Origin of the sequence: Azospirillum halopraeferens DSM 3675 (assembly GCF_000429625.1) — a bacterium.
Taxonomy (GTDB): Bacteria; Pseudomonadota; Alphaproteobacteria; order Azospirillales; family Azospirillaceae; genus Azospirillum; species Azospirillum halopraeferens.
The window spans coordinates 1-53504 of sequence record NZ_AUCF01000027.1 but is presented as its reverse complement, the minus strand read 5'-3'; the positions used below and the strand labels follow the sequence as shown (position 1 = coordinate 53504).

The 53504-nt window shown below is 69.7% G+C and carries 66 protein-coding genes, 1 tRNA gene and 1 pseudogene (1 of these 68 running past the window's edge); 17 read left to right on the top strand and 51 right to left on the bottom strand.

The genetic code is table 11. From position 1 onward, the window contains the following. On the bottom strand, positions 1–975 hold the beginning of the coding sequence (locus G472_RS34380; RefSeq protein ID WP_084536791.1) for an AsmA family protein. The gene continues 2373 nt to the left of window position 1, outside the view; only the first 975 of its 3348 coding nucleotides appear in the window; its start codon is at positions 973–975; the stop codon falls past the left edge of the window. A 229-nt stretch (positions 976–1204) separates the two neighbouring features. Here G472_RS34380 and G472_RS0119705 point away from each other — a divergent pair, with 229 nt between their 5' ends. Beyond that, positions 1205–1387: a DUF4169 family protein gene (locus G472_RS0119705; protein WP_029009756.1), complete on the top strand. Its 183-nt coding sequence runs from the start codon at positions 1205–1207 to the stop codon at positions 1385–1387. A gap of 135 nt (positions 1388–1522) precedes the next feature. Then, a complete protein-coding gene (locus G472_RS0119700; protein ID WP_029009755.1) occupies positions 1523–2338 on the top strand; it encodes a DUF2189 domain-containing protein in 816 nt (271 codons plus the stop codon). 99 nt (positions 2339–2437) lie between these two features. On the opposite strand, the gene G472_RS0119695 is transcribed toward G472_RS0119700, so the two are convergent. The 6 genes from G472_RS0119695 to G472_RS0119670 form a co-directional block, all read right to left on the bottom strand. Then, positions 2438–2513 (bottom strand) — tRNA-Lys (locus tag G472_RS0119695). A 108-nt stretch (positions 2514–2621) separates the two neighbouring features. After that, complete coding sequence (gene mrdA / locus G472_RS0119690) at positions 2622–4496, bottom strand: penicillin-binding protein 2 (RefSeq protein ID WP_029009754.1); 1875 nt, start codon at positions 4494–4496, stop codon at positions 2622–2624. Between the two features lie 41 nt (positions 4497–4537). Then, entirely contained in the window at positions 4538–5050 is a 513-nt protein-coding gene (gene mreD / locus G472_RS0119685; protein ID WP_029009753.1) for a rod shape-determining protein MreD, read from the bottom strand. Then, entirely contained in the window at positions 5047–5907 is an 861-nt protein-coding gene (gene mreC, locus G472_RS0119680) for a rod shape-determining protein MreC (protein WP_245593533.1), read from the bottom strand. The genes mreD and mreC overlap by 4 nt, the downstream gene beginning before the upstream one ends. 118 nt (positions 5908–6025) lie before the next feature. Further along, a complete protein-coding gene (locus tag G472_RS0119675; protein WP_029009751.1) occupies positions 6026–7066 on the bottom strand; it encodes a rod shape-determining protein in 1041 nt (346 codons plus the stop codon). Positions 7067–7177: 111 nt separating this feature from the next. Next, positions 7178–8740 carry a 2-isopropylmalate synthase gene (locus tag G472_RS0119670; protein WP_029009750.1) on the bottom strand — a complete coding sequence of 521 codons (1563 nt, stop codon included), beginning with the start codon at positions 8738–8740 and terminating at the stop codon, positions 7178–7180. 341 nt (positions 8741–9081) lie between these two features. Between G472_RS0119670 and G472_RS0119665 the strand changes: the two genes are divergently transcribed. After that, positions 9082–10269 (top strand): hypothetical protein, encoded by a 1188-nt coding sequence (locus G472_RS0119665; protein ID WP_029009749.1) that lies wholly within the window; start codon positions 9082–9084, stop codon positions 10267–10269. A 22-nt stretch (positions 10270–10291) separates the two neighbouring features. On the opposite strand, the gene G472_RS0119660 is transcribed toward G472_RS0119665, so the two are convergent. From G472_RS0119660 to thrC, 4 genes are all read right to left on the bottom strand, one after another. Beyond that, positions 10292–10495: a hypothetical protein gene (locus G472_RS0119660; protein WP_029009748.1), complete on the bottom strand. Its 204-nt coding sequence runs from the start codon at positions 10493–10495 to the stop codon at positions 10292–10294. A 126-nt stretch (positions 10496–10621) separates the two neighbouring features. Further along, complete coding sequence (locus G472_RS0119655) at positions 10622–11212, bottom strand: GNAT family N-acetyltransferase (protein WP_029009747.1); 591 nt, start codon at positions 11210–11212, stop codon at positions 10622–10624. A gap of 9 nt (positions 11213–11221) precedes the next feature. Then, positions 11222–12481, bottom strand: a complete 1260-nt coding sequence (locus G472_RS0119650) for a M16 family metallopeptidase (protein ID WP_029009746.1) — start codon at positions 12479–12481, stop codon at positions 11222–11224. Beyond that, on the bottom strand, positions 12478–13899 hold the full coding sequence (thrC, locus tag G472_RS0119645) for a threonine synthase (protein WP_029009745.1): 1422 nt from the start codon (positions 13897–13899) through the stop codon (positions 12478–12480). The genes G472_RS0119650 and thrC overlap by 4 nt, the downstream gene beginning before the upstream one ends. Before the next feature lie 738 nt (positions 13900–14637). Between thrC and coxB the strand changes: the two genes are divergently transcribed. The 8 genes from coxB to G472_RS0119605 all read left to right on the top strand — a co-directional run bounded on the left by coxB (position 14638) and on the right by G472_RS0119605 (position 20874). Further along, positions 14638–15480 (top strand): cytochrome c oxidase subunit II, encoded by an 843-nt coding sequence (gene coxB, locus G472_RS0119640; protein WP_029009744.1) that lies wholly within the window; start codon positions 14638–14640, stop codon positions 15478–15480. Positions 15481–15543: 63 nt separating this feature from the next. After that, positions 15544–17160: a cytochrome c oxidase subunit I gene (gene ctaD / locus G472_RS0119635; RefSeq protein ID WP_029009743.1), complete on the top strand. Its 1617-nt coding sequence runs from the start codon at positions 15544–15546 to the stop codon at positions 17158–17160. 98 nt (positions 17161–17258) lie between these two features. After that, the gene (gene cyoE / locus G472_RS0119630; RefSeq protein WP_029009742.1) at positions 17259–18161 is read left to right on the top strand and encodes a heme o synthase; all 903 of its coding nucleotides are present in this window, start codon (positions 17259–17261) and stop codon (positions 18159–18161) included. After that, positions 18158–18298, top strand: a complete 141-nt coding sequence (locus G472_RS38955; RefSeq protein ID WP_156927183.1) for a hypothetical protein — start codon at positions 18158–18160, stop codon at positions 18296–18298. Before cyoE ends, G472_RS38955 begins: the two co-directional genes overlap by 4 nt. Beyond that, positions 18298–18912: a cytochrome c oxidase assembly protein gene (locus G472_RS34375; protein ID WP_051341044.1), complete on the top strand. Its 615-nt coding sequence runs from the start codon at positions 18298–18300 to the stop codon at positions 18910–18912. Before G472_RS38955 ends, G472_RS34375 begins: the two co-directional genes overlap by 1 nt. A gap of 23 nt (positions 18913–18935) precedes the next feature. Then, on the top strand, positions 18936–19778 hold the full coding sequence (locus G472_RS0119615; RefSeq protein WP_029009741.1) for a cytochrome c oxidase subunit 3: 843 nt from the start codon (positions 18936–18938) through the stop codon (positions 19776–19778). Next, on the top strand, positions 19775–20161 hold the full coding sequence (locus G472_RS0119610; protein WP_029009740.1) for a DUF983 domain-containing protein: 387 nt from the start codon (positions 19775–19777) through the stop codon (positions 20159–20161). Before G472_RS0119615 ends, G472_RS0119610 begins: the two co-directional genes overlap by 4 nt. Beyond that, entirely contained in the window at positions 20158–20874 is a 717-nt protein-coding gene (locus G472_RS0119605; RefSeq protein WP_029009739.1) for an SURF1 family protein, read from the top strand. Before G472_RS0119610 ends, G472_RS0119605 begins: the two co-directional genes overlap by 4 nt. Here G472_RS0119605 and G472_RS0119600 read toward each other — a convergent pair. After that, positions 20871–22784, bottom strand: a complete 1914-nt coding sequence (locus G472_RS0119600; RefSeq protein ID WP_169732837.1) for a glycosyltransferase 61 family protein — start codon at positions 22782–22784, stop codon at positions 20871–20873. The genes G472_RS0119605 and G472_RS0119600 overlap by 4 nt on opposite strands. A gap of 87 nt (positions 22785–22871) precedes the next feature. Here G472_RS0119600 and G472_RS0119595 point away from each other — a divergent pair, with 87 nt between their 5' ends. Further along, positions 22872–24365: a carboxypeptidase M32 gene (locus tag G472_RS0119595; protein WP_029009737.1), complete on the top strand. Its 1494-nt coding sequence runs from the start codon at positions 22872–22874 to the stop codon at positions 24363–24365. Here the strand turns inward: G472_RS0119595 and lspA are convergent. Both lspA and G472_RS0119585 read right to left on the bottom strand, forming a co-directional pair. Continuing rightward, complete coding sequence (lspA, locus tag G472_RS34370) at positions 24350–24871, bottom strand: signal peptidase II (RefSeq protein WP_051341043.1); 522 nt, start codon at positions 24869–24871, stop codon at positions 24350–24352. The two genes, G472_RS0119595 and lspA, sit on opposite strands and share 16 nt — an antisense overlap. An 11-nt stretch (positions 24872–24882) precedes the next feature. After that, positions 24883–27054 carry a heavy metal translocating P-type ATPase gene (locus tag G472_RS0119585; RefSeq protein ID WP_051341042.1) on the bottom strand — a complete coding sequence of 724 codons (2172 nt, stop codon included), beginning with the start codon at positions 27052–27054 and terminating at the stop codon, positions 24883–24885. A 104-nt stretch (positions 27055–27158) separates the two neighbouring features. Here G472_RS0119585 and G472_RS0119580 point away from each other — a divergent pair, with 104 nt between their 5' ends. Next, on the top strand, positions 27159–27608 hold the full coding sequence (locus G472_RS0119580) for a MerR family transcriptional regulator (protein WP_035693140.1): 450 nt from the start codon (positions 27159–27161) through the stop codon (positions 27606–27608). 62 nt (positions 27609–27670) lie between these two features. On the opposite strand, the gene G472_RS0119575 is transcribed toward G472_RS0119580, so the two are convergent. From G472_RS0119575 to crcB, 4 genes are all read right to left on the bottom strand, one after another. Further along, positions 27671–28369, bottom strand: coding sequence for an ATP12 family chaperone protein (locus G472_RS0119575; protein ID WP_029009734.1), 699 nt, complete (start codon positions 28367–28369; stop codon positions 27671–27673). Between the two features lie 12 nt (positions 28370–28381). Then, on the bottom strand, positions 28382–29065 hold the full coding sequence (locus G472_RS0119570) for an HAD-IA family hydrolase (protein ID WP_029009733.1): 684 nt from the start codon (positions 29063–29065) through the stop codon (positions 28382–28384). 94 nt (positions 29066–29159) lie between these two features. Next, entirely contained in the window at positions 29160–30149 is a 990-nt protein-coding gene (locus G472_RS0119565) for an RluA family pseudouridine synthase (RefSeq protein WP_029009732.1), read from the bottom strand. Continuing rightward, entirely contained in the window at positions 30146–30541 is a 396-nt protein-coding gene (crcB, locus tag G472_RS0119560; RefSeq protein ID WP_029009731.1) for a fluoride efflux transporter CrcB, read from the bottom strand. Before crcB ends, G472_RS0119565 begins: the two co-directional genes overlap by 4 nt. A gap of 225 nt (positions 30542–30766) precedes the next feature. Here crcB and G472_RS34365 point away from each other — a divergent pair, with 225 nt between their 5' ends. The 3 genes from G472_RS34365 to G472_RS0119545 all read left to right on the top strand — a co-directional run bounded on the left by G472_RS34365 (position 30767) and on the right by G472_RS0119545 (position 33461). Beyond that, complete coding sequence (locus tag G472_RS34365; protein ID WP_156927181.1) at positions 30767–31528, top strand: SGNH/GDSL hydrolase family protein; 762 nt, start codon at positions 30767–30769, stop codon at positions 31526–31528. Between the two features lie 111 nt (positions 31529–31639). Next, complete coding sequence (locus G472_RS0119550) at positions 31640–32788, top strand: OpgC family protein (RefSeq protein ID WP_029009730.1); 1149 nt, start codon at positions 31640–31642, stop codon at positions 32786–32788. A gap of 79 nt (positions 32789–32867) precedes the next feature. Next, on the top strand, positions 32868–33461 hold the full coding sequence (locus tag G472_RS0119545; protein ID WP_035693137.1) for a cysteine hydrolase family protein: 594 nt from the start codon (positions 32868–32870) through the stop codon (positions 33459–33461). Here G472_RS0119545 and G472_RS34360 read toward each other — a convergent pair. From G472_RS34360 to G472_RS0119525, 4 genes are all read right to left on the bottom strand, one after another. Beyond that, the gene (locus tag G472_RS34360; RefSeq protein ID WP_051341040.1) at positions 33415–34344 is read right to left on the bottom strand and encodes a hypothetical protein; all 930 of its coding nucleotides are present in this window, start codon (positions 34342–34344) and stop codon (positions 33415–33417) included. The genes G472_RS0119545 and G472_RS34360 overlap by 47 nt on opposite strands. After that, on the bottom strand, positions 34341–35504 hold the full coding sequence (locus G472_RS34355) for an OpgC family protein (protein WP_051341039.1): 1164 nt from the start codon (positions 35502–35504) through the stop codon (positions 34341–34343). The genes G472_RS34360 and G472_RS34355 overlap by 4 nt, the downstream gene beginning before the upstream one ends. A 66-nt stretch (positions 35505–35570) precedes the next feature. Then, positions 35571–36905, bottom strand: a complete 1335-nt coding sequence (locus tag G472_RS0119530) for a replication-associated recombination protein A (protein ID WP_035693135.1) — start codon at positions 36903–36905, stop codon at positions 35571–35573. Positions 36906–36917: 12 nt separating this feature from the next. After that, on the bottom strand, positions 36918–37274 hold the full coding sequence (locus G472_RS0119525) for a hypothetical protein (RefSeq protein WP_029009727.1): 357 nt from the start codon (positions 37272–37274) through the stop codon (positions 36918–36920). A 123-nt stretch (positions 37275–37397) separates the two neighbouring features. Between G472_RS0119525 and G472_RS0119520 the strand changes: the two genes are divergently transcribed. After that, on the top strand, positions 37398–37661 hold the full coding sequence (locus tag G472_RS0119520; protein WP_029009726.1) for a hypothetical protein: 264 nt from the start codon (positions 37398–37400) through the stop codon (positions 37659–37661). 24 nt (positions 37662–37685) lie between these two features. On the opposite strand, the gene G472_RS0119515 is transcribed toward G472_RS0119520, so the two are convergent. The 29 genes and pseudogenes from G472_RS0119515 to G472_RS34350 form a co-directional block, all read right to left on the bottom strand. Beyond that, entirely contained in the window at positions 37686–38264 is a 579-nt protein-coding gene (locus tag G472_RS0119515) for a YqaA family protein (protein WP_029009725.1), read from the bottom strand. 121 nt (positions 38265–38385) lie between these two features. After that, the gene (gene rplQ, locus G472_RS0119510) at positions 38386–38808 is read right to left on the bottom strand and encodes a 50S ribosomal protein L17 (RefSeq protein WP_029009724.1); all 423 of its coding nucleotides are present in this window, start codon (positions 38806–38808) and stop codon (positions 38386–38388) included. 148 nt (positions 38809–38956) lie between these two features. Beyond that, positions 38957–39973: a DNA-directed RNA polymerase subunit alpha gene (locus tag G472_RS0119505; RefSeq protein ID WP_029009723.1), complete on the bottom strand. Its 1017-nt coding sequence runs from the start codon at positions 39971–39973 to the stop codon at positions 38957–38959. A gap of 130 nt (positions 39974–40103) precedes the next feature. Further along, positions 40104–40502 carry a 30S ribosomal protein S11 gene (rpsK, locus tag G472_RS0119500; protein ID WP_029009722.1) on the bottom strand — a complete coding sequence of 133 codons (399 nt, stop codon included), beginning with the start codon at positions 40500–40502 and terminating at the stop codon, positions 40104–40106. 18 nt (positions 40503–40520) lie between these two features. Next, on the bottom strand, positions 40521–40889 hold the full coding sequence (rpsM, locus tag G472_RS0119495; RefSeq protein WP_029009721.1) for a 30S ribosomal protein S13: 369 nt from the start codon (positions 40887–40889) through the stop codon (positions 40521–40523). Positions 40890–41091: 202 nt separating this feature from the next. Then, on the bottom strand, positions 41092–41736 hold the full coding sequence (locus tag G472_RS0119490; protein ID WP_029009720.1) for an adenylate kinase: 645 nt from the start codon (positions 41734–41736) through the stop codon (positions 41092–41094). Next, positions 41733–43073, bottom strand: a complete 1341-nt coding sequence (gene secY, locus G472_RS0119485; RefSeq protein WP_029009719.1) for a preprotein translocase subunit SecY — start codon at positions 43071–43073, stop codon at positions 41733–41735. Before secY ends, G472_RS0119490 begins: the two co-directional genes overlap by 4 nt. A 131-nt stretch (positions 43074–43204) precedes the next feature. Beyond that, positions 43205–43690 (bottom strand): 50S ribosomal protein L15, encoded by a 486-nt coding sequence (gene rplO, locus G472_RS0119480; protein WP_029009718.1) that lies wholly within the window; start codon positions 43688–43690, stop codon positions 43205–43207. A gap of 3 nt (positions 43691–43693) precedes the next feature. Continuing rightward, on the bottom strand, positions 43694–43885 hold the full coding sequence (gene rpmD / locus G472_RS0119475) for a 50S ribosomal protein L30 (protein WP_029009717.1): 192 nt from the start codon (positions 43883–43885) through the stop codon (positions 43694–43696). Between the two features lie 16 nt (positions 43886–43901). Further along, positions 43902–44483: a 30S ribosomal protein S5 gene (gene rpsE / locus G472_RS0119470; protein ID WP_035693132.1), complete on the bottom strand. Its 582-nt coding sequence runs from the start codon at positions 44481–44483 to the stop codon at positions 43902–43904. A gap of 12 nt (positions 44484–44495) precedes the next feature. After that, on the bottom strand, positions 44496–44855 hold the full coding sequence (gene rplR / locus G472_RS0119465; RefSeq protein WP_029009715.1) for a 50S ribosomal protein L18: 360 nt from the start codon (positions 44853–44855) through the stop codon (positions 44496–44498). Positions 44856–44862: 7 nt separating this feature from the next. Next, the gene (gene rplF / locus G472_RS0119460; RefSeq protein ID WP_029009714.1) at positions 44863–45396 is read right to left on the bottom strand and encodes a 50S ribosomal protein L6; all 534 of its coding nucleotides are present in this window, start codon (positions 45394–45396) and stop codon (positions 44863–44865) included. Positions 45397–45406: 10 nt separating this feature from the next. Continuing rightward, on the bottom strand, positions 45407–45805 hold the full coding sequence (gene rpsH / locus G472_RS0119455) for a 30S ribosomal protein S8 (protein WP_029009713.1): 399 nt from the start codon (positions 45803–45805) through the stop codon (positions 45407–45409). A gap of 13 nt (positions 45806–45818) precedes the next feature. After that, positions 45819–46124 carry a 30S ribosomal protein S14 gene (rpsN, locus tag G472_RS0119450; RefSeq protein WP_029009712.1) on the bottom strand — a complete coding sequence of 102 codons (306 nt, stop codon included), beginning with the start codon at positions 46122–46124 and terminating at the stop codon, positions 45819–45821. Positions 46125–46140: 16 nt separating this feature from the next. Then, positions 46141–46683: a 50S ribosomal protein L5 gene (gene rplE, locus G472_RS0119445; protein WP_029009711.1), complete on the bottom strand. Its 543-nt coding sequence runs from the start codon at positions 46681–46683 to the stop codon at positions 46141–46143. Between the two features lie 10 nt (positions 46684–46693). Beyond that, positions 46694–47011: a 50S ribosomal protein L24 gene (gene rplX, locus G472_RS0119440; protein ID WP_029009710.1), complete on the bottom strand. Its 318-nt coding sequence runs from the start codon at positions 47009–47011 to the stop codon at positions 46694–46696. Then, positions 47011–47379 carry a 50S ribosomal protein L14 gene (gene rplN, locus G472_RS0119435; protein WP_029009709.1) on the bottom strand — a complete coding sequence of 123 codons (369 nt, stop codon included), beginning with the start codon at positions 47377–47379 and terminating at the stop codon, positions 47011–47013. The genes rplX and rplN overlap by 1 nt, the downstream gene beginning before the upstream one ends. Before the next feature lie 19 nt (positions 47380–47398). After that, a complete protein-coding gene (gene rpsQ, locus G472_RS0119430; protein WP_029009708.1) occupies positions 47399–47653 on the bottom strand; it encodes a 30S ribosomal protein S17 in 255 nt (84 codons plus the stop codon). A 14-nt stretch (positions 47654–47667) separates the two neighbouring features. Beyond that, positions 47668–47874, bottom strand: coding sequence for a 50S ribosomal protein L29 (rpmC, locus tag G472_RS0119425; RefSeq protein WP_029009707.1), 207 nt, complete (start codon positions 47872–47874; stop codon positions 47668–47670). Beyond that, the gene (rplP, locus tag G472_RS0119420; protein WP_029009706.1) at positions 47871–48296 is read right to left on the bottom strand and encodes a 50S ribosomal protein L16; all 426 of its coding nucleotides are present in this window, start codon (positions 48294–48296) and stop codon (positions 47871–47873) included. Before rplP ends, rpmC begins: the two co-directional genes overlap by 4 nt. 170 nt (positions 48297–48466) lie before the next feature. Further along, a pseudogene (rpsC, locus tag G472_RS0119415) lies at positions 48467–49129 on the bottom strand (30S ribosomal protein S3); the annotation flags it as partial. A 1-nt stretch (position 49130) separates the two neighbouring features. Further along, positions 49131–49523, bottom strand: coding sequence for a 50S ribosomal protein L22 (gene rplV / locus G472_RS0119410; protein WP_029009704.1), 393 nt, complete (start codon positions 49521–49523; stop codon positions 49131–49133). A gap of 3 nt (positions 49524–49526) precedes the next feature. After that, complete coding sequence (gene rpsS, locus G472_RS0119405; RefSeq protein ID WP_012973209.1) at positions 49527–49805, bottom strand: 30S ribosomal protein S19; 279 nt, start codon at positions 49803–49805, stop codon at positions 49527–49529. A gap of 12 nt (positions 49806–49817) precedes the next feature. Further along, positions 49818–50642: a 50S ribosomal protein L2 gene (gene rplB / locus G472_RS0119400; protein ID WP_029009703.1), complete on the bottom strand. Its 825-nt coding sequence runs from the start codon at positions 50640–50642 to the stop codon at positions 49818–49820. Between the two features lie 16 nt (positions 50643–50658). Beyond that, positions 50659–50976, bottom strand: a complete 318-nt coding sequence (locus G472_RS0119395) for a 50S ribosomal protein L23 (protein ID WP_029009702.1) — start codon at positions 50974–50976, stop codon at positions 50659–50661. Continuing rightward, entirely contained in the window at positions 50973–51593 is a 621-nt protein-coding gene (rplD, locus tag G472_RS0119390) for a 50S ribosomal protein L4 (RefSeq protein ID WP_029009701.1), read from the bottom strand. The genes G472_RS0119395 and rplD overlap by 4 nt, the downstream gene beginning before the upstream one ends. Positions 51594–51598: 5 nt before the next feature. Next, positions 51599–52339: a 50S ribosomal protein L3 gene (gene rplC, locus G472_RS0119385; RefSeq protein ID WP_029009700.1), complete on the bottom strand. Its 741-nt coding sequence runs from the start codon at positions 52337–52339 to the stop codon at positions 51599–51601. 61 nt (positions 52340–52400) lie between these two features. After that, positions 52401–52709 (bottom strand): 30S ribosomal protein S10, encoded by a 309-nt coding sequence (rpsJ, locus tag G472_RS0119380; protein WP_029009699.1) that lies wholly within the window; start codon positions 52707–52709, stop codon positions 52401–52403. 431 nt (positions 52710–53140) lie between these two features. After that, the coding region (locus tag G472_RS34350) for an EF-Tu C-terminal domain-related protein (protein WP_035693127.1) at positions 53141–53504 on the bottom strand (364 nt) is incomplete at its 5' end.

Sequence of the window (53504 nt, the reverse complement as noted above, 5' to 3'; positions counted from 1 at the left end):
CGCCAGCGTCAGGTCCAGGTGTTGCGGCGCCCGGGGCCGCAGCCCGGCGGTGCCGGAAGCGCGGGTGTCGCCGACCTGCATCTCCAGCGCCGCGAAATTGACGGCCGACGCCGTGACCTCCAGTGTGGTGCGCAGCCCGAAGGGCTGGGCCAGCGCCACCGGCGGCCGCCCCCCGGCCCCCCCGAACGCCGCCGCCACCCGCGACAGGTCGGTGCCTTCGGCGCGCAGGTCGCCCTGGGCGCGGGTCCCTTCCTTTCCGGCGTTGATGATGCCGGCGAACCGCATGGTCGCGTCGGTGTCGGCCAGGGCCACCGAAACCCGCAGGGGCACCGCCGCGGCTTCCGCAAAGCGGCCGGCGGTCAGTTCGCCGGTCATGGGAATGCCGCGCAGACGGAAGGCGCCTTCGATCTGGAACGGCCCGGCGATGCTGCCGGCGACGACGCGGGCGTTGACGGCCTCCACCCGCTCGTGCCGTCCGGACAAGGCGTCGCGGTAGAGAACGGTGCCGTTTTCGATGCTGACCCGATCGAAACTGATGGCCGAGGCCAGCCCCTCGCCGGGCATCGGTCCGCCCGCGGCGCGCGCGGCACCTCCGAGGTCCCAGTTGAAGCGGCCATCGGCAAGCACCTCGAAGACGATGGTCGGCTCCACCAGGGTCACCCGCTCCACCTGGATGCGGCCGCCCAGCAGGGGCATCAGGGCCACCTGGACATCCAGCCGCTTCAGGCGGATCATGTCCGGCTCCTCCGCACCCGGCAGGCTGGCCAGGCGCGCGTCGCCGACGGTCAGGGCGGGATGGGGCAGCAGGGACAGGCGGATGTCGCCGTCCAGCTCCACCGCGCGGCCGGTCACGGCGCCCAGGCGGGCGGCGATCTCTCCCTTGTAGGCGTTCCAGTCGACCAGACCCGGCGCCACGAGGACGGCGCCCAGCAGGACCGCAAGCACGACAAGGCTGGTCACAAGAATCTTCTTCACCGGTCGTCCATCGCCCATATCGGCACGTTTCGTCATCAGCCCGTCTGGCCGCAGCACCATGCGCCCGCACACCGGCCACGGCAAGCCCCCCGGGCGCACGGGTACGGCCCGCACGCCGGCTTCTCGCCCGCAGCCTGTTGGGCTAAGCTATCGGACGGCAGAAGAACTGGCAAATCGGGCATTCCCACGGCACGAACCGCCGGAACACCGACAGGGCGCGGAGGACGGCATGGGCGAAATCGTCAATCTGAACCGCTACCGCAAAGCGCAGGACCGCCTCCGTCAACAGAAGGAGGCGGAGGAGAACCGCGTGCGATTCGGCCGAACCAGGGACGAGAAGGTGAAGGAGCGCGCGGAGCGGGAACGCCGGGACCGCGAACTCGACGGCCACAGGCGCGACGACCCGGAGTGACGCCGGATCGTCGCACTGCGCGACAGGTCCACCCCTGTTACTGTTCGTTAGGCAGATCATCTGGCGCAGGATGCGACAAAGTGTTATGCTGACGGAACAGAACGGTGTCCAACCAAAACGGGGAGAGATGGCACCATGGTCGACCTTGCGACGCATCCTGTTCCACCCCGCAGCGGCGGCACGGAAGCCGCCCCGTCCCGCTTCACCCCGGACATCCGGGCGATCGACACCGGCCGCCCCTGGGTCTGGTTGAACGCAGCCTGGCGCGACATTGCCGCGGCTCCGGCCATCAGCTTCACTTACGGCGTGCTGGCCGTGGTCTCCAGCGTCCTGCTGGTCTTCGGCCTGGCGGCCAACGACCTGCACTATCTGATCCTTCCCTTGGCGGCGGGCTTCATGCTGGTGGGCCCGGTGCTGGCGGTCGGCCTGTACGAGGCCAGCCGGCAACTGGAATCCGGCGGGCGGCCCACGCTGATCTCGGTTCTGAGCGCCTACCACCGCAACGGCACGCAGATTGCCGCCATCGGCCTGGTGCTGATGCTGGCCCTGCTCGCGTGGATCCGGGTGGCCTTCCTGGTCTTCGCGATCTTCTTCGGCAGCGAGCCGCCGGCGCTGGACATGCTGGTCAGCCGCATCTTCTTCTCGGTCGAGACCATTCCGTTCCTGCTGACCGGCACGGCCATCGGCGCGGTGATCGCCACGGCGGTGTTCGCCCTCAGCGTCGTGTCGCTGCCCATGCTGCTCGACCGGGATACGGACGTCTTCACCGCCATCGTGACCAGCATCGCCGCGGTCCGGAAGAACTGGCGGGCCATGGCGGTCTGGGCGGCGCTGATCGCCCTGTTCACCGCCGCCGGCATCGCCACCGGCTTCATCGGCCTGGCACTGGCCTTCCCGCTGATCGGCCACGCGTCGTGGCACTGCTACCGCGACGTGGTCGGCCGAAGCTGATACGGCCGGAACGCGCACGGCTGCGGACCCGCCGGTTCGCGGCCGTGCGTCACGCGAATGCCGCGTGCGCCCGAGGCGAAGACTGTCTCATGGGGAAGATGGTGGGTGCACAAGGACTCGAACCTTGGACCCGCTGATTAAGAGTCAGCTGCTCTACCAACTGAGCTATGCACCCTTCCCGCCCCGTCCGGAGCGTGGTCCGCCGGGGAGGTCGGCGTTATAGCCGAGGCGATCGGGCTTGTCGACAGAAAACGTCGACGCCATGCCCGGACCGGCCGGTGGATCAGCCGCGTCCGGCGCCGGTGCCGAAGGGGGGCGGCGCATCGGCCACGGAGGCGCGGCCGGGATCGCGCTTCTGGCACTCCAGGAGCACGTCGCGGGCAATGGGCGCCGCCACCGCCGAGCCGCCGCCGCCGTGCTCCACGATGACCGAACAGGCGTAGCGCGGCGCGTGGACCGGCGCATAGGCCACGAACAGGGCGTGGTCGCGTTCGCGCCATGGCCGGTTCTCGTTCTTGATCACACCGCCGGCGCGCTCGGCCATGGTGATGCGGCGGACCTGGGCGGTGCCGGTCTTGCCCGCCAGCTCCATCCCCGGTTCGGTGATGCGCGCCTTGAAGCCGGTGCCGTTGGGGCTGTTCGACACCTCGTTCATGCCGCGCAGAATGACGTCCAGGTTCTCCTTCTTCACGCCGATGGCCGGCCACGTGGTCTGCTCGTGGGGGCCCAGCTTGATCTGCTTGGTCAGGTGCGGCTTGACCGCATAGCCGCCGTTGGCCATGCGGGCCGTCATCACCGCAAGCTGCAAGGGGGTGGAGAGGACATAGCCCTGCCCGATGGAGGCCACCAGCGTCTCGCCCGGCTGCCAGGAGGTGCCGAGCTGCGCCAGCTTCCAGTCGCGGGTGGGGATCAGGCCCGGCCGCTCGTGGGGCAGGTCGAGCCCCAGGGGCTGGCCCAGGCCGAAGCGGTTGGACATCTCGGCAATGCGATCGACGCCGATGCGGCGCGCCACGTCGTAGAAGAACACGTCGCAGGAATGGCGCAGGGCGCCGACCATGTCGACGGTGCCGTGGCCGCCGCGCTTCCAGCAGTGGAACCGGTGGTCGCCCAGGTCCATGTGGCCGGGGCAGAACGTCGTGTGACGGGGGCTGATCAGGCCGGATTCCAGCGCGGCCAGCGCCACCACCATCTTGAAGGTGGAGCCCGGCGCGTACTGCCCCGCCACCGCCTTGTTGGACAGCGGCGTGGTGGGGTTGGACAGCAGCTCCTCCCACAGCTCGGCGCTGATTCCCATGGGGAACTGGTTGGGGTCGTAGCTGGGGTGGGAGGCCAGGGCGTAGATGCCGCCGGTGTGGACGTCCATCACGACGCAGGCCGCGCTCTGCTCCTGCGACAGGCGGGTCTGGACGAACTGCTGCAGGCCGATGTCGATGGTGAGCTGCACCTCGCGGCCCGGCTGCCCCTCGTCGCGCGACAATTCACGGATCACGCGGCCCACCGCGTTGACTTCGAGCTGGCTGGTGCCGGCGGTGCCGCGCAGCGCCTTCTCGTGATACTTCTCGATCCCGCTCTTGCCGATGCGGAAGCCCGGCAGCGACAGCACGGGGTCGCCGTTCAGCTCCGCCTCCGACACGGCGCCGACGTACCCCATCACATGCGCGATGGAGTCGGCGAAGGGATAATGGCGCAGTTCCCCCACCTCGATGGAGACGCCGGGAAGGTCGGGGGTGTTCAGCTCGATGGTGGCGACCTGGTCCCAGGTCAGGTTCTCGCGCACGGTCACCGGAACGTAGCGGCGCTTCTTCTGCACCTCGCGCAGGACGCGCCGGCGGTCGGCCTCGGTCAGCGGCACGATGCGGGCGATCTTATCCAGCGTCTCGGGCACGCTGCGGGTGCGCTCCGCCACCACCACGACGCGGTAGTTCTGCTGGTTTATGGCAAGCGGAATCCCGAACCGGTCGACGATCGGCCCGCGCGACGGCGCCACCAGACGCAGGCTGATGCGGTTCTCCTCCGCCAGCATCGTGTAGCGCTGCGACTCGACGACCTGGAGGTAGTAGAGACGGCCGACCAGCGTCGACAGCAGCCCCACCTTCAGTCCGCCCAGCAGCAGGGTGCGCCGGGTCAGGCTGCGGTAGCGGTCGGTGTCGCGGTCCATCGACGATCCTCCCCTCATGGGTCCGATCCTTCCCGCCCGGCTCACGGCTGCAAAAAAGCGCGGTGGATGCGGATGAACAGCCACGCGAACAGCGGGAACAGGACGATGGTCAGCAGCGCCTGATGAAAGCCCGCGTCCATCGGAAGCACCGTTGCATAATAGGCACTCAGGGCCGCCCATTGAAGCAGCGCCGCGCCCAGCGCGATCATGACGAACCCGAACCACAGCAGTGCGAAGGTGCTGGCCAGGAAGAAGCGGCGCTGGCTGAGCACCACCCAGTAGGCCGCCACCAGCACCAGCGCGTTCATGCCCAGCGGCGCGCCGCTCAACAGGTCCTCCAGCAGGCCGATGGCGAAGACCGCCAGCGGGCGCAGCAGGTCAGGGCGATGGATCACCCAATAATACACCGACATCAGCGTCAGCGCCGGTGCCACCTGGGTGTAGGCGGGGATGTGCAGCGGCACCATGGCGACCAGGACCAGCATCACGGTGACCGCGAACGGCGCCAGGTTGCGCCCGGCCCGGTCCAGGCGCTGCCACAGGGTGAGGGTCATTTCCACGCGTCGGCGCTTTGCGTTCCGTCGCCGGTCCCCTCACCCGCCGGCGGCGTGCCGAACTCCACCAGGCGCAGATGCTCCACCCGCGACAGATCGGCGATGGGGGTCACCTTGACGCCGCGGTCCCCCACCGAGGCGATGATGCCGATGGGAATGCCCGGCGGGAACAGCCCGCCGTGGCCGGAGGTCACCACCCGCTCGCCGGCCGCCACCGGCGCCTCCGGCGGCAGGTACATCAGCCGGGGCTGGTCGGTGTTGTCGCCGACCAGCACCGCGCGCAGGCGGGAGCTTTCCAGCGTCACGGGAATGCGGGAGTTGATGTCGGTGATCAGCAGCACCCGCGACGACCACTCCCCCACCTCGACGACCCGCCCGACCATCCCCGGCCCGGTGATCGCCGCCTGGCCCTTGCGCACGCCGTCCCGCCGGCCGGCCGTCACCACCAGCGTGCGGAAGAACGAGCCGCCGGGCGCGGCGATGACGCGGGCCGTGATGAAGGAAGCCGCCGGTTCCGGCGCGAAGTTCAGCAGGGTGCGCAGGCTGGCGTTCTCCGCCTCCATGCGCAGGGCCGCCTGCTTCCATTGCAGCAGGCGGGCGTTCTCGGAGCGCAGGCGCTGGTTCTCTTCGAAGACGTTGCGGATCTCCACCACCGATTCGACGGCCCGCGCGGCGGTCGCGGCCGGCCGGGACAGGGCGTCGAGAATCGGTGCGAAGGCGTCCGTCACCCGGGAGCGCAGGTTGTCGACGAGCACCGCGTCCACCTTCCCGGTCATCATCAACGCCACCGAGACGAGGACCAGCAAAAGGAAGGAAAAACGCTGAGCCAACGCCCGTAGCGGTGCCGCAAGTCGCACGACGGATCCGGAGGTTCTTGACTTCACTGGATGGTCCCGTCCAGGAATACGGACTTCCACCGCACGAGAGCGGTCTCAAGGCGAATAGGCGTCTGGATTATCCCTAAGGATTACACAATCAATAGGCGCTGACCAGAACGTTTTTCAGTGTCTTCATTTCTTCCAGCGCACGGCCGGTGCCCAGCGCCACGCAGCTCAGCGGATCGTCGGCGATCGACACCGGCAGGCCCGTGGCGTGCCGCAGCACGAAGTCCAGGTTGCCCAGCAGGGCTCCGCCGCCGGTCAGCACGATCCCCTTGTCGACGATGTCCGCGGCCAGTTCGGGCGCCGTGTGTTCCAGCGCCACCTTCACCGCCTCGACGATGGCCGACACCGGTTCCGCCAGGGACTCGGCGATCTGGCGTTCGGAGATGATCAGTTCCTTGGGCACGCCGTTCATCAGGTCGCGGCCCTTGATCTCCAGGATGCGGCCCTCGCCGTCCTCCGGCGGGCAGGCGGAGCCGATCTCCTTCTTGATCCGCTCGGCCGATCCTTCACCCACCAGCAGGTTGTGGGCGCGGCGGATGTAGCCGATGATCGCCTCGTCCATCTTGTCGCCGCCCACCCGCACCGAGCGCGAGTAGACGATGCCGCCCAGCGACAGCACGGCCACCTCGGTGGTGCCGCCGCCGATGTCGACGACCATGGAGCCGGTCGGCTCGGTCACCGGCAGGCCGGCGCCGATGGCGGCGGCCATGGGCTCCTCGATCAGGAAGACGCGGCGCGCCCCGGCGGCCTCGGCCGACTCCTGGATGGCGCGGCGCTCCACCGCGGTCGAGCCCGATGGCACGCAGATGATGACCTGCGGGCTGGCGAAGCTGCGGCGGTTGTGCACCTTCCGGATGAAGTGCTTGATCATCTCCTCGGCGACTTCGAAGTCGGCGATGACACCGTCGCGCAAGGGGCGGATGGCCTGGATGTTGCCGGGCGTGCGGCCCAGCATCATCTTGGCCTCGTCGCCGACCGCAAGCACCTGCTTCTTGCCGCGCACATTGGCAATAGCGACGACGGACGGTTCGTTGAGAACGATTCCGCGGCCCTTGACGTAGACCAGGGTGTTGGCCGTCCCCAGATCGATCGCCATGTCGGCGGACAGAACGCCGAGCAGTTTGGAAAGCATGGACCCGACTAGCTCTTCCTGTTGAGACGGCCTGACCGGAAGCCATTGCCGACGATCACGGTGGATCGCCGGCAACGGCCAAGGGTTCCATAGACGAACGCTCTGCCCCGCTCAAGCGGAGAGTGCGTCCGGTGCGGCCTTCTGGCGTTTGACCAAAAGTTTGTTCAGGGCATGGACGTAGGCGCGGGCCGACGCCACGAGGGTGTCGCTGTCGGCGCCCTGTCCGTTCACGGTCCGCCCGTCCTCCTCCAGCCGCACCGTGACCTCGGCCTGGGCGTCGGTTCCGGCGGTGACCGCGTGGACCTGGTAGAGCTGAAGGCGCGCGGTGTGGGGGACCAGGGCGGCGATGGCGTTGAAGGTGGCGTCGACCGGCCCGTTGCCGGTCGCCGTCGTGGCGCGCGGCTGCCCGTCCACCACCAGCTCCAGGGTGGCCGTCTGCGGCCCGCGGGAACCGGCGACGACCTCCAGCGCCACGAAGCGGATGCGGTCGGCCTCGTGGCCGATCTCGTCGTCGACCAGCGCCACGATGTCCTCGTCAAAGACGTCCTTCTTCTTGTCCGCCAGGTCCTTGAAGCGCTTGAACGCCTCGTCCAGCTCGGTGTCGGGCAGCTCGTAGCCCAGCTCGCGCAGCTTGGTGCGGAAAGCGTTGCGCCCGGAATGCTTGCCCATCACCAGCGTCGAGCGGTTCAGCCCCACCGACTCCGGCGTCATGATCTCGTAAGTCCCGGCGTGCTTGAGCATGCCGTCCTGGTGGATGCCGGATTCGTGGGCGAAGGCGTTGGCGCCGACGATGGCCTTGTTGGGCTGCACCACGAAGCCGGTCACCGCCGAGACGAGGCGGGACGCCTTCATGATCGCCTCGGTGTGGATGTTGGTCCGGTAGGGGAGCCGGTCGGCGCGCGTGCGCAGCGCCATCACGATCTCCTCCAGGGCGGCGTTGCCGGCGCGCTCGCCCAGGCCGTTGATGGTGCACTCCACCTGGCGGGCGCCGTTGGCCACCCCGGCCAGGGAGTTGGCCACCGCCAGCCCCAGGTCGTTGTGGCAATGGACCGACACGATGGCCTTGTCGATGTTGGGCACCCGGTCGAACAGCATGGCGATCAGGGCGCCGAACTCGTCGGGCACCGCATAGCCCACGGTGTCGGGGATGTTGATGGTGCGCGCGCCGGCGGCGATCGCCGCCTCAACGCAGCGGCACAGGAAATCATGCTCGGTCCGCGCCCCGTCCTCGGCCGACCATTCCACGTCGTCCACCAGGGAGCGGGCCAGCGTGACGCTGTCGCGCACCGTCTGCACCACCGCGTCCGGCTCCATCTGCAGCTTGTACTTCATGTGCAGCGGGCTGGTGGAGATGAAGGTGTGGATGCGCTTGCGCGCCGCCGGGGCCAGCGCCTCGGCGCAGCGCTCGATGTCGCGCCGCGTGGCGCGGGCGAGGCCGCAGACGGTGGAGGTGCTGATGATGCCGGCGATCGCCTGCACCGCCTCGAAGTCGCCCTGCGAGGCCACGGGGAACCCCGCCTCGATGACGTCCACCCCCATCTCCTCCAGCACCAGGGCGATGCGCCGCTTCTCCTCCAGGTTCATGGAGGCGCCGGGGGACTGCTCGCCGTCGCGCAGCGTCGTGTCGAAGATGACGACCGTATCGCCGGCGCCGTCGCTCAGGGGTGTGGTCATGGGCTTCGGGTCCTCGGCTGTGCCGGATGCGGAAACGGGGCTCGCGTGGAGAATGCCTGCACGGGACGCGCCGTGGGAGCCCGACAATGCCGGATCAGGGTTAATTTTTCGTCAAGCCGCCCCGCCGTCGGACCCGTGCTTTCTAGGCCGAATCCCCTACGACCCGCAATGGCATTGTGACACGAAAGCGACAGGCAATTTCGAAAGTGGACCGTTCACGCCCGTCCGGCGCGGGCGCGGTCCGTCGGAATGGGCCGGCCCACCCACCGTCCGGGCAGGCGACGCGCCGCTGCAGCGCCCCACCTTACCATCGGTACAGGACGCGCGAAAGGGAGGGACGCATGCTGCGGACCGTGCTGGCCGCGGGGCTCGTGGCCGGAGGAGTGATGCTGGCGTTGAACGCCCGCAGCGCCACCGGGGGCGGCGACGGCGTCGACCGGCTGTGGGCCGCCGTCGATGGCACCGCCGCGGCGATCCTGGACCGCCGCGAGGGGGATTGGCGCGGCCCCGGCTCCTCCTACGCGCCGGTGGGGGAGCGCTCGTACACCCTCAACCGGCTGCTGGACGAGGCGGTGGACCGGCTGTCGCAGGGCTCCGCCGCCGACCTGCGGGCCCGCATCGCCGGCTTGCGGCGCGACCTGGCGGCGCGCGAATCCGATGTCGCCCGGCTGCGCGCCGAACTGGCGGCGCTGCCGGAGGACCGTTGCGACGCCGCCGGGGTCGACGCGTCGTTCGTGGCCCGGCAGGTGTCCTGCCTGTTCGCCACGTCGCGCGGCGACCAGATCGAGCGCATCGCGCAGGCCCGCCGCGACATCGGCCACATGACGGAGGAGATCGACCGGCTGACCGGCGCCTTCGCGGCCTCCCTGACCGACGTCGGCATCGAGCTGACGCCGGAGCAGGTGGACGGCCTGCTGCGCCTGGCGACCGCCGAAAACATCGTGGCCGCCCACACCGTCTATGAGAATCTGCGCCAGGTGAACGCCGAGCTGCAGCGCGTCACCATCGCCAGCGACGAGTCCCTGGAGGTGGCACGGCGCTATTACGGGGTCTATGCGGTGCTGCTGGAGGTGGCGCTGCACATGCACGAGCGTTTCCTGGACACGGTCCGGCACGAACACCTGCCCCGCCTGGCCGGCATTGAGGCCGACGCCCGCCGCGCCCGGGCCGAGGCCGCCCGCCTGCTCGCCCGCGAAGGCGAGGGCCCGCTGAGCGCCCAGCTCGACGCCAACCTGAGTGCACTGGACACCACGCTGGAGGCGGCCGGCCTCTACCGCCAGACCCTGGAGGAGCAGTCGGCCGCCGTGTCGGCGGCGTGGGAGCGCGTCGCCCGCCAGCGCGACGTGGCGGTCAACACCTGGCGCACCGTGCGCGCCTCGGCCGACATGCTGGCGATGATGAGCGAAACCGGGCGCGCCTTCGAAACCCTGATGGATCTCCAGCTTCCACCCCCGCGCGCCTTCGCCAACCAGCAATTGGAGAGGGAGTTCGAGCGCCTGACGGCGCGGCTCGTGGCGGACCGGCGATAAGGGCGCCGGCCGCCGGAGCGGATCAGGTCCGCCCGGAGGCGACCTTAAGGGCAACGCCGCGGGCCTGCATGAACTCGGGCCGCCGGTCGACCAGACGGGGGCCGTCGTAGACCGCCCAGCCGCTCTGGAACCCCGCGGGCTCGTAGCGCAGATCGACGCGCTGGCCGCCGTGGCGCAGGGAGAAGTGATGGGCGGATTCTTTCGTCCAGGTGTGGGTATCCGACATTTTCATCCTCGGAACAGCGAGCGGTCCGTGGCTGGTATGGTAGGATACAAGTGTTAAGCGGGGTTTAACCGGGCAGCCCCTGACGCCTGCAATGAAGGGGTGCCCTACCCCTTCCGGCGCCGGCCGTCAGCCGCGCCATTCCTCCCGCAGCATGGCGTAGAGCACATGGTCGCGCCAGGCGCCGTCGATGCGCAGGTAGCCGCGGGCATAGCCTTCGTGGGTGAAGCCGACCTTTTCCAGCAAGCCCCGGCTCGGCTGGTTGGTGGGCAGGCAGGCGGCCTCCACCCGGTGCAGGCCGAGCTGGCCGAACGCGAAGTCCAGCACCAGGCGCGTACCGCCGGAGACGTAGCCGCGCCGGGCGTAGGGCTCCCCCACCCAGTAGCCGAGCGTCGCCATCTGGGCCACGCCGCGCCGGACGTTGGACAGGCCGATCCCGCCGACCAGCCGGTCGGTAGCGCGGTCGAACACCAGGAAGCTGTAGCCCTCGTCGTCCCGCCACTCCTGCGCCTGGCGGCGCAGCCGGCGGGCGAAGGCGGTGCGGGTCAGGGCGTCGGCCGGCCAGGTCGGCTCCCACGGGGTGAGAAAGGCGCGGGAGTTGGCGCGCAACTCCGCCCACTCCCGCCAGTCGCGCGGCAGCGGCGGGCGGACATAGCACGCCTGACCATCGATGCGGACGGCCGGGGGGCTGATCAACCCGGCGCCCAGCAGGCGCATCATAGGCGGTCCTCAGGCGAGGCGGGCGACGATCCGGTCATAGCTTTCCAGACGCCCCAGGGGCCCGAGCGCGGTAAGCGTCGGCCGGCTGCTCCGCAGGCGGCGCGCGGCGCGGCCGACCGCCTCGCGGTCGACGCCGTCGATGCGGGCGACGATCTCCTCCACCGGCACCGGCCGCCCGTAGACCAGAAGCTGCTGGCCGAGCTGTTCGCAGCGCGACATGCTGCTTTCCAGCGCCATCAGCGTCCCGGCCTTAAGCTGGGCCCGCGCCCGCGCGACCTCGTCCTCGGTCACACTGTCGCCGACCTTGCGGATCTCCTCGCAGACCACGGGCATCAGCTCGGCGACCTCCTCGTCGCCGGTGCCGGCGTAGACGCCGAAAACGCCGCCGTCGCGGTAACCGCCGGTGAAGCTGTAGATCGAATAGACCAGCCCCCGCTTCTCCCGCACCTCCTGGAACAGACGGGACGACATGCCGCCGCCCAGCAGGGTGGAGAGCACGGAATGGGCGTAGAAATCCGGGTCGTGTATGCCCACGCCGTCGAAGCCCAGCACCAGGTGGAGCTGCTCCAGGTCGCGCTCCTCGCGGAACTCGCCGCCGGTGTAGCGCGCGGGCTCCACCTCCGGCAGCGTGCCCGAGGGCAGGCCGGCGAAGGCCTTCTCCGCCATGGCGACGAACCGGTCGTGGTCGACGCGCCCGGCCGCCGACAGCACGATGGACGGACCGGCGTAGTGGCGGCCGACGTAATCGACGAGCGCCGCGCGCGGCAGCTTGCCCACGATCTCCGCCGAGCCCAGCACCGGCCGCCCCAGCGCCTGCCGGGGGAAGGCGGTGGCCTGGAAATGGTCGAAGATGATATCGTCGGGGGTGTCGGCCGCCTGGCCGATCTCCTGAAGCACCACGGTGCGCTCGCGCACCAGCTCCTCCTCATCGAGGACGGAGTGCTGGAGCATGTCGGAGATGATGTCGAGGGCGAGCGCCGTGTCCTCGTGCAGCACCTTGGCGTAATAGGCGGTGTGCTCGCGCGTGGTGTAGGCGTTGAGCTGGCCGCCGACGTTCTCGATCTCCTCGGAGATGCGGTAGGCGGAGCGCCGCTCGGTGCCCTTGAAGAGCATGTGCTCGACCAGGTGGGCGACGCCGTTGACCGCGGCCGCCTCGTTGCGGGTGCCGACGCCGACCCAGCAGCCCAGCGACACGGTGCGGACGTCGGGCATGGTGTCGGTGGCCACGCGCAGACCGTTGCTCAGCGTGGAGACGCGGACGCTGCTCATGCGGCCTCCGTGACGGCGCGGGCGCGCCGGGCAACGTAATCCTGCACGGCGGCGACGTCGTTGGGCAGGACGTCGAAGCGCTCCTCCCGCTCGAACAGATCGGCCAGGCGCGGCGGCAGGGCCGGCCGGCTGCCGGTGGCCTTCTCCACCGCGTCGGGGAACTTGGCGGGGTGGGCGGTGCCCAGCACCACCAGCGCCGCGGCGGGGTCGAGGCCGGCGTCATCGGCGGCGGCGCGCGCCGCCGCGACACCGACCGCCGTGTGCGGATCGACCGTGTAGCCGCACCGGACCTTCGTGCCGGCGACGGTGGCCATGGTGGCGTCCTCGTCCACCCGGTGGGCGGAGAAGGTGGCGAGCGCGTGGCGGAGCTGGTCGTCGGTCACACGGAAGCGCCCCTCGGCGCGGAAGCGGCGCATCGTCTCGTCGACCGCGGCGCCGTCGCGGCCGTGCAGGTCGAAGAGAAGGCGCTCGAAATTGCTCGAAATCTGGATGTCCATGCTGGGACTTAAGGTAGGCGTCACCGGCGTCATCGCCATGGTCCCGCTCTCGAAAAAGCGCGCCAGGATATCGTTGGTGTTGGAGGCCACCACCAGCCGTTCCACCGGCAGCCCCATGGCGCGGGCGGCGTAGGCAGCGTAAACGTTGCCGAAGTTGCCGGTCGGCACCACGAAGGCCAGCGGCCGGTCGGGCGCCCCCAGCGCCACCCCGGACGCGAAGTAATAGACGATCTGGGCCATGATGCGCGCCCAGTTGATGGAGTTGACCGCCGACAGCTTCAGCCGGTCGCGGCAGGCGGCGTCGTTGAACAGCGCCTTCACGATGTCCTGGCAGTCGTCGAAGGTGCCTTCCAGCGCGATGTTGTGCACGTTGGACGACAGCACCCCGGTCATCTGGCGGCGCTGCACCTCCGACGTGCGGCCGCGGGGGTGCAGGATGAAGATGTCGATGTTGCGCCGGTCGCGGCAGGCTTCGATGGCGGCCGACCCGGTGTCGCCCGAGGTGGCGCCCACCACCGTCACCCGCTCCCCGCGTTTGGCCAGCACATGGTCGAACAGGCGCCCCAGCAGTTGCAGCGCCACATCCTTGAAGGCCAGCGTCGGGCCGTGGAACAGCTCCAGCACCCAGGTCCGCTGGTCGAGCTGGACCAGCGGCACCACCGCGGCGTGATCGAAACCGGCGTAGGCGTCGCGCACGATGGCGCGGAACGCGTCTTCGGGAATGGCATCGCCCAGGAAGGGCAGCATGACTCGCACGGCCACCTCGTCATAGGGCAGACCGCGCATGGCCCGGATCTCGGCGGCGGAGAACTGCGGCCAGCTCTCCGGCACGTACAGCCCGCCGTCGCGGGCCAGTCCGGTCAGCAGAACATCCTCGAACCCCAGGACCGGGGCCGCACCCCGCGTGCTCACGTACCGCACAGACCACTCTCCCACCGATGAAGAGCGGTACTTAACGACAGCACCGGGCGAACCGCAAGCGGGTCGCGGGGGAATCCGCCTTTCGCGCCGCCGCGCCTACTCGGCCGCCTCGCGCGACCGGCGGCCGTCCTGCGCCACCTGCCAGCGCCACCTGCCAGCGCCACCTGCCAGCGCCACCTGCCAGCGCCACCTGAAGGATCTTCGACTGTTCTTGCACCCGTCCTTCGACGCGCGACACCCGGTCCGCCGCGTCCCGAATGTCGGTGCACGTATCCCGCAACGCGGTCCGCACGTCCCGGAGTTCCGCTTCCCGTTCCGGCGTCATGGCGCCCCTCTCGCGGCGGCGCCAACCGGCCCACGAATCAGCTTGGATCCGACGCGGGTCCGGCACCGGGGGAAGCGCAGCCACTCTGCGGCAACCTGTCGCACTTCATTCCCGACGGCCAAGCTCAACTATCGTCGATATTGCGGCGTGGAAGGCATTCCGCTATGCGGCATGGCGACGCATAGGCGGAATGGAAAGCCTTGTAAGCCGCCGCTCGAAAGGGCTAAATTTGAACTGCGGGAATTTGCCGCACGTGTGTGGTTATTTTCCGCGACGAGACATCACGGCCCGCCGGATCCGCCCGACCGAGCCCCGAACGCAAACGGGGTCGACACAACAAGGGCGAACGGAAGGGTCCGCGGGACGGGACAACCGCGGTCCGAGGCAGACCGCGGCAACGAGAAGGGTTGGGGATGAAGAGGCACACCATCCGCGCCGCCGGCGTGGCGGCGCTCATCAGCGCATTCTGTTCGTTGGGCGGATTGTCCGGCACCGCGATTGCCGGCCAGCCCCAGCCCTGGCAGTTGGGATTGCAGGAGCAGGCGTCCCCGGTCATGGGGCAGCTCGTCAGCTTCCACAACCTCCTGCTGGTCATCATCACGGTCATCACGCTGTTCGTGCTGGCGCTCATGGGCTACGTGATGTTCCGCTTCAGCGCCAAGCGGAACCCGCAGGCGACCAAGACCTCGCACAACACCCTGCTCGAAGTGGCCTGGACCGTCGTCCCGGTGATCATCCTGGTGGTGGTCGCCGTGCCGTCGTTCCGCGTGCTCTACTTCCTGGAGCAGGTGCCCGAGTCGGAGATGACCATCAAGGTGACGGGCCGCCAGTGGTACTGGGACTACGAATACCCGGACCACAACAACATCGCCTTCTCCAGCTACATGGTCCAGGAAGAGGACCTGAAGCCCGGGCAGCCGCGCCTGCTGGCGACCGACACCAACGTGGTGCTTCCGGTCGGTACCACGGTGCGCATCCAGATCACCGCCGGCGACGTCATCCACGCCTGGGCCATGCCGGCCTTCGGCATCAAGAAGGACGCGGTGCCCGGCCGGCTGAACGAGACCTGGGTGCGGATTGAGAAGGAGGGCCTCTATTACGGCCAGTGCTCCGAGATCTGCGGCGTCAACCACGGCTTCATGCCGATCACGGTCGAGGCCGTCTCGAAGGAGAAGTTCGCCGAATGGGTCGAGCAGGCGAAGCTCGCCTACGGCACCCCGAGCCGGGAAGTCGCGCAGGCGACGCCCGCCCGCTGACGCGGCACCCGGCGGCGTGAACGAACGACAAGACGGCTGCAAGGCCGACAAGAGGGACGAGATATGGGCAACGGGACTTCAGGGGCGGGTGCCGGCGCGCACGGTGATGCGCACCACGACCACCACACGCCAGGCTTCGTCGAGCGCTGGTTCTTTTCCACCAACCACAAGGACATCGGGACGCTGTACCTGGTGTTCTCCGTCATCGCCGGCCTGATCGGCGGCCTGTTCTCGGTGATCATGCGCGCCGAGCTGCAGGAGCCGGGCATGCAGTTCATCGCCGACGGCCAGGTGTGGAACGTGTTCATCACGGCCCACGGCCTGATCATGGTGTTCTTCGTGGTCATGCCGGCATTGATCGGCGGCTTCGGCAACTGGTTCGTGCCGCTCATGATCGGGGCGCCGGACATGGCCTTCCCGCGCATGAACAACATCAGCTTCTGGCTGATCGTGCCGGCCTTCCTGCTGCTGCTGGCCTCGGCCTTCGTCGGCCAGGGTGCGGGTACCGGCTGGACCATCTATCCGCCGCTGTCGGGCAGCATGGGGCAGAACGGGCCGTCGGTGGACATGGCGATCTTCGCCCTGCACCTGGCCGGCGCCTCGTCGATCCTGGGCGCGGTGAACTTCATCACCACCATCTTCAACATGCGCGCGCCGGGCATGACGCTGCACAAGATGCCGCTGTTCGTGTGGGCCATGCTGGTGACCGCCTTCCTGCTGCTGCTGGCCGTGCCGGTGCTGGGCGGCGCCATCACCATGCTGCTGACCGACCGCAACTTCGGCACCGCCTTCTTCAACCCGGAGGGCGGCGGCGACCCGATCCTGTTCCAGCACCTGTTCTGGTTCTTCGGCCACCCCGAAGTCTACATCATGATCCTGCCGGCCTTCGGCATCATCAGCCACATCGTGTCCACCTTCTCGCGCAAGCCGGTGTTCGGCTATCTCGGCATGGCCTACGCCATGGTGGCCATCGGCGTGGTCGGCTTCGTGGTGTGGGCGCACCACATGTACACGGTGGGCCTGGACGTCGACACCAAGGCGTACTTCACCGCCGCCACGATGATCATCGCGGTGCCCACGGGCATCAAGATCTTCTCGTGGATCGCCACCATGTGGGGCGGCTCCATCGAGTTCCGGGTTCCCATGCTGTGGGCGCTGGGCTTCATCGCCCTGTTCACCGTCGGCGGCGTGACCGGCGTGGTGCTGGCCAACGGCGGCATGGACGTGGCGCTGCACGACACCTACTACGTCGTCGCCCACTTCCACTACGTGCTGTCGCTGGGTGCGGTGTTCTCGATCTTCGCCGGCTGGTACTACTGGATCGGCAAGATGTCGGGGCGCCAGTATCCGGAGTTCTGGGGCAAGGTGCACTTCTGGACGACCTTCATCGGCGTCAACCTGATCTTCTTCCCGCAGCACTTCCTGGGTCTGGCCGGGATGCCGCGCCGCATTCCCGACTATCCCGACGCCTACGCCGGCTGGAACATGGTCTCGTCCATCGGCGCCTACATCGCCTTCGCCTCCACCCTGCTGTTCGTGTGGATCGCCTACCGCACGCTGACCAGCGGCGAGCGCGTCGGCGCGGCCTATTGGGATAGCCCGACCGCGACCACGCTGGAGTGGACCGTCAGCTCGCCGCCGCCGTTCCACGCCTTCGAGACGCTGCCGCAGGTGAAGTGAGGTGGCCGGCAGCCCCCGCAGCCCCTAAATGGGGAACGGGGGCTGCGCGGTTACCGAAGCGGGCGGCAACGACCGCCCGCGACACCGGAGGGAAGACAATGACGGATCTCACCGTCCAACAACGGGTGTCCGGCGCCACCGCCGGGGACTTCATAGAGCTTCTGAAGCCGCGCGTGATGTCGCTGGTGGTGTTCACCGGCTGGGCCGGGCTGATGGTGGCGCCGGGGGACATCCACCCGGTGCTGGCCGCGGTCGCCGTACTGTGCATCGCCGTGGGCGCCGGCGCGTCGGGCGCCATCAACATGTGGTACGACCGCGACATCGACGCGGTCATGGCGCGCACCGCCCGGCGACCGATCCCGTCGGGACGGGTCGATGCCGACGACGCGCTGGCCTTCGGCGTGGTGCTGGCGTGCGCCTCGGTGCTGGTGATGGGGCTGGCGGTGAACTGGGTGGCGGCGGCGCTGCTGGCGCTGGCGACCCTGTTCTACGTCTTCGTCTACACCATGTGGCTGAAGCGCCGCACGCCGCAGAACATCGTGATCGGCGGCGCCGCCGGCGCCTTCCCGCCGATGATCGGCTGGGCGGCCGTGACCGGCGGCGTGGACGTGGCGGGCATCCTGCTGTTCCTGCTGATCTTCCTGTGGACGCCGCCGCACTTCTGGGCGCTGGCGCTGTTCCGCAGCGGCGACTATGCCCGCGCCGGCGTGCCCATGCTGCCCGTCGTCGAAGGGCCGGAGACCACCAGGCGGCAGATGCTGCTGTACACCCTGCTGCTGCTGCCGGTGGCCGCCGGCCCCTGGTTCCTGGGCATCGCCGGCCCGGTCTACCTGGCGGGGGCGCTGGTGCTGGGCGGTCTGTTCGTGGCCAGCGCCGTGCGCGTCCTGCGCGCCACCGACGACAAGCCGGCCAAGCAGATGTTCGGCTTCTCGATCCTCTATCTGTTCCTGCTCTTCGCCCTGTTGGTGGGTGAGCGGATCATCGCGGGAGTGACGCCATGACGGAGATGACGATGACCGAGTCCGACGAGGAGCGCCGCCGCCGCCTGCGCGGGCGCAATCTCGCGATGCTGGCGGTCCTCATGGGGCTGGTGGCGCTGTTCTACGTGATCACGCTCGTCAGGATGGGCGGGAACTGATGGATGACACCACGCGACGCCGCAATCGCAAGCTGCTGATCTCCCTGTTCGGCCTGGTCGCCGGCATGATCGGTCTCGCCTACGCGTCCGTGCCGCTGTACGCGCTGTTCTGCCAGGTGACCGGCTTCGGCGGCACCACCCAGCGCGCCGATGCGGCGCCGGACACCGTCCTGGAGCGCACGATCAAGGTGCGCTTCAACGCCGACACCAACCGGGCCCTGCCCTGGTCCTTCCGGCCGGTGGAGCGGGAGGTGACGGTGAAGGTGGGCGAGACCCACATCACCAGCTACCGCGCCGCCAACCGCGGCGAGTCGCCGACCGTGGGCACCGCGGTCTACAACGTCACGCCGGACAAGGCCGGCATCTATTTCAACAAGATCGAGTGCTTCTGCTTCACCGAGCAGGTGCTGCATCCCGGTGAGGAGGTCGACATGCCCGTGGCGTTCTTCGTCGACCCCGCCATCGCGAGCGATCCGAAGATGGGGGACGTGAGCACCATCACGCTCTCCTACACCTTCTTCCGCGCCAAGGACGCCGAGGCGGCCCTGGCGCAGGTCAATGACGACTCGAACGACAAAGACAACCGACGGGCGACCACGCCCGCCACGAACTGATACCAGGACGGGGTTGGAGAACGATGGCCGACATCACGCACGACGGGCATGGGCCCGGCGCACCGCATGGCAGCGAGGGCATCCCGCAGCCGTACCATCTGCTGAGGCCCAGCCCGTGGCCGCTGCTCGGCGCCTTCGCCGGCGGCCTGCTGGCGCTCGGTCTGATCTTCTACATGCATTACGACACGGTCTGGCTGGCCGTCGCCGGCTTCCTGTCGGTGCTCGCCGTCATGGCCGGCTGGTGGCGCGACGTCATCAAGGAGTCGGTGGTCGAGAAGGCGCACACGCCCGTCGTCAAGATCGGCCTGCGCTATGGCATGGCGCTGTTCATCGCCTCCGAGGTGATGTTCTTCGCCGCCTTCTTCTGGGCGTTCTACGACGCCGCGCTGTTCCCCAAGGTGTTCGCGGACAACCCGCAGGGCGTGTGGCCGCCGCCGAACATCGAGACCTTCAACGCCTTCGAACTGCCGCTGATGATGACGCTGATCCTGCTTCTGTCGGGATGCACCGTCACCTGGGCGCATCACGCCATCATCGCCGGGCGCAACAGTGAAGCGTCGAAGGCGCTGGGCCTGACGGTGCTGCTGGGCGTGCTGTTCACCTTCTTCCAGGCCTACGAGTATTCGCACGCCCACTTCGGTTTCAGCGACGGGATCTATTCCTCCGCCTTCTACATGGCGACGGGCTTCCACGGCTTCCACGTCATCGTCGGCACCATCTTCCTGGCGGTGTGCTGGTGGCGGACGCTGAAGGGCCACTTCACGCCGGCCAGCCACTTCGGGTTCGAGGCGGCGGCCTGGTACTGGCACTTCGTCGACGTGGTGTGGCTGTTCCTGTTCGTGTCGATCTACTGGTGGGGGTCGTGACGCCGGTGGGCGACGATGATCACCCCACCGTGTCGCCGTTCACCGCGGGCCTGCGTTGCGCCTGCCCGCGGTGCGGCAAGGGACGTCTGTTCAAGGGTTACCTGACGGTGGCCGATCGCTGCGGCGTGTGCGGGCTGGAACTGGCCCGCCACGACAGCGGCGACGGCCCCGCCGTCTTCCTGATCTTCATCCTGGGCTTCCTGGTGGTGCCGGTCGCCCTGGTCGTGTCGCTGAACGTGGAGTGGCCGCTGTGGCTGCACGGGTTCATCTGGGGTGCCGTCATCCTGGGGTTGGCACTGGGCATGCTGCGCCCGGCCAAGGCCTATGTGGTGGCGCTCCAGTACCGTCACCGCCGCAGCGAGCTGGAGGACGGCGGGCCGTGACCCGCTCCTCCCTGTGGGCGACGCTGTTCGCCCTGCCCGCCATTCTGGTCATGCTCGCCCTCGGCACCTGGCAGGTGCAGCGGCTGGAGTGGAAAAACGAGCTGATCTCCCGGGTGCAGGAGCGCGCCGCCCTGCCGCCCGCCCCGCTGCCGGCCGCGCTGCCCGATCCCGCGTCCTTCGAATTCCGGCCGGTCACCGTCACCGGCCGCTTCCTGCACGACCGCGAGATGCTGACCGTCGCCCGGCCGCGCCAGGGCATGGCCGGCTACGAGGTGGTGACCCCGCTGGAGCGCAGCGACGGCGGCCCGGCGGTCCTGGTGAACCGCGGCTTCATCCCCATGGACCGCCGCGATCCCGCGACCCGGCCGGAGGGGCTGGTGACCGGCGAGGTGACCGTGCGCGGAGTCGCCCGCCTGCCCGCCGAGCCCGCCTGGCTGCACCCCGGCAACCCCGAACCGGGGACCGGCCCCGGCACCGTCTGGGGCTACGCCGATCCCCCCGCCATGGCCCGCGCCGCCGGCCTTGCCGCCGCGGCACCGCTGATCGTCGAGGCCCTGCCCGGACAGGCGCCGGGCGGTGTCCCCGCGGGGATCGAGCCGCGCCTGGAGTTGCCCAACAGCCACCTCCAGTACGCCGTCACCTGGTACGGGCTGGCGGCCACCCTGCTGGTCATCTACGGGATGATGATGGTGCGCGGCCGGCGGGACGCTTAGGCCCCCACCACCCGCTTGACCGCGTCCCGTACCGCCGCGGGCTCCACCGTGAAGTCGCAGTCGAACGCCAGCGCCCCGCGATTCGCGGCCGCCTCGCCGACCACCTGCCGGTAGGGCTGGCCGATCAGGCCGGCCAGGATGCCGTACTGGGGCAGGACGCAGCGCCCGTGGGTCAGCTCCACCACGCCGCACCCCGCCGGGGCGAACACGATCGCCGCGAAGCCACCGCCCACCGGGCCGACGATCAGCTCCGCCTCGCCCAGGATGCGAAGCTGCTCCGCCATGCCCATGCCGGCGGGCTCGAACCGCTCCACCCCCTCGCCCGCCAGGGCGTCCAGGATCGCCGCCTCGTTCAACACCGCCCGGTGGCCGGCGCCGCGGCGCGACAGATAGAGCCGCCGGCCCGGCCGGCGCAGCGGCGGGATGCCCAGCCGCTCGCGCAGGAAGGCCGCGTACTCCGGCGCCATGTACTGGAAGGCATGGGTCAGCGACGGCAGCCACAGGCGGCGCACGCGGGCCGGTGCGCCGGCCGGCAAGGGCGCCAGGCGGCCCGGGTCCACCCCCAGCCGGCCCAGCAGCCCGACGGCCGCCGGGTGAAGCGCCGGCGCCACGAGCAACGGCAACGCGGCCAGTTCGGGAAACCGCTCCAGGACCAGCAGGCGCGACAGCCAGTCCAGCACGTCGTGGGCGAAATTGCCGGAGCCGCCCAGCAGCACCGCCTCGTCGGTGTCCGCCCGCCGCTCCGCGCCCAGATCCAGCAGCACGCGGTCGTCTGCGGTGTGCAGCGCGTAGTCGGGCAGCAGCGTCAGGCTGCTGCGGGAATAGGCGTGGAGGCCGTCCAGCAGCAGCGCCTCCGGCCCGGCCAGCACCGCCAGGTTGGACGGCAGGACCAGCGCGTCATTGACGCGGGTCAGGAACAGCTCCGGCCGCCGGAAGGTCACCGTGTCCCAGCGGTGGAAGCCGGCGCGCACGCTCACCGTCCGCTCCGGCAGGACCCTGTGGTAGGGATGCCCGGCCACCGCTGCCTGCTCGGCAGCGGCGACGATGCGCGCGGGCTGCAGGTGTCCCGGGGTGCGTCCGGCCAGATGGGCCGCGCGCCGGTACCACGCCGCACCCGCCGCCGCGTCACCGGCGGCGAAGGCCGCGGCGGCCATGCGGTGGAGGTCCGCGCCGGCGGCGGGATCCCCGGCCAGCGCGGGCCGCAGCACCGCCACCGCCCCGCCGGCGCGGCCGAGCCGCAGCAGCGCCTCGGCCAGCGCGCCGCGGGCCGCCGCCAGCCCCGGCTCCAGCACCAGGGCGCGGCGCAGCAGCGGCGCCGCTGCGGCGGGGTCGTCGGCGTCCAGGAACAGCACCGCGCGGTTGACCAGGGGGGCCGCCCGATCCGGCCGGAGCGCCACCGCCGCGGCGAAGGCACCCGCCGCCTCCGCTTCCGTCCCGAGCGCACGCCCGGCTTCACCGAGGCCGGTGCGGGCCTCGACGGACAGGGGGTCGGCGACCACGGCGTCCCGCCAGGCATCACGGGCCTCCCCCGTGCGCCCCAACGCCTGCAACAGGGCGGCCCGGCCGCGGGCGGCGCCGGGATGGCCGGGGCGCACGGCCAGGGCGCGGCCGTACCGGACCAGCCCCTCCCCCGCCCGGCCCAGCGCCCGCAACGCGTTGCCGCCGTTGGCCCAGGCCGCCGCGGCGCCGGGATCGAGGACCGTGGCGTCGCGCAGCAGCGCCGCGGCCGCGGCGGCGTCGCCCCGTTCCAGGCGCAACGCGCCCAGCAGGTTGCGCGCGTCGAACAGGTCCGGCACCGCCGCCAGGATGGCACGGTAGAGCCCCTCCGCCGCCTCGTGCCGTCCGGCGCGGTGGTGGTCCAGGGCGAGCGCCAGCGCGTCGCCGACGGTCATGCCCCCACTTGCCGCCATGCCCCGCTCCCCCCCACTATCAGGGGAGCGGCTTACCACGGCCGCCCCCCGCCCTTCCATCACGCCGCCACGGACCCCCCGCCCATGATGACCGCCTACCGGGAGCTGGAACGCCGCTTCGCCCGCATCGCCGCCATCGGCGGTGCCATCGGCATCCTCGGCTGGGACACCCAGACCATGATGCCCACCGGAGCGGCCGATGCCCGCGCCGAACAGACCGCCACCCTCTCCGTCCTGGCCCACGAACTGCTGACCGCACCGGAGGTCGGCGACCTGCTGGCCCGGGCCGACTCCGACGGCGGGCTGGACGCGTGGCAGAGCGCCAATCTGCGGGAGATGCGCCGCACCCACCGGCACGCCACGGCGCTGCCCGCCGATCTGGTGGAGGCCACCAGCCGCGCCATCTCCGCCTGCGACATGACCTGGCGGACGGCGCGGGCGCAGAGCGACTTCGCGCTCCTGTTGCCGTCCCTGGAGGAGGTGCTGCGCCTGACCCGCGAGGGGGCGGTGGCACGGGGTGAGGCCCTGGGGATCAGCCCCTATGACGCGCTGCTGGACGAGCACGACCCCGGTGCCCGGGCGGAGCGGATCGATACCCTGTTCGACGATCTCGCCGCCTTCCTGCCGGGGCTGCTGGCCGGGGTGTGCGAACGGCAGGCGGCGGAGCCGCCGGTGATCGTCCCCGAGGGTCCCTTTCCCGTCGCCGCGCAGCGCGCACTGGGGGAGCGGCTGATGCAGCGGGCCGGCTTCGACTTTGCGCGCGGGCGGCTCGACGTCAGCCTGCACCCGTTCTGCGGCGGTGCCGACGACGACGTGCGCATCACCACCCGCTACGACGAGGCGGATTTCACCGGCGCGCTGATGGGCGTGCTGCACGAGACCGGGCACGCCCTCTACGAACAGGGCCGGCCACGGGATTGGATGGGCCAGCCGGTGGGACAGGCCCGCGGCATGGCCGTGCACGAGTCGCAGTCGCTGATCGTGGAGATGCAGGCCAGCCGCTCGCCGGAGTTCCTGAGCTGGCTGGCCCCGGTGGTGCGCGAGGCGTTCGGCGGGTCCGGTCCGTCGTGGGAGACCGACAACCTGCGCCGGCTCTACAGCCGGGTGCGCCCCGGCTTTATCCGCGTCGACGCCGACGAGGTGACCTACCCCGCCCACGTCATCCTGCGCTACCGGCTGGAGAAGGCCATGGTCGCCGGCGACCTGCCCCTGGCCGATCTGCCGGCCGCCTGGAACGCCGGCATGCGCGATCTGCTGGGGATCGAGCCGCCCGACGACCGGCGGGGCTGCCTGCAGGACATCCATTGGCCGTCGGGGGGTTGGGGCTATTTCCCCAGCTACACCCTGGGCGCCATGACCGCCGCCCAGCTTTTCGAGGCCGCCTGCACCGCCGACGCCGACGTCCGCCCGGCCCTGGCGCGCGGCGACCTGGCGCCGCTGGTGGGCTGGTTGCGGGTCCACGTCCACGGCCGGGGCTGCCTGCCCGACTCCACCGACGCCCTGCTGACCGCCGCCACCGGCCGACCACTGGACGTCGGCGTGTTCCGGCGCCACCTGGAGCGCCGCTACCTCGACGGCTGAGGCGGTTCAGGCGTCCGGCGCCCGTGCCGCCAGCCGTGCAGCAACAGCATGGCGACCCCGCCGGTGATGCCGATGTCGGCCACGTTGAACGTCGGCCAGTGCCATCCGAAGGCGTGCAGGTCCAGGAAGTCGGTCACCGCTCCCTGGCGGACACGATCGACGACGTTGCCGACCGCTCCGCCGATGACGGCGCCGAGGGCTCCCGATTCCGCCCGGCTGGTGGTGCGCGAGGCCCACACGCCCAGGAGCGCGACGATCGCCAGGGCCAGGCTGCTGAGCAGCCAGGGCCCTGCCGCCCCATCCCCGAGCAAGCCGAAGCTCACGCCACGGTTGAAGCCGAGGGTCAGATTGAAGAACGGGGTGACGTCCACCACGCGCGGCGGGTCCATGACGTGTGCAAGGATCACCCATTTGGAGCTCTGGTCCGCGATGACCGTGAGCAGTGCGACGGCCGCCGCCGGCCGGAGACCCGGCCACCCGGTCGATGCGGTTCCCGGATCGGGCATGCTTCCCTCCCTCACGTGCCCCGGCGGAGCAGGCGCAGCGCGTTCAGGGTGACGAGGATGGTGGCCCCGGTGTCGGCCAGGATCGCCAGCCAGAGGTCCGTCACCCCGGTCAGCGTGGTCACCAGGAAGACCGCCTTCAGCCCCAGGGCGACGGCGACGTTCTGGTGGATGTTGGCCATCGTCGCCCGCGACAGGCGGACCAGGGCGGCGGCGTCGGTGACGCGGTTGCCCAGCAGCGCTGCGTCGGCGGTCTCCAGCGCCACGTCCGTGCCGCCGCCCATGGCGACGCCGACGTCGGCCGCCGCCAGGGCGGGGGCGTCGTTGATGCCGTCGCCGACCATGGCGACCGGCCCCCGGGTCCGCAGCGCCGCGATCTCCCGCAGCTTGTCTTCGGGCAGCAGGTCCGCCTTCACGTCGATGCCGAGGCTGCGGCCGATGGCCTGTCCGGTCCGGCCGTTGTCGCCGGTCAGCATGACGCAGCGGACGCCGAGCCCGCGCAGGGCGGCGACGCCGGCGGCGGCGTCCGGCCGCGGCTCGTCGCGCAGGGCGATGAGGCCCACCGCCCGGCCATCGGCGAGAACGACGACCACGGTCTTGCCCTCGCCCTCCAGGGCCGCGATGCGGTCGGCGGGGATTTCGTCCGGACCGCCGTGCCGGGCGGCGTGGCGCGGCGAGGCGACCTCGATGAGTTTCCCGGCCAACACCGCCTGCGCCGCCTTTCCGGGAACGGCCTTCTGGTCGCGTGCCGGGCGGAGCGGCACCCCGTCGGCGGCCGCGCGGTCCAGGATGGCCCCGGCGATGGGGTGGCCGGAGCCGTTCTCCACCGCCGCGGCGAGGCCGAGCAGCGTGCGTTCGGTTCCCGTCAGCGCAACCAGATCGGTCACCCGGGGGCGCCCCTGCGTCAGCGTGCCGGTCTTGTCGAAGGCCACGGTCCGCACACGGCCGATCGCCTCCAGCGCCGCGCCGCCCTTGATGAGAAGGCCGCGCCGCGCCCCGCCGGCGATGCCCGAAGCGATGGCCGCCGGGGTGGACAGAACCAGGGCGCAGGGGCAGCCGATCAGCAGCAGGGCGAGGCCGCGGTAGATCCAGGTGTGCCAGTCCGCCCCGAAGCCCAGCGGCGGGACGACGACGGTCAGGGCCGCCACCGCGATCACCGCGGGCGTGTAGCGCGCGCTGAACCGCTCGATCCAGCGGGCCGTGGGCGACTTGCCGGCCTGCGCCTCCTCGACCAGGTGGATGATGCGCGCGATGGTGTTGTCGGCCGCCGTCCGGGTCACCCGCACCCGCAGCGCGCCGGTGGCGTTGATGCCGCCCGCGAAGACGGGGGAGCCCGCCTGCTTGGGAACGGGGACGGACTCGCCGGTGACCGGGGACTCGTCGACATCGGACTCGCCCTCGACGACCTCGCCGTCGGCGGGCACCCGGTCGCCGGGCCGGACCAGCACCACCTGGCCGACGGCGAGGCGCGCTGCCGGGACCTCGCGGGCGGACTCGCCGTCGATGAGCAGCGCGGTCCGGGGCACCAGGCCCGTCAGCGCCCGGATGCCCGATCGGGCGGTGCCGGCGGCCACGCCTTCCAGAAGCTCGCCGACCGAGAACAGCAGCACCACCACCGCCGCCTCCGCCGTCTCGCCGATCACCAGGGCGCCCAGGGTGGCCACGGACATCAGCATCTCGATGCTGAAGGGAGAGCCCGCGCGGGCGAGCAGCAGCGCACGGCGGCCGAACACCGCCAGGCCGACCAGGGCGGCGGGCACGAACGCCACGTCCTCCGCCGCCGGAGCCGCCAGGGACGTCCCGAATCCCGCAGCGACCAGAACGCCGATGAGGATGGTCAGCCGGCCCTTGGGCGTGCTCCACCACGGCCGCTCCGCGGGCGCGGGCACGCCGTCCGCCTCCCCGCCGGCGCCGTCAGCGACGATACGCAGGTCGCCCAGGGGTTCGACCCCGAAGCCGAGCGTGCGGACGGTGTCCTCGAGCGTCGCCCGCGGCGTCATCGCCTCGTCCAGCGTCAGCCGCAGGACTTGCGTGTGAAAGTTCAGGCCGATGTCCTCGGCACCCGGAATGCGGCGCAGCGCGGCCTCGACCTTGCTGACGCAACCGGGGCAGTCCATGCCCGCCACCCTATAGCGAAGGGGCTGTCTGACCCCGCCGGCCACCGCGGCCGAGGAAACGTCCTGCATGTCGCTCTCCGTCCGACACAGAAGCGGCATGCGTCATCCGGGGATGCGCACCCGCCCGTCATCCGGTAGCATCGACCCTGAAGTGACTATAGGGTCAAGAGGGCATGAGCGCGAAAAAGGACCTGTCGATCGGCGCCCTGGGCAAGCTGACCGGCACCAAGGTGGAAACCATCCGCTTTTACGAGCAGATCGCCATCCTCCCTGAGCCCGCCCGCACGGCCGGGAACTATCGGGTCTATGGCCATGATCATGTCCGGCGCCTGACCTTCGTGCGCCGGATGCGCGACCTCGGGTTCCCGCTGGAGGCGGTGCGGGCGATGCTCGATCTGGCCGACCAGCCGGACCGCCCCTGCGGCGAGGTCGATGCCCTCGTTCTCGATCAGCTTCACGAGGTCGAGCGTAAGATCGCCGACCTCGAACGGCTGCGCGACGAACTCAGCCGCCTGGCCACCCAGTGCCGCACCGGTGGCCGCATGGCGGACTGCCGCATCATCGAATCCCTGTCGCCCCACGGCGAGGACGGCCGGTGCTGTTCTTCTACGCGGTCAGGATAATCCTGACCGCTGCGTTCAAACGCCACGCAGGCTTCGGCCCTATCGGGCCGCGCCGGCAGCGGTCAGGCCGTGCGCAGCAGGTCGGCGAAGCGGCGCGCCGCCTCGATGTCGGCGCGCAGGCCGGCGCGGCGGGTCGTCGCCTCGGGGTCCTCGCCCCACTGCTCGATCTGGTAGTTCTCGTCGAGCTGGGAGGCGTCGAACGCCTCGGCCGCGTCGAGCCGGCGCTCCAGCAGGGCCAGCGCCACCACCAGCGAGCCACAGGCGGAGGTTGCCGACTGGAGCGCCGCCAGCATCCAATCGTCGTGGGCCGCCACCGCGTGGCGCAGGGCGCGCGTTGCCGCCTCGGGCTGGGGCTGCGGCATCAGGCCGGCGCAGACGTGCAGCGGCGCGTCGTAGCGCAGCATGGCCCAGTCCAGCAGCGGCTGCCAGACGCGGGCCTGGCGCTCCACCAGTTCCCGCGGGTGTTCGGCGCGGTAGCACAGCAGGTCGGTCTCGGCGTAGCGCGCGACGTCGGCGATCACCGCCTCGCGGGTGGCGCCGATCACGTCCACCGCCGTCGCGGCAAGCTGCATCAGCGGCATGGTGCGGGGGGCCACCTGATCCCCCTGGGCCGCCCATTCGTCGGCCACCGCGCGGGCCAGCGCCGGCGTGGCGAACGGCAGCGGCGCCTTGGCCGGGCTGCGCACCGCACGGCCGTCCAGCCGCACCTCCCACCCGGCGTCCACCGCCGCGACATCCACATTCGTGTAAAAGCGCTTCATGCCTTCCGATCCTCAGGAACGGGTATCACCGTTCAACAACTCCAGCACCGCCCCGGCCACTGCGGCGCCGTCCCCGACGATGCGGGCGGCCCCGGCGGCCACCAGTTCCGGCACCGCGTGGTATCCCCAGGACACGCCCACCGACGGGATGCGGGCGGCGCGCGCCATCTGGATGTCGTAGGTGGTGTCGCCGATCATCACCGCGCCGGCGGTGTCGACACCGGTCTCCGCCAGGGCGCGGCGCACCATCTCCGGGTGCGGCTTTCCGGGGACGACATCGGCGGTTTGCAGCGTCACGAAACGGTGGCGCAGCCCGTGCGCCTCCAGCACCGCCAGCAGCCCGCGCCGGGACTTGCCGGTCGCCACGCCCAGCAGCACGCCGGCGGCGTCCAGCACATCGAGGGTGGCGCGGATGCCGGGGAACAGCGGCTCCGGCGGCTCGCTCCGCCGCAGGTCGAAGAAGGCGTCGCGGTAGCTGCCGGCGATGGCGCCGTGGCGCTCCTCCGGCAGGTCGGGCAGCAGCAGGGCGATGGCCCGCTCCAGCGGCAGGCCGACGACCCGGCGCACCGCCTGCGCCTCCGGCGCGTCCAGCCCGTGCAGCCGCCAGGCGGCGGCCATGGCGGCGACGATGAGGTGCTGGCTGTCGACGAGGGTGCCGTCGCAGTCGAACAGGGCGAGGTGCAGGGACGATGCCATCGGCGGGCGCAACGAAGCTTCGGCAGGGTGGCGGGCGGTCGCGATCATATGGCCGGCGGCGCCCGGCCCCGCAAGGCCGGACGCCGCCGCCCTGTCACTCGAACGCGGCGAAGGGGTCCTCGCGCAGGTTGGCGCTGAAGCCCAGGTAGCGCCACGTCGCCGCCATGTGGTCGGGCAAGGGGGCGGTCACGTCGATGGTCCGCCCGCCGCGCGGGTGCGGCAGGATCAGGCGGCGGGCGTGCAGGTGCAGCTTCTTCGCCACCTCCGCCCCCGGCAGGAAGGCGTCCTGCCCGCCGTACTTGCCGTCGCCCAGGATCGGCGTGCCGATGGCCGCCATGTGGACGCGAAGCTGGTGGGTGCGCCCGGTCAGCGGCCACAGGGCGACGAAGGCGGCGGACTTGCCGGCGTTCTCCACCACGGTGTAGAGGCTGACGGCGCGCTTGCCGTCCTCGGCGTCGGTGGCCACCCGCTCGCCGTGGGCGCCGCCCTCCTTGGCCAGCGGCAGGTCGATCTTGCCCTGATAGGGCTTGGGCACGCCGGCGGTGGCGGCCCAGTAGATCTTGCGCACGTCGCGGCCGCGGAACATCTCCGCCAGCTTCGCCGCCGCGAAGCCGGTGCGCGCCAGCAGCAGCACGCCGGAGGTGTCCTTGTCCAGCCGGTGCACCAGCTTCGGCCGCTCCGCCGCACCGAAGCGCAGGGCGTCGAGCATGGCGTCCAGATGGCGCGACGTGTTGGTGCCGCCCTGCACGGCCAGCCCCGGCGGCTTGTCGATGGCGATGACGTCGTCGTCCTTGTAGAGGACGCGGGCCTGCAGCGCCTCGGCGTCGCGCGACGTGACCGCCGCGGGCGCCTTCGGCTTTGCCGGGGTGTCGGCGGGAACGGTCAGCGGCGGCACCCGCACGCTCTGCCCCGGCGCCAGCCGGGTGCCGGCCTCCGCCCGCTTGCCGTCCACCCGCACCTGGCCGGTGCGCAGCAGGCGCTGGAGGTGACCGTGGGTCAGGTCGGGGAAATGGCGCTTGAACCAGCGGTCGAGGCGGATGTCGGCCTCGTCGGCGCTGACGGTGCGCGTTTCGACGGCGCTCACAGCACGGGCCCCGCCAAGGAGCGCACCAGCGCCAGGCCGGCGAAAAAGCCGGTCACCGTCAGGACCAGCGAGGCCGCCATGTACATTCCTGCCTCCAGATAGGCGTTGCGCCCGACCAGCACGCCGATGTCGAGCGCGAACGAGGAAAAGGTGGTGAAGCCGCCGAGCACGCCGACCATCACCAGGGCCCGCAGCTCCGGCGACGGCGACCAGACCAGCGCCGCCAGCTCCGCCAGCACCCCCATGACGAAACAGCCGGCGACGTTGACCGTCAGGGTTCCGTAGGGAAAGCCGGTGCCCAGCCAGTGCCCCACCGTCACCATGGTCAGGTACCGCCCGACCGAACCGAGCGCTCCGCCGGCGGCGACGGCAAGAATGGTGGAAACCGACACGGACAGTCCCCTTCGGCGGATTCGCCCGGCCCCGACGGCGAACGGAACGGCGCAAGCCCCGTCCTTTGCCAGCACCGCGCCGGCAAATCCAGGAGAATCGACGCACGGCCGCCCCGCGACGAACGGCCCGCCGCGGGCGCGGGAAAACACCCCCGGACTTAAGGTCAAATTAACCATGTGATGCCAACAATCCCGGCGGATTCGGGAAACACCGGGAGAGTATGGATGCACCGATGGATGGGCCGTGGTCTGCTGGCCCTTGCGCTGCTGACGGGGGCCGGCGCTGCCGCGGCGTCGGACCAGTGCCCGCTTCCCGCCGGGACCGATCAGGCCGCCGCCGGCCTGACCCGCACCCGCGAGGCGCTGGCCACCCGGCGCCCGGTGAAGGTGGTGGCGCTGGGCTCGTCGAGCACGGAAGGCGCCGGCGCCTCCGGACCGGCGGCGACCTATCCGGCCCAGCTCAAGGAGATGCTGAGCCGCGCGTACGTCCCGGCGCCGGTTGAGGTGGTCAACCGGGGCAAGGGGGGTGAGACCGCCGCCGCCAACCTCGCCCGCTTCGACCGCGACGTGCTGGCGGAGAAGCCGGACCTGCTGATCTGGCAGGTGGGCACCAACGACAGCGTGCAGCGCGTCCCCCTGGCCGCCTTCGCCGCCACCGTGCGCGACGGCGTGGCGCGCGCCCGCCGCGCCGGCGCCGACCTGATCCTGATGAACCCGCAGTCCTTTCCGGGCGAGACGCGGGTCGGCTCCTACCGCGCCTATGTGGACGCGGTGCGCGACCTGGGGCGGGAGCTGAACGTGCCCGTGCTCGACCGCTACGGCATCATGAAGTGGTGGCTGGACAGCGGCACCTTCACCGCGGACACCATCCTCAGCAGCGACGGCTTCCACATGCGCGACCCGAGCTACCGCTGCGTGGCGGAGTTCCTGGCGGAGATGATCGCCACCCCCGTTCCGGAGGAGCGCCGCACGACCGCCGCCCGCTGACCGCCGCCCGCGTCCGAAAAAGGACACAGGCGAGGCACAGGAACCTTTCCCGGAAGCCGCCGTTCCCCTTCCGCTTATCAGCGCATCCGAAACAACGGTGCGAGGCGGTCCGTGAAAGCCGAGCGCGACGGGCGAGTCGATTTCTACCGGGGCCTTGCCCTGGTGTTCATCTTCTGGGACCACACGCCGGGCAGCATTCTGGGAATGCTGTCCATGCGCAACTTCGGACTCAGTGACGCGGCGGAGGTCTTCGTGTTCCTCGCCGGCTACAGCGCGGCGCTGGCCTATGGCGGCGTGCTGCGGCGCGACGGCTGGGCGGCGGCGGCCATGCGCGTCCTGAAACGCGTCTGGACCCTGTACGTGGCCCACATCTTCCTGCTGGTGCTGCTGACCGGCATCGTGGTGCTGGCCAGCGCGCGGGTTCACGGCCGGGATTTCGTGGCGGAGTTCAATCTCGACTACTTCGTCACCCAGACGCCCGTGGCCCTGGTGGACGCCCTGATGCTGCGCTTCAAGCCGGGGTTGATGGACCCCTTGCCCCTCTACATCGTGCTGCTGGCCCTGCTGGTCCTGCTGCTGCCGGTGCTGGTGCGGTGGCGGGGCGCGGCGGTGGCGGCGTCGGCGGTGCTTTACGTCGCGGTGCCGGTGTTCGGCTGGAACCTGCCGGGCCGCGACGGCGAGGTGTGGTTCTTCAATCCCCTGGCGTGGCAGTTCCTGTTCGTCCTGGGCGCCGCCGCCGCGTCCCGCCCCGCCGACGCCGGACCCCGGCGGGTTCCCGCACCGCTGCTGGCGGGCGCCATCGGCGTCCTGGTGCTGGGTGGGCTGCTGGCCCTGTCGTGGCGCATCCCCGCCCTGCACGACGCACTGATGCCCGCCGTGGTCGCTGATCTGATCTATCCCGTCAGCAAGACCGACCTGCACCCCCTGCGTCTGCTGCATTTCCTGGCCCTGGCCCTGTGCGCGGCGGCGCTGGTGCCCCGCGGATCCTGGCTCGACCATCCGTTGAGCGCGCGCATGCGCCTGATCGGCCGCCACTCCCTGGAGGTGTTCTGCCTGGGCGTGATCCTGGCCCCCCTGGCGGACGTGGTGAACACGGTGGCCGGCGACGGCATCCCCGTGCAGGTGGCGACCGGGCTCGCCGGCGTGGCGATGATGGTGGCCCTCGCCCGTCTGATCGAGTGGAGCCGCACCCTGAAGCGGCCGGCCGGTGGCGCAGCGACGGCGGACCGCTTCCCGGTCGCCGCGGCCGGCAGCGCCTGATCCGGCCGGGCGCGCCACCTCTGGTGCAGTGACGGCGGCTTTGCCAGAGTGGCGGTGACCCTATCCGGAGCCACCGCCCATGCCCAACCGCCCCGCCGCCCTGCCGGCCAACGCCGCCCTCCTTCTCATCGACCTGCAGCGCGCCATCGACGATCCGCGCTGGGCGGTGCACGGGCCGCGCAACAACCCGCAGGCGGAAGGCAACGTGGCGGCCCTGCTGGCGGCGTGGCGCGCGACGGGGCGCCCGGTGGTCCATGTGCGCCACGATTCGCAGGAACCGGACTCCCCCTACCGCCCGACCACTCCCGGCCACGCCTTCAAGCCCGAGGCGCAGCCCCTGCCCGGCGAACGCGTGGTGGCCAAGACCACCAACAGCGCCTTCATCGGCACCGGCCTGGACGCCTGGCTGGTCGAACACGGCATTGCCACCCTGGTGGTCGCCGGGGTGCTGACCAACAACAGCGTCGAGGCGACCGTGCGCATGGCCGGCAACCTGGGCTTCGACACCATCCTGGCGGCCGATGCCGGGTTCGCCTGCGCCCGCCGTGACCGCCGCGGCCGCGTCTGGCCGGCCGAGGACGTGCACGCCCTGTCCCTGGCCAACCTGGAGGGCGAATACGCCCGGATCATGGATACGGCGGAGATCCTGGCGCTGGCGGAGCGCCGGGGCTGACCGCCGCCATCCCCGCCCCTTCGGCCCCGACCCCGAAGATCCATCCCTCGCGGCGGCGGGCCTCCTCGTCGAGGGCCGGCGGCGACCACACGGCCGGGTGCCCGGCCAGAAACCGCAGGCCGGCGGCGGACACCAGCGCGTCGGCGTCGTGGTCGCTGACCGCGTCGGTAAGGCCGGCGGGGGCCGAGCCCAGCCGGGCCAGGGCGGCGTCCACGTCGGCCGCCGCGCGGATCTTGCGCTGGCCGAAGCCGGCGTGCCGGAGGAACAGGCGCGGGTAGATCTCCACCAGCACGGTGGCGCCCGGCCGCGGTGTCTCGAAGGGCCAGACGGCAACCCCGCCGCCGCCGCGGGCGCGCAGGCTGCGCAGCAGCCGCATCCCCGCCAGCGCGCCGCGCCCCACCTGCTTCGACCCGATCAGCTTGAAGGGGCTCTGCGGGCTGCCGAGTCCGTCGGCGCGGCAGCGGTGCTCGGTGCCGCGGTGAGGATCGCCGTAGCCCGCCGGGCGGGTGCCGGCCAGCCAGAAATCGCCGGCGTAGGCGGGATGCTCGGCAAAGGGGCCGCCGAGGAAATCCGGGTGCCCGGCGGTCACCCGTTCCACCAGATCCCACAGGGCGAAGGCATCGGCGGCGCCGTAGCGCCCGGCCACCGCGAAGGGCAGCGAGAAGGCGCAGTCGATCCCGACCAGCGCCGGTTCCTCCGCCGCCACCGTCAGCAGCCAGTCGTGCACCGCCGTGCGCGACCACCACCGCCCGCCGGCGGGCGGCGGCACCGGGTGCGGCGCCCCGTCGCCGGGCGTGCATTCCGCCACCGCCACCCCGGCGTAGCGCGGTCCCTTCGCTCCGGACCAGTCGATGGCGATGAAACGGGAAAAGGACAGGCTCACCGCGCCTCGCTCGGCACGCCACGGACCGGCAGCGTCCCGGTTTCGCCGGAGCGCCGCCACGGCTTGGCACGGTACCACGCCGCCACCCGCGCCGACAGCAGCAGGACGGCCACGCCGACGATCGATGCCGACACCATGGCCGCAGCACCGCCGCCGGTTTCCACCGCGTAGATCTCCCCTGCGCGCGACAGCACGGTGCCGATGCAGAACACCGGCAGCGCCTGCGCGCCGCACAGGGCCACCGCCCGCGCCGGCGCCCATTCGGCCAGGCGGGTGTCGGCGGGGATGAGGTCGACCACCGCATAGACAAGCGCCAGGGCGTGCAACAGACGCCATGGCGACAGGTCGGCCTTGTCCATGGCCGGCAGCACCCCGTCGGGCACGAGCCTCCAGCCCTCAAGGCCGGGGATGTCGCACCAGGGCGCCACCGCCACGAAGGCGATGGCCAGATACCCCCACGCCGCCGCCCGCAGCGCGGGGCTGCGCGGCACCACCCGCTCGCTCCGGCCGGCCGCCAGGCCGGTGACGATGCCGATGACGAACAGCAGTTGCCAGGCGAAGGGGTTGAAGAACCAGGTGCCGTCCAGCGGCGTGTTGGGCAGCGTCAGGCCGAGGGCGCGTGCCGCCCCGTACACCGCCAGACTGACCGCCAGGGCGGCGGCCGGGGACCGGCGGGCCAGCGGCAGCATCACCGGCACCAGGGCCAGCAGCACCACGTACAGCGGCAGGATGTCGAGATAGTTGGGCAGATAGGTCAGGGTCAGCGCATGGCCCAGCGCGGTTTCCGTGCCGACGAACAGCGGGCGGTACCCGGCATGGGCCAGATAGTCCGGATTCGCCGCCAGGGCGCTGACGGCGACCAGCAGCCCGGCCACCGCCAGCAGCAGCACGATGTGGGTGGAGTACAGCTCCCAACAGCGGCCGGCGATGCGGACGGCACCCAGCGTCCAGCTCCGCTCGAAGGTCGCGCCATAGGCCAGGGTGGCCGACAGTCCCGCCAGCAGCACGAACACCTCCGCCGCGTCGGAGAAGCCCATGCGGTGCAGGGTCAGGCTGCTCAACGGGTTGCCGGGGATGTGGTCGATGAAGATCATCAGCAGGGCGAGTCCGCGGAACAGGTCGATGCGGAAATCGCGCGCGGGTCGGGCGGGAGCGGGCATGGGACCGGCATCCAATGGGCGCACCGCCGCGCCCCGGGCGGCGGTGCGAAGACCGCCGCGGCACCGCTAGTGCTCACTGTTACGCTTAACGCGCAACCGGGCCCAATAATCCAGACGCTTGCGAATTTCTCGTTCGAAGCCCCGTTCCACGGGACGGTAGAACTCCCGCCGGCCCATGCCCTCGGGGAAATAGTCCTGCCCCGAGAAGCCCTCCTCCGTGTCGTGGTCGTAGGCGTAGCCGGCGCCGTAGCCGATGTCCTTCATCAGCCGCGTGGGGGCGTTGAGGATGTGCTTGGGCGGCATCAGCGACCCGGTCTCCCGCGCCGCCCGCATGGCCGCCTTGTAGGCCACGTAGGCGGCGTTTGATTTGGGCGCCGTGCCGAGGTAGACGACGAGCTGGGCGATGGCCAGTTCCCCTTCCGGGCTGCCCAGACGCTCGTAGGCGTCCCACGCCGCGGTGGCCTGGACCAGAGCGTTGGGGTCGGCCAGCCCGATGTCCTCCACGGCGAAGCGGGTGAGGCGGCGGGCGATGTACCGCGGGTCCTCCCCGCCGGCCAGCATGCGGGCCAGCCAGTACAGCGCCGCGTCGGTGTCGGAGCCGCGCAGCGACTTGTGGAGCGCGCTGATGAGGTTGTAGTGCCCCTCCTGCGCCTTGTCGTACAGAGGCGCGCGCCGCTGCACCGTGGCGGTGAGCGCCGTGGTGTCGAGGTCGGCGCCCGGCGGCAGTGCGAACAGCTCCTCGCACAGGTTCAGGCAGAACCGGCCGTCGCCGTCGGCCATGGCCTTCAGCGCGGCGCGGGCGTCGGGGTCCAGCGGCAGCGGCCGCCCCTCCTCCGACTCGGCGCGTTGCAGCAGCCGCTCCAGTGCCCCGTCGTCCAGCCGGTTGAGCACGAACACCTGGGCCCGCGACAACAGGGCGGCGTTCAGCTCGAACGACGGGTTCTCGGTGGTGGCGCCCACCAGCGTCACCGTCCCGTCCTCCACATAGGGCAGGAAACCGTCCTGCTGGGCACGGTTGAAGCGGTGGATCTCGTCGATGAACAGCAGGGTCCCCTGCCCCGCCGTCCGCCGCTCCCGCGCCGCCTCGAACACGCGGCGCAGGTCGGCGACACCGGAGAACACCGCCGACAGCGGCTCGAAGTGCAGATCGGTCGATTGGGCCAGCAACCGGGCGATGGTGGTCTTGCCGCACCCCGGGGGACCCCACAGGATCATGGACGCCAGCCGGCGGGTGGCGACCATGCGACCGATGGGGCCGTCGGGCTTCAGCAGATGCTCCTGCCCCACCACTTGGTCCAGGGTACGCGGGCGCAGCCGGTCGGCCAGCGGGCGCGGTGCGGCGCCGGTGAACAGCCCCTCATCCCCACCGGAGGCTCCGCCCCGGTCGCGACGCCGCGCCATCCGCGTCCCCGCTCAGGGCGCCGGCGCGGTCGAGCACCGCCGCAGACAGCGGCCAAGGTCGTTCTGGCAGTTCTCGGTGTCGGTGAAGGGCCGGGCCTGAGCACCGAACGGTTCGGAACTGTTGGGCCGCGCCGCCACCGAATCCATGCAGACCCGGTAGCTGCGCTCGCACGACGCCGGGCAGGCCGCCGCGGTCGACTGCGGGTCCAACAGGGGCGACCCCGGCGCCGACTCGGTCTGCACGGTGCGCTCGGCGGGGGCTGCCGCCGGGCGGGCGGCGGGAGCCGATGGCGACCGCTCACCGAAGGGCATGGAGCACGCGGCCAGCATCATGGCCGTCACAGCGATCACGGCAACCCGACGGAACATCTCGACTCCTGTATCCTTGTTCTTGGGGGTGGTCCGGTGCTATGCGCGGAGCGTCACTCCCCCTGCAGTCCGCGCCCGGCGCCCCACTATGCCGGGAACCCCAAGGGAAAGGGAACGCCGCAAATGAGCCCTCCGCCGAACGACCGACCGCAGCGACGGCGCAGCACCATCGTCCTGTTCCTGGCATTCCTGATCGGGGGGCTGGCCCTGCTGGTCTTCCGCATGGCGGGCGCACCGGGCGTCGCGGGATGGGAGATGATCCTGCCGGTGCTGGGCGGCGTTCTCATCGCCGGCGCCATCGCCCTGATCGTCGTGCGCGAGCGCCGCGAGCGCCGGCATATGAGCGAGCGGGAACGCAACCGGCAGGACCACGGCGTGCCGCGCTGAGCGGCCGCCGGGGGCCCGCCGGCGTCACACCAGCTTGAAGCTGAGCAGGCCGCCCACCACGATCACCAGCACCACCGTGGTCACCAGCATCAGCCGCTTCTCGATCAGCTCCTGCACCTGCGGCCCGTAGAAGTGCAGCAGGATGGCGATCAGGTAATAGCGGGAAAAGCGCGCCACCACGGAGCACAGCGCGAAGATCACCAGATCCATCTGCGAGATGCCGGCCATGATGGCCAGCAGCTTGTAGGGAATCGGCGTGATCCCCTTCAGGATCAGGAACCAGGGGCCCAACTCGTTGAACGATTCGCTGAAGGAATGGTAGGACGACCACAGGTCGTAGAGATCGAAAATCCAGCGCCCGACGCTCTCGAACAGATAGAGGCCGATGGCATAGCCCACGAAGCCGCCGACCAGCGACGCCAGGGCGCAGATGTTGGTGTACCACCACAGCTTCTTCGGCTCGGCCAGGCACATGGGCACGAGCATGATGTCGGGCGGCAGCGGGAAGAAGGAGCTTTCGGCGAAGGAAACCCCGGCCATCCACCACACGGCATCCTTGCGGCCGGCGGCGCGCAGGATCCAATTGTACAGCGGTCTGAGCATGCGCGCCGGCGTGATGCCGTCCCCCTCAACACGAGACCTCCCCGCCGGCCCGGGGCCGGCGGGGAGGATGCGGCGCGGAGACTACCGCGCGGTCCTTAGAATGGACAGAGGATTCAGCCGATCAGGCGTCAGCCTCGGTCTCCTCGGCCACGCGGACCGGACCGGAGTCCTGACCCTTGGCCTCGGGATCGCGGTCGACCAGCTCGATCACCGCCATCGCCGCGGCATCGCCGTAGCGGAAGCCGGCCTTGATCACGCGGCAATAGCCACCCTGGCGCTCCTTGTAGCGGTCGGCCAGCGTGGTGAACAGCTTCGCCACCATCGCGTCGTCGCGCAGCTGCGCGAACGCCAGACGGCGGTTGGCCAGCCCGCCCTTCTTGCCCAGCGTGATGAGGCGATCGATGATCGGCCGCATCTCCTTGGCCTTGGGCAGGGTCGTCTTGATCTGCTCGTGCTTGATCAGGGCGTTCGCCATGTTGGAGAACATGGCCTTGCGGTGGCTGGTGGTCTTGCTGAGCTTGCGTCCGGACATTCCGTGGCGCATGTCGTGTCCTCCTCACATGGCTTGGCCCCCCTCGGGGAGCCGGTGGTGAACCGCATCCGCCCGGATCAACCCGGAACGGTGCGGGCGGGCCGCCGTGGCCCAAAGAAGACGGCCCCATCCACCCGCGGGAGGACGGGGCCGGCCGTGATCAGTACGGCTCTTCCAGACGCTTGGCCAGTTCCTCGATGTTCTCGGGCGGCCAGTTCGGGATCTCCATGCCAAGATGGAGGCCCATCTGGGCGAGCACTTCCTTGATCTCGTTCAGCGACTTGCGGCCGAAGTTCGGGGTCCGGAGCATCTCCGCCTCGGTCTTCTGCACCAGGTCGCCGATGTAGACGATGTTGTCGTTCTTCAGGCAGTTGGCCGACCGGACCGACAGCTCCAGCTCGTCCACCTTGCGCAGGAGGTTCTTGTTGAACGGAACCTCCTCGTGCTTCTCCTCGTGGACGGCCGTGGTCGGCTCCTCGAAGTTGATGAAGAGCTGGAGCTGGTCCTGCAGGATGCGGGCGGCCAGCGCCACCGCGTCGTCCGGCTTCACCGCGCCGTTGGTCTCCACCACCATGGTCAGCCGGTCATAGTCGGTAACCTGGCCAACGCGGGCGTTGTCGACCTTGTACGACACCTTGCGCACCGGCGAGAACAGCGCGTCCACCGGGATCAGGCCGATGGGGGCGTCCTCGGGCCGGTTCTGGCTGGCCGGGACGTAGCCCTTGCCGGTCTCGACCGTCAGTTCCATGTTCAGCCGCGCGCCGGCGTCCAGCGTGCAGATCACCAGGTCCGGATCCATGACGGCGATGTCGGCGCCGGTCTCGATCATGCCGGCACGCACCTCGCCCGGCCCTTCGGCGCGCAGGCGCATGCGCTTCGGCCCGTCGCCGCCCATGCGCAAGCCCATGGACTTGATGTTCAGGACGATGTCCGTCACGTCCTCGCGGACGCCGGGGATCGACGAGAACTCATGGAGCACGCCGTCGATGTGGATCGCCGTGACCGCCGCGCCCTGGAGCGACGACAGCAGCACGCGGCGCAGCGCGTTGCCGAGCGTCAGGCCGAAACCGCGCTCCAGCGGCTCCGCCGTGATGGTCGCAACGCGGTCGGCGTCGTCGCCGAGCTGGACGTCCAGCTTGTTCGGCTTGATCAGCTCTTGCCAGTTCTTCTGAAGCACGGAGGGACCTCATGCCATCGGGTCGAAACGAACCCGCGGGCGCCCGCCCGTTCCAATGCCGACGCGGCCGCGATGGCGGGCGGCCGCGTACCCCGGAACGGAAGGCCCCGCAGGACCGGACAGGGTGGGATCAGACGCGCCGCTTCTTGGGCGGGCGGACACCGTTGTGCGGGATCGGCGTGACGTCGCGGATCGAGGTGATGGTGAAGCCGATCGACTGCAGCGCGCGCAGAGCCGACTCGCGCCCCGAACCCGGGCCCTTCACCTCGACCTCGAGGGTCTTCATGCCGTGCTCCTGCGCCTTGCGGCCGGCGTCTTCGGCGGCGACCTGCGCGGCGTAGGGGGTCGACTTGCGCGAGCCCTTGAAGCCCATCGTGCCCGACGACGACCAGGAGATCGTGTTCCCCTGCGCGTCGGTGATGGTGATCATGGTGTTGTTGAAGGACGCGTTGACGTGAGCGACACCGGCGGTGATGTTCTTGCGCTCACGACGGCGCAGGCGCTGCGAGGCAGCGGACGGCTTTGCCATTGAAGGTAGTCCTCTGTGTTACTTCTTCTTGCCGGCGATCGGCTTCGCGGGGCCCTTGCGGGTGCGCGCGTTGGTGTGGGTGCGCTGACCGTGGACCGGCAGGCCCTTGCGGTGCCGCAGGCCGCGGTAGCAGCCCAGGTCCATCAGCCGCTTGATGTTCATCGCGACTTCGCGACGCAGGTCGCCTTCGACCCGGTAGTCGCTGTCGATGGTCTCGCGGATGCGGAGCACCTCGTCGTCGGTGAGCTGGTTCACCCGGCGCTCGGCCGGAATGCTCAGCTTGCTGCAGATCTCCCGGGCCTTGGCCGGGCCGATGCCATGGATGTAGGTCAACCCGATTTCCACGCGCTTCGCCGCGGGGATGTTGACGCCAGCAATACGCGCCACGCCTGCTCTCCTCGATTCTCTGAACCGGCCCGAAGGGCCTTCATCACACACATTGTCCGCTGTGCATCGTTCGATGCACGAGCGCCCGACTCAGACGCGCTGAATCGGGACGCAAAAGTCCATTCGGTCCCTTCGGGGGCCCGAGGGCGCGCAGTATAGATCAACGCGCCCCCCTGTCAACCCGATGCGACGCTTCGCGGGATCAGCCAATGATCGCCTCGATCTGCCGCGACACCTCGTCGATCTCGGCCATGCCATCCACCGTCTTCAGCACGCCGCGATCCCGGTAATAGGGCAGGATCGGCGCGGTCTGCGCGTGGTACTGCTCCAGCCGCGTCTTCACCGTCTCGGCGTTGTCGTCGGCGCGCCGCTTGAACTCCGTCGAGCCGCAGGCGTCGCAAACCCCCGCCACCTTCGGCGTCTCGAAGACGTCGTGGTAGCCCTTGCCGCACTTCGCACAGGTGTAGCGGCCGGTGATGCGTTCCACCAGCGCCGCATCATCCACCTTCATCTCGATCACGTGGTCGAGCTTCAGGCCCTTCTGCGCCAGCATGGTGTCGAGCGCCTCCGCCTGGGCTACCGTGCGCGGGAACCCGTCGAGGATGAAGCCGTTCTTGACGTCGGGCTTCTCGATGCGTTCACCGATCATGCTGACCATCAGATCGTCCGGCATCAGCTTGCCGGCGTCCATGATCTCCTTGGCCTGCTGGCCCAGCGGGCCCCCTTCCTTCACCATGGCGCGCAGCATGTCGCCGGTGGAGAGTTGGACGAGACCGCGCGCATCCTCGAGACGGCGCGCCTGGGTCCCCTTCCCGGCGCCCGGTGGACCGAGCAGGATCAGATTCATTTTTTCCCCCGAAGCTTCGCTTTCTTGATGAGCCCCTCATACTGGTGTGCCAGCAGATGGGAGTGGATCTGCGCGACCGTGTCCATCGTGACGGTGACCACGATCAGCAGACTGGTGCCGCCGAAATAGAACGGAACCGCGCTCTCCGCAATCAGAAACTCCGGCAGCAGGCAGACCACCACCAGGTACGCCGAGCCGACCACGGTGAGGCGGGTCAGCACGAAATCCAGATAGTCGGCGGTGTTCTTGCCGGGGCGGGTGCCGGGGATGAACCCGCCGTATTTGCGCAGATTCTCCGCCGTGTCCCCGGGATTGAAGACGATGGCGGTGTAGAAGAAGCAGAAGAACACGATCAGCGCGGCGTACAGCCCCATGTACAGCACGGTGCCGTGCGCCAGGTAGCGCGACATCGCCTGCAGCCACTCCGGCCCCTCGCCGCCGGCAAAGCCGACCGCGGTCAGCGGCAGCAGCAGCAGGGACGACGCGAAGATCGGCGGAATCACGCCCGACGTGTTCAGCTTCAGGGGCAGGTGCGTCGATTCGCCACCGAACATCCGGTTGCCGACCTGCCTCTTCGGATATTGCACCAGGATGCGCCGCTGCGCGCGCTCCATGAAGACGATGAAGAACACCACGCCCACCGCCATCAGCAGCAGGAAGATGATGAAGATCGTGGAGATCGCACCGGTGCGGCCCAGCTCCAGCGTGCCCACCAGGGCGCTCGGCAGCTCGGCAACGATGCCGGCGAAGATGATCAGGGAGATGCCGTTGCCGATGCCGCGGGCGGTGATCTGCTCGCCCAGCCACATCAGGAACAGCGTGCCGCCGACCAGGGTGATGACCGTGGTCACACGGAAGAAGAAGCCGGGATCGGCCACCGCCGAGCCCGTGGTGCTGCTCATCGCCTCCATGCCCACCGCCAGGCCGTAGGCCTGGACCGTCGCCAGCAGCACCGTGCCGTAGCGGGTGTACTGGTTCAGCTTCTTGCGCCCCGACTCGCCTTCCTTCTTCAGCGCCTCCAGCGTCGGGGACACCGCCGTCAGAAGCTGCACGATGATCGACGCCGAGATGTACGGCATGATGTTGAGCGCAAAGATGGTCATGCGGCTCAGCGCACCGCCGGCCAGCATGTCGAACATCCCCATGATGCCGCCGCCCTGCTGGCGGAAGATGTCCTGCAGGATCTGGGGATCGATGCCGGGAAGCGGGATGTAGGTGCCGAGCCGGTAGATGATCAGCGCACCCAGCGTGAACCAGATGCGCTTCTTCAGCTCGGTCGCTTTGGCGAACGCGCCGAAGTTGATGTTGGCGGCAAGCTGCTCAGCCGCTGATGCCATGGCTACTCGTCCCCCGGTAAACCTTCGTGGGTCCCAACGTGCGAGCGGGGCGGTCCTGCTCGGCAGGCCGCCCTCGCGTCAACGCACTTCCATACGGCACCGCTGACGCCCGCGCAAGGCGGGCGTCCCGGTCACTCGGCGGATTCGACGGCGGGCTGCGTGAGGGTCACGCTGCCGCCGGCCTTCTCCACCGCCGCGATCGCCGACTTGGACGCGCCGGCGACCGTGAAGGACGCCCGGCTCGTCAGTTCGCCGCGGCCCAGCAGGCGCACGCCGTCCTTGCCGGCCTTGCCCACCAGCCCGGCGGCCTGCAGCGCCGCCAGGTCGATGGCCTGAGCGGCATCCAGCTTGCCGGCATCGATCGCCTTCTGGACCAGGCCCAGATTGACGACCGAGTACTCCTTGGCGAAGATGTTGGTGAAACCCCGCTTCGGCAGACGCCGGTGCAGGGGCATCTGGCCACCTTCGAACCCGTTGATGGCGACGCCGGTGCGCGAGGTCTGACCCTTCACGCCGCGGCCGCCGGTCTTGCCCTTGCCCGAGCCGATGCCGCGGCCGACCCGCATGCGGGACTTCCGGGCGCCCGGGTTGTCGCGAAGCTCGTTCAGCTTGGTCATGGATCAGCCCTCGTTCTCGACGCGAACCAGGTGCTGCACCTTGGCGATCATGCCGCGCACGGCCGGAGTGTCCTCCAGCTCGCGCGTGCGGTGCAGCTTGTTGAGGCCCAGGCCGACCAAAGTCGCCCGCTGATCGGACCGACGGCCGATCGGGCTGTGGATCTGGGTGACGACGACGGTCTTCTTGCCGCCCATCTCTTCCTGGGCCATCTCACGCCTCCTTCACCTCGGCCCCACCGGTCTCCCGGCGGCCGAGAATGTCGCTGACCCGACGGCCACGACGGGCGGCCACCGCGCGCGGGCTGACCACCTTGGTCAGGGCGTCGAAGGTCGCCTTGATCATGTTGTGCGGGTTCGACGTGCCGATGGACTTGGTCACCACGTCAGCGACGCCCAGCGCCTCGAAGATGGCGCGCATCGGACCGCCGGCGATGATGCCCGAACCCGCGGGGGCCGAGCGCAGCAGCACGCGGCCGGCACCGAAGTGACCGGCAACGTCGTGGTGCAGCGTGCGGCCTTCGCGCAGCGGCACCCGGATCATGCCGCGCTTGGCCTGATCGGTCGCCTTGCGGATGGCCTCCGGCACCTCGCGGGCCTTGCCCGAACCGTAGCCGACCCGGCCCTTGCCGTCGCCGACGACGACCAGGGCGGCGAAGCCGAAGCGCCGGCCGCCCTTGACCACCTTGGCCACACGGTTGATGCCGACCAGCTTTTCGACCAGCTCGCTCTCTTCCCGGTCGCGCTCGCGCGGCTGCCGTTCGCGGTTACCCCGCTCGCCTCGTTCACGTGCCATGTCAGGGTCTCCTTAGAACGAAAGCCCGCCCTCGCGGGCAGCCTCGGCCAGGGCCTTGACCCGACCATGGTAGAGATAGCCGCCGCGGTCGAAGACGACCTCGGTGACGCCCGCCGCCTTCGCACGCTCGGCGATCAGGGCGCCGATGCGCTTGGCCGCCTCGACGTTCCCGCCGTGCTTGAGCTGCTCGCGCAGCTCCTTCTCCAGCGAGGAGGCGGCCAGGGTGCGGCCGCCGGCGTCGTCGATGATCTGGGCGTAGATGTGCAGGTTCGTGCGATGGACCGACAGACGAGCCCGCCCGCCGGCCTTCTTCGCGATCTGAGCGCGCACGCGCTGCTTGCGGCGCTCTTGAAGTGTGTTGGGCTTCAGCATGGCGGGCCTACTTCTTCTTGCCTTCCTTGCGAAGGATGGTCTCGGTCTCGTACTTGATGCCCTTGCCCTTGTAGGGCTCCGGCTTGCGGTACTCGCGGATTTCCGCGGCGACCTGGCCCACCTTCTGCTTGTCGAAGCCGCTCACCGAAATGGCGGTCGGCTTGTCGCATTTGATCGTGATGCCCTCGGGGATCGGGTACTTCACGTCGTGCGAGTAGCCGAGCTGCATGACCAGCTCCTTGCCCTGCACGGCCGCGCGGTAGCCGACGCCGTTGATCTCGAGGTTCACGGTGTAGCCCTGCGACACGCCGATGACCATGTTGTTCACGAGCGTGCGGGCGGTGGCCCACATGGTGCGCGCGCGCTTGGACTCGTTGCGCGGGGTGACGACGACCTTGCCGTCCTCCAGCTTCGCCAGGACTTCGTCGATCAGGGTCGTGCTGAGCGAACCCAGCTTGCCCTTCGCGGTGACGTTCTGCCCCTGGACCTGGACATCGACGCCGGCGGGGACCGGAACGGGATGTTTGCCGATTCGCGACATGGCCGCCTCCTTAGAACACGCGGCAGAGGACTTCGCCGCCGACGTTGGCAGCGCGGGCCTCGTTGTCCGACATGACACCGCGCGGCGTCGACAGGATCGCGATACCCAGGCCGTTGTAGACCTTGGGGAGATCGGCGATCTTCGAGTACACGCGGCGACCGGGCTTCGACACGCGGGCGATCTGCTTAATGACAGGCTCGCCTTCGTGATACTTCAGCTCGATCTTCAGGTTGGCGACGCCGGGGCGAACCTGCTCCTGGCTGTAGCCACGGATGTATCCCTCGCGCTTCAGCACCTCCAGCACGTTGCTGCGGAGCTTGGAAGCCGGGCTATCCACGGAGGACATGCGAGCGCGCTGTCCGTTGCGGATGCGGGTCAGCATATCGCCGAGGGGATCGCTCAGAGCCATCGTGCGGTCCTCCTTACCAGCTCGACTTCACCATGCCGGGGATCTGGCCGGTGGAGGCCAGATCCCGCAGCGCGATGCGGGACAACTTGAACTTGCGATAGAAGGCGCGGGGGCGACCGGACATCTCGCACCGGTTGCGGACGCGGACCTTCGACGAATTGCGCGGCAGTTCGGCGAGCTTGAGGCGGGCAGCGAACTGCTCCTCCGGCGACACCGACGGGTCCTTGGCGATGGCCTTCAGGCGAGCACGCCGATCGGCGTACTGCTTGACCATCTTCATGCGGCGCTTGTTCTTCTCAACGGCGCTGGTCTTCGCCATGGTACGTGCTCCCGGATCAGCTCACGAACGGCATGTCGAAGGCCTTGAGAAGCGCCTTGGCTTCCTTGTCGGTCTTCGCCGTGGTGACGATGATGATGTCCATCCCGCGGATCTGGTCGATCTTGTCGTAGTCGATCTCGGGGAAGATGATCTGCTCCTTGACGCCCATGGCATAGTTGCCACGGCCGTCGAAGGAGTTGCCCGGCACGCCGCGGAAGTCGCGGACGCGCGGCAGGGCGATGGTGATCAGACGGTCCAGGAACTCGTACATGCGGTCGCGACGCAGCGTGACCTTGCAGCCGACCGCCATGTTCTCACGCAGCTTGAACTGCGCGATGGACTTGCGGGCCTTGGTGACCACCGGCTTCTGACCGGTGATCGCCTGCAGCTCGCCGACGGCCATCTGGATCTTCTTGGAGTCGGCAACAGCCTCGCCGACGCCCATGTTGATCACGACCTTCTCGATCCGCGGCACTTCGAGGTCGTTCTTGTAGCCGAACTCGCTCTTCATAGCGGCGCGGATCTTGCTGTCGTAGATGTCTTTCAGTCGTGCAACCATGGCCCGGCCCTCACAGGTCGATGATCTCGCCGGACCGCTTGGCGACACGCACCTTGCGGCCATCCTCAAGGATCTTGAACCCGACACGGGTCGGCTTCTGATCCTTCGGATCGATATGGGCGACGTTGGAAGCGTCGATCGGCGCCTCGATCTCCACGATGCCACCCTCCGAACGGGCGCTCGGGCGGACGTGCTTCTTGACGATGTTCACGCCCTGCACGATCACCCGGTTCTCCTTCGGGAGCACCTTGACGACCTCGCCCGTCTTGCCTTTGTCGCGGCCGGTCAGGACGATGACCCGATCCTTGGTCTTGATCTTCGCGGCCATCACAGCACCTCCGGCGCCAGCGAGATGATCTTCATGAACTTCTTCGCGCGCAGCTCACGGGTGACCGGCCCGAAGATACGGGTGCCGATCGGCTCGTTCTGCTTGTTGATCAGCACGGCCGCATTGCGGTCGAAGCGGATCGCCGAACCGTCGTCGCGGCGCAGTTCCTTCGCGGTGCGGACGATCACCGCGCGGTGCACGTCGCCCTTCTTCACGCGGCCCTTCGGAATGGCTTCCTTGACCGAGACGACGATGATGTCGCCGACGGTCGCAACCTTCCGCTTGGACCCGCCAAGCACCTTGATGCACTGCACCCGGCGCGCCCCGCTGTTGTCGGCGACTTCCAGGTTGGTTTGCATCTGGATCATAGGATCACACCTTTCTCAATCAGGCGGCGCCGCCGGGGGCGGCGGACTCCGTCACCACCGCCCAGCGTTTCCGCTTGGAAATCGGACGGCACTCGATGATCTCGACCACATCCCCGACCTTGAACCGGTTGGTCTCGTCGTGGGCGGCGTACTTCTTCGACTGACGGATGAACTTCTTGTAGACGGGGTGCATCACGCGGCGCTCGACCAGAACGACAACGGTCTTGTCGCCCTTGTCGCTGACCACCGTGCCATGCATTACGCGGCGAGGCATGGGATCTGCCCTCCTTACTTCGCGGCCCCGGCGGCGCGGGTGCGCTCGCCGAGGATGGTCTTGATGCGGGCGATGTCGCGACGGACGGCGCCGACCCGCGCGGTGTTCTCCAACTGGCCCGACGCCCGCTGGAAGCGCAGGTTGAACTGTTCCTTCTTGAGCTGGAGGAGCTGATCGTTCAGCTCATCGACGCTCTTGGCCCGGATGTCTTCGGCCTTCATGCCGCCACCTCCTCGCCGAGGCGAGTCACGAACTTGGTCTTGATCGGCAGCTTCGCAGCCGCCAGTTCGAACGCGCGCTTCGCCAGGTCGTGCGGAACGCCGTCCAGCTCGAACAGGATGCGGCCGGGCTTCACGCGGGCCGCCCAGTACTCGGGCGTGCCCTTACCGGAGCCCATGCGCACCTCGGCGGGCTTGGTCGACACCGGCACGTCCGGAAACACGCGGATCCACACGCGGCCCTGGCGCTTGATGTGGCGCGTGATCGTGCGGCGGGCCGCCTCGATCTGGCGCGCGGTGATGCGCTCGGGCTCCAGCGCCTTCAGGCCGAAGGCGCCGAAGTTCAGCGCCGTGCCGCCCTTGGCGTTGCCGTGGATGCGGCCCTTGTGGGCCTTGCGGTACTTCGTACGCTTGGGAGAAAGCATCGCTCGTCCCCTTACTCGCTGGCGCTGCGATCGGAGCCGTCGCCCCGGTCGCCGCGGTGGTCGCCACGGTCGCCGCGATGGTCACCACGGCCGCCGCGGTCACGGCGGTCACGGCGCTCGCCATCGCGGTCGCGGCGGTCGCGGCGCGGTTCGCCGTCGGTCGCCACGGCCTCGCCGGCCATCCGCTTGTCCTGGGCCATGGGGTCGTGGGCCATGATCTCGCCCTTGAACACCCACACCTTGACACCACAGGTGCCATAGGTGGTCTTGGCCGTCGCGGTGCCGTAGTCGATGTCGGCGCGCAGCGTGTGCAGGGGCACGCGGCCCTCGCGGTACCACTCCAGGCGCGCGATCTCCGCCCCGCCCAGACGGCCGGAGCAGTTGATGCGGATGCCCTGGGCGCCCAGGCGCATGGCCGACTGCACGGCGCGCTTCATGGCGCGGCGGAAGGCGACGCGGCGCTCGAGCTGGCTGGCGATGTTCTCGGCGATGAGACGGGCGTCGATCTCCGGCTTGCGGATCTCGACGATGTTCAGGCTCACCTCCGAACCGGTCATCTTGGCCAGTTCGCTGCGCAGCTTCTCGATGTCGGCGCCCTTCTTGCCGATCACCACGCCGGGGCGGGCGGTGTGAACGGTGACGCGGGCCTTCTTGGCCGGACGCTCGATGACAACGCGCGAGCAGCCCGCCTGCTTCAGACGCTCCTGCAGGAAGTCGCGCAGCTTCAGGTCCTGGTGCAGCAGACCGGCGTAGTCGCGGCCGGCGAACCAGCGGCTGTCCCAGGTGCGGTTGATGCCGACGCGCAGCCCGATCGGATTGACTTTCTGACCCATGTTACTCGGCCCCCTCGGCGGCTTCGGCGCGCTCGCGCACGACGATCGTCAGGTTGGAGAACGGCTTCTCGATGCGCGCGCCGCGGCCGCGGGCACGGGCATGGAACCGCTTCATCACCAGGGCCCGGCCGACCGTCGCGGAGGCCACGTAGAGCCGGTCGACGTCGAGCTGGTGATTGTTCTCGGCGTTGGCGATCGCGGCCTGGAGGACCTTCTTCACGTCGCCGGCAACCCGGCGCTTGCAGAAGGTCAGCTCGGCCACGGCGTGCGCCGCGTCCATGTTGCGGATGAGCTGGGCGACGAGGTTCAGCTTGCGCGGGCTGGTGCGGATCATCCGCACCGACGCCTGCGCCTCGTTCTCAGCGGTACGGCTGGGATTGGCGGGCTTGCCCATGGCTTACTTCCTCTTCGCCTTCTTGTCCGCCGCGTGGCCGTAGAACGTGCGCGTCGGAGCAAACTCGCCGAACTTGTGACCGATCATGTGTTCGGTCACCAGAACCGGCAGGAACTTGTGCCCATTGTAGACGCCGAACGTGAGACCCACGAACTGCGGCAGGATGGTCGAACGCCGCGACCAGATCTTGATGATCTCGTTGCGGCCGCTGGCCCGCGACTTGTCGGCCTTCTTGAGAAGATAGCCGTCGACGAACGGGCCCTTCCAAACGGAGCGCGCCACGGTTCGACCTCCTTACTTCGAGCGACGGCGCAGGATGAGCGCGTCCGTCTTCTTGTTGTTCCGCGTCTTCTTGCCCTTGGTCGGCTTGCCCCACGGGGTCACCGGGTGACGGCCGCCCGAGGTGCGACCCTCGCCACCGCCGTGCGGGTGGTCGATCGGATTCATCACCACGCCGCGGACCGCCGGGCGCTTGCCCAGCCAACGGCTGCGACCGGCCTTGCCCAGGTTGATGTTGAGCTGGTCGGGGTTGGACACCGCACCGATGGTGGCCATGCACTCGCCGCGCACGACGCGCAGCTCGCCGGACGGCATCTTGAGCTGGGCGTAGCCGCTGTCGCGGCCGACGAGCTGCAGGTAGGTGCCGGCGGCGCGCGCGAGCTGACCGCCCTTGCCGGGCTTCAGCTCGACGTTGTGCACCACGGTGCCGACCGGGATGTTCTTCAGCGGCATGGCGTTGCCGGGCTTCACGTCGACCTTGTCGCCGGCGATCACCGCGTCGCCCACCTTCAGGCGCTGCGGAGCCAGGATGTAGGACAGCGTGCCGTCCTCATACTTGATCAGCGCGATGAAGCCGGTGCGGTTGGGGTCGTACTCCAGCCGCTCGACGGTGGCGGCCATGTCGAACTTGCGCCGCTTGAAGTCCACCAGGCGGTAGGTGCGCTTGTGGCCGCCACCCATCCGGCGCGCGGTGATGCGGCCGGTGTTGTTGCGGCCGCCCGACTTGCTGAGGCCCTCGGTGAGCGCCTTGACGGGCTTGCCCTTCCACAGCTCGGAGCGGTCAACGATCACCAGCTCGCGCAGCGAGGGTGTGATCGGTCGGTATTGCTTCAATGCCATCGGAACTCACTCCCGCTCAGATACCGGTGGTCACGTCGATCTTGTGACCCTCGGCGAGCGTCACGATCGCCTTCTTGAAGTCGGAGCGACGGCCCATGATGCCGCGGAAACGCTTCATCTTGCCCTTGGTGATCAGCGTGTTGACCGCCTTCACCTGGACATTGAAGAGTCCCTCGACCGCAGCCTTGATCTCCGGCTTCGTCGCATCGAGCGGGACACGGAACGTCACCTTGTTGTGCTCCGACCCCATCGTCGACTTCTCGGTGATAACGGGAGCGAGGATCAGGTCGTACATCCGCTCGCGGCTCACCGCAGGTTTCGACTGCTTGCTCATTTCAGACGAGCCTCCAGTTGCTCGACCGCGTTGCGGGTGAGAACCAGCGTATCGCGGCGCAGAATGTCGTAGACGTTGGCGCCCTGCTCCGGCAGCACGTCGATCAGCGGGATGTTGCGCGACGCCTTGACGAAGTTCGCGTCCAGGTTCGCCCCGTCGATGATCAGCGCCGACGCCAGCCCCAGGTTCGACAGGCGCGAGGCCAGCTCCTTGGTCTTGTGCGTCTCGGCCTTGGCATCGTCCAGAACGATCAGCTTGCCATCGGCGGCCTTGGCGGACAGAGCGGTCTTCAGCGCGAGCTTGCGGACCTTCTTCGTCAGGTCGTGGGCGTGCGAGCGCACCACCGGCCCGAAGATGGTCGCGCCGCCGCGGAACTGCGGCGACCGCGTGGAGCCCTGACGGGCGCGGCCGGTGCCCTTCTGCCGGTACGGCTTCTTGGTGGTGCCGCTGATCTCGCTGATGCCCTTGGTCTTATGGTTGCCGGCGCGCCGCTTGGCGAGCTGCCAGTTCACCATCCGGTGCAGCAGGTCGGTGCGCACCGCCAGGCCGAAGATCGCGTCGGAGAGTTCGATCTCCCCCACGTCCTCGTTGTTCAGATTCTTGATCGTCGCCTTCATGGGGATCACTCCTGCGAACCGGCCGGGGCCTCGGAGGCGGGAGCCTCGGAAGCGGGCGCCTCGGCGGCGGGCGCAGCCTTCACCGCGGCCGGGAACGGCAGGCCGTCCGGCTGCTTCTTCTTGACGGCATCGCGGATGCGCACCCAGCCGCCCTCGGCGCCGGGAACGGCGCCCTTGAGGAAGATCAGGCCGCGGTCCTCGTCGACCGACACCACCTTCAGGTTCTGAACGGTGACGCGCTCGTCGCCCAGATGACCGGCCATCTTCTTGTTCTTGAAGACCTTGCCGGGGTCCTGGCGGTTGCCGGTGGAGCCGTGCGAGCGGTGCGACACGGACACGCCGTGCGTGGCGCGCAGACCGCCGAAGTTCCAGCGCTTCATGGCGCCGGCGTAGCCCTTACCGATCGAGGTGCCGGTCACGTCGACGAACTGGCCGGGCACGAAGTGGGCGACCGACAGCTCGGCCCCGACCTCGATCAGCGCGTCGGCATCGACGCGGAACTCGGCAACCTTGCGCTTGGGCTCGACCTTCGCCTTGGCGAAGTGGCCGCGCATCGGCTTCGTGACGTTCTTCACCTTGATGGTGCCGGCGCCGAGCTGGACCGCGGTGTAGCCGTCCTTGTCCTCGGTGCGCACGGCGACGACCTGGCAGCCGTCGACCTTCAGCACAGTGACCGGCACGTGCTGGCCCTCGTCCGTGAAGACGCGGGTCATGCCGACCTTCTGCGCGATCAATCCGGATCGCATTCGCTTCTTCTCCTAACCAGGGACATCCGCGGAGCGGAGAGGTCCCTTACCCGTGAACTCGTCAGAGCTTGATCTCGACGTCGACGCCGGCGGCGAGGTCGAGCTTCATCAGCGCGTCGACCGTCTGCGGCGTGGGGTCGACGATGTCGAGGAGCCGCTTGTGGGTGCGGATCTCGAACTGCTCGCGCGACTTCTTGTCGATGTGCGGCGAGCGGTTGACCGTAAACTTCTCGATGTGCGTCGGCAGAGGGATCGGCCCCCGCACGCGCGCGCCCGTCCGCTTCGCGGTGTTGACGATCTCGCTGGTCGACTGGTCGAGCACGCGATGATCGAACGCCTTCAGACGGATCCGGATGTTCTGGCTTTCCATGTCCAAACGTCCCTTGCACCTTTTGACGGCGACGACCCGACGCCGCCGAATACCCGTGTCCCCACCGCAGACGCGACCGCCCTTCGCCGTTGCCGGCGGAGGTCGGCCGCAGAGGCGGGCAATCGCTCGATCCGGAACCGTGCGGACAGCCGATACGAAAAAAAGAACATCCACCCGCGGCGTGCCACGGTGCCGGATGTTCCCTACGGCCCGATGCGCGGCGGTGCCGCGCGAAGCCATTTCGTCTCGGGCTGCGTCTAGGCCGGTCTCGCCTACCACCAACCCTAAATCCAGAGGGCGTAACGTTTATGCGCAACGCCGGCCGCTGTCAACCCACATTTCACACAGCCGCGCCCGCGGCGGGCGCAGACGCGAAACGGGGCCGGCAAAGCCGGCCCCGCTGCACCCCTCCCCCTTGTGGGGAAGCCTTATCACTCGATGATCTTGGCAACCACGCCGGCGCCGACGGTGCGGCCGCCCTCGCGGATGGCGAAGCGCAGACCCTCGTCCATGGCGATGGGGGCGATCAGCTCCACGCGCACCGACACGTTGTCTCCGGGCATCACCATCTCCGTGCCTTCCGGCAGGACCACCTGGCCGGTCACGTCGGTGGTGCGGAAGTAGAACTGCGGACGGTAGTTGGTGAAGAACGGCGTGTGGCGGCCGCCCTCCTCCTTCGTCAGGATGTACGCCTCGGCCGTGAACTTGGTGTGCGGCGTGATGGTGCCCGGCTTCGCCAGAACCTGGCCGCGCTCCACGTCCTCGCGCTTGGTGCCGCGCAGCAGCGCCCCGATG

What these genes read in the sequence shown, in the direction of transcription:
- G472_RS0119705 (WP_029009756.1), top strand. Translation starts at nt 1,205, where the DNA reads ATGGGCGAAATCGTCAATCTGAACCGCTACCGCAAAGCGCAGGACCGC.
- G472_RS0119700 (WP_029009755.1), top strand. Translation starts at nt 1,523, where the DNA reads ATGGTCGACCTTGCGACGCATCCTGTTCCACCCCGCAGCGGCGGCACG.
- mrdA (WP_029009754.1), bottom strand. Translation starts at nt 4,496, where the DNA reads ATGGACCGCGACACCGACCGCTACCGCAGCCTGACCCGGCGCACCCTG.
- mreD (WP_029009753.1), bottom strand. Translation starts at nt 5,050, where the DNA reads ATGACCCTCACCCTGTGGCAGCGCCTGGACCGGGCCGGGCGCAACCTG.
- G472_RS0119675 (WP_029009751.1), bottom strand. Translation starts at nt 7,066, where the DNA reads ATGCTTTCCAAACTGCTCGGCGTTCTGTCCGCCGACATGGCGATCGAT.
- G472_RS0119670 (WP_029009750.1), bottom strand. Translation starts at nt 8,740, where the DNA reads ATGACCACACCCCTGAGCGACGGCGCCGGCGATACGGTCGTCATCTTC.
- G472_RS0119665 (WP_029009749.1), top strand. Translation starts at nt 9,082, where the DNA reads ATGCTGCGGACCGTGCTGGCCGCGGGGCTCGTGGCCGGAGGAGTGATG.
- G472_RS0119660 (WP_029009748.1), bottom strand. Translation starts at nt 10,495, where the DNA reads ATGTCGGATACCCACACCTGGACGAAAGAATCCGCCCATCACTTCTCC.
- G472_RS0119655 (WP_029009747.1), bottom strand. Translation starts at nt 11,212, where the DNA reads ATGATGCGCCTGCTGGGCGCCGGGTTGATCAGCCCCCCGGCCGTCCGC.
- G472_RS0119650 (WP_029009746.1), bottom strand. Translation starts at nt 12,481, where the DNA reads ATGAGCAGCGTCCGCGTCTCCACGCTGAGCAACGGTCTGCGCGTGGCC.
- coxB (WP_029009744.1), top strand. Translation starts at nt 14,638, where the DNA reads ATGAAGAGGCACACCATCCGCGCCGCCGGCGTGGCGGCGCTCATCAGC.
- ctaD (WP_029009743.1), top strand. Translation starts at nt 15,544, where the DNA reads ATGGGCAACGGGACTTCAGGGGCGGGTGCCGGCGCGCACGGTGATGCG.
- cyoE (WP_029009742.1), top strand. Translation starts at nt 17,259, where the DNA reads ATGACGGATCTCACCGTCCAACAACGGGTGTCCGGCGCCACCGCCGGG.
- G472_RS38955 (WP_156927183.1), top strand. Translation starts at nt 18,158, where the DNA reads ATGACGGAGATGACGATGACCGAGTCCGACGAGGAGCGCCGCCGCCGC.
- G472_RS34375 (WP_051341044.1), top strand. Translation starts at nt 18,298, where the DNA reads ATGGATGACACCACGCGACGCCGCAATCGCAAGCTGCTGATCTCCCTG.
- G472_RS0119615 (WP_029009741.1), top strand. Translation starts at nt 18,936, where the DNA reads ATGGCCGACATCACGCACGACGGGCATGGGCCCGGCGCACCGCATGGC.
- G472_RS0119600 (WP_169732837.1), bottom strand. Translation starts at nt 22,784, where the DNA reads ATGGCGGCAAGTGGGGGCATGACCGTCGGCGACGCGCTGGCGCTCGCC.
- G472_RS0119595 (WP_029009737.1), top strand. Translation starts at nt 22,872, where the DNA reads ATGACCGCCTACCGGGAGCTGGAACGCCGCTTCGCCCGCATCGCCGCC.
- lspA (WP_051341043.1), bottom strand. Translation starts at nt 24,871, where the DNA reads ATGCCCGATCCGGGAACCGCATCGACCGGGTGGCCGGGTCTCCGGCCG.
- G472_RS0119585 (WP_051341042.1), bottom strand. Translation starts at nt 27,054, where the DNA reads ATGCAGGACGTTTCCTCGGCCGCGGTGGCCGGCGGGGTCAGACAGCCC.
- G472_RS0119580 (WP_035693140.1), top strand. Translation starts at nt 27,159, where the DNA reads ATGAGCGCGAAAAAGGACCTGTCGATCGGCGCCCTGGGCAAGCTGACC.
- G472_RS0119575 (WP_029009734.1), bottom strand. Translation starts at nt 28,369, where the DNA reads ATGAAGCGCTTTTACACGAATGTGGATGTCGCGGCGGTGGACGCCGGG.
- G472_RS0119570 (WP_029009733.1), bottom strand. Translation starts at nt 29,065, where the DNA reads ATGGCATCGTCCCTGCACCTCGCCCTGTTCGACTGCGACGGCACCCTC.
- G472_RS34365 (WP_156927181.1), top strand. Translation starts at nt 30,767, where the DNA reads ATGCACCGATGGATGGGCCGTGGTCTGCTGGCCCTTGCGCTGCTGACG.
- G472_RS0119545 (WP_035693137.1), top strand. Translation starts at nt 32,868, where the DNA reads ATGCCCAACCGCCCCGCCGCCCTGCCGGCCAACGCCGCCCTCCTTCTC.
- G472_RS34355 (WP_051341039.1), bottom strand. Translation starts at nt 35,504, where the DNA reads ATGCCCGCTCCCGCCCGACCCGCGCGCGATTTCCGCATCGACCTGTTC.
- G472_RS0119530 (WP_035693135.1), bottom strand. Translation starts at nt 36,905, where the DNA reads ATGGCGCGGCGTCGCGACCGGGGCGGAGCCTCCGGTGGGGATGAGGGG.
- G472_RS0119525 (WP_029009727.1), bottom strand. Translation starts at nt 37,274, where the DNA reads ATGTTCCGTCGGGTTGCCGTGATCGCTGTGACGGCCATGATGCTGGCC.
- G472_RS0119520 (WP_029009726.1), top strand. Translation starts at nt 37,398, where the DNA reads ATGAGCCCTCCGCCGAACGACCGACCGCAGCGACGGCGCAGCACCATC.
- G472_RS0119515 (WP_029009725.1), bottom strand. Translation starts at nt 38,264, where the DNA reads ATGCTCAGACCGCTGTACAATTGGATCCTGCGCGCCGCCGGCCGCAAG.
- rplQ (WP_029009724.1), bottom strand. Translation starts at nt 38,808, where the DNA reads ATGCGCCACGGAATGTCCGGACGCAAGCTCAGCAAGACCACCAGCCAC.
- rpsK (WP_029009722.1), bottom strand. Translation starts at nt 40,502, where the DNA reads ATGGCAAAGCCGTCCGCTGCCTCGCAGCGCCTGCGCCGTCGTGAGCGC.
- G472_RS0119490 (WP_029009720.1), bottom strand. Translation starts at nt 41,736, where the DNA reads ATGAATCTGATCCTGCTCGGTCCACCGGGCGCCGGGAAGGGGACCCAG.
- secY (WP_029009719.1), bottom strand. Translation starts at nt 43,073, where the DNA reads ATGGCATCAGCGGCTGAGCAGCTTGCCGCCAACATCAACTTCGGCGCG.
- rplO (WP_029009718.1), bottom strand. Translation starts at nt 43,690, where the DNA reads ATGACCAAGCTGAACGAGCTTCGCGACAACCCGGGCGCCCGGAAGTCC.
- rpmD (WP_029009717.1), bottom strand. Translation starts at nt 43,885, where the DNA reads ATGGGCGGCAAGAAGACCGTCGTCGTCACCCAGATCCACAGCCCGATC.
- rpsE (WP_035693132.1), bottom strand. Translation starts at nt 44,483, where the DNA reads ATGGCACGTGAACGAGGCGAGCGGGGTAACCGCGAACGGCAGCCGCGC.
- rplR (WP_029009715.1), bottom strand. Translation starts at nt 44,855, where the DNA reads ATGCTGAAGCCCAACACACTTCAAGAGCGCCGCAAGCAGCGCGTGCGC.
- rplF (WP_029009714.1), bottom strand. Translation starts at nt 45,396, where the DNA reads ATGTCGCGAATCGGCAAACATCCCGTTCCGGTCCCCGCCGGCGTCGAT.
- rpsH (WP_029009713.1), bottom strand. Translation starts at nt 45,805, where the DNA reads ATGGCTCTGAGCGATCCCCTCGGCGATATGCTGACCCGCATCCGCAAC.
- rpsN (WP_029009712.1), bottom strand. Translation starts at nt 46,124, where the DNA reads ATGGCGAAGACCAGCGCCGTTGAGAAGAACAAGCGCCGCATGAAGATG.
- rplE (WP_029009711.1), bottom strand. Translation starts at nt 46,683, where the DNA reads ATGGTTGCACGACTGAAAGACATCTACGACAGCAAGATCCGCGCCGCT.
- rplX (WP_029009710.1), bottom strand. Translation starts at nt 47,011, where the DNA reads ATGGCCGCGAAGATCAAGACCAAGGATCGGGTCATCGTCCTGACCGGC.
- rplN (WP_029009709.1), bottom strand. Translation starts at nt 47,379, where the DNA reads ATGATCCAGATGCAAACCAACCTGGAAGTCGCCGACAACAGCGGGGCG.
- rpsQ (WP_029009708.1), bottom strand. Translation starts at nt 47,653, where the DNA reads ATGCCTCGCCGCGTAATGCATGGCACGGTGGTCAGCGACAAGGGCGAC.
- rpmC (WP_029009707.1), bottom strand. Translation starts at nt 47,874, where the DNA reads ATGAAGGCCGAAGACATCCGGGCCAAGAGCGTCGATGAGCTGAACGAT.
- rplP (WP_029009706.1), bottom strand. Translation starts at nt 48,296, where the DNA reads ATGCTTTCTCCCAAGCGTACGAAGTACCGCAAGGCCCACAAGGGCCGC.
- rplV (WP_029009704.1), bottom strand. Translation starts at nt 49,523, where the DNA reads ATGGGCAAGCCCGCCAATCCCAGCCGTACCGCTGAGAACGAGGCGCAG.
- rplB (WP_029009703.1), bottom strand. Translation starts at nt 50,642, where the DNA reads ATGGCATTGAAGCAATACCGACCGATCACACCCTCGCTGCGCGAGCTG.
- G472_RS0119395 (WP_029009702.1), bottom strand. Translation starts at nt 50,976, where the DNA reads ATGAGCAAGCAGTCGAAACCTGCGGTGAGCCGCGAGCGGATGTACGAC.
- rplD (WP_029009701.1), bottom strand. Translation starts at nt 51,593, where the DNA reads ATGAAGGCGACGATCAAGAATCTGAACAACGAGGACGTGGGGGAGATC.
- rplC (WP_029009700.1), bottom strand. Translation starts at nt 52,339, where the DNA reads ATGCGATCCGGATTGATCGCGCAGAAGGTCGGCATGACCCGCGTCTTC.
- rpsJ (WP_029009699.1), bottom strand. Translation starts at nt 52,709, where the DNA reads ATGGAAAGCCAGAACATCCGGATCCGTCTGAAGGCGTTCGATCATCGC.